The 57671-nt window shown below is 44.0% G+C and carries 47 protein-coding genes (2 of these 47 cut by a window edge); 24 read left to right on the top strand and 23 right to left on the bottom strand.

Annotated elements, in window-relative coordinates:
* The 3 genes from metK to B3Q63_RS08395 all read left to right on the top strand — a co-directional run.
* Positions 1 to 257, top strand: partial view of a methionine adenosyltransferase gene (gene metK / locus B3Q63_RS08405; RefSeq protein WP_201624619.1) — the 3' portion only. Its footprint begins 910 nt before the window's first position; 257 of the gene's 1167 nt are visible here — the last part of the coding sequence; its start codon lies off the left edge, out of view; the stop codon is at positions 255 to 257.
* 136 nt (positions 258 to 393) lie between these two features.
* Positions 394 to 747, top strand: coding sequence for a DUF3144 domain-containing protein (locus B3Q63_RS08400; RefSeq protein ID WP_193031653.1), 354 nt, complete (start codon positions 394 to 396; stop codon positions 745 to 747).
* Positions 748 to 1000: 253 nt separating this feature from the next.
* On the top strand, positions 1001 to 1366 hold the full coding sequence (locus tag B3Q63_RS08395) for a hypothetical protein (protein WP_296175669.1): 366 nt from the start codon (positions 1001 to 1003) through the stop codon (positions 1364 to 1366).
* A 211-nt stretch (positions 1367 to 1577) separates the two neighbouring features.
* On the opposite strand, the gene B3Q63_RS08390 is transcribed toward B3Q63_RS08395, so the two are convergent.
* The 8 genes from B3Q63_RS08390 to B3Q63_RS08355 form a co-directional block, all read right to left on the bottom strand.
* Complete coding sequence (locus tag B3Q63_RS08390; protein WP_201626064.1) at positions 1578 to 3233, bottom strand: BCCT family transporter; 1656 nt, start codon at positions 3231 to 3233, stop codon at positions 1578 to 1580.
* A gap of 225 nt (positions 3234 to 3458) precedes the next feature.
* On the bottom strand, positions 3459 to 5108 hold the full coding sequence (locus tag B3Q63_RS08385) for a BCCT family transporter (protein WP_201563560.1): 1650 nt from the start codon (positions 5106 to 5108) through the stop codon (positions 3459 to 3461).
* 197 nt (positions 5109 to 5305) lie between these two features.
* Complete coding sequence (locus tag B3Q63_RS08380; RefSeq protein ID WP_296175668.1) at positions 5306 to 6556, bottom strand: PQQ-dependent sugar dehydrogenase; 1251 nt, start codon at positions 6554 to 6556, stop codon at positions 5306 to 5308.
* 209 nt (positions 6557 to 6765) lie between these two features.
* Positions 6766 to 9363: an ATP-dependent chaperone ClpB gene (clpB, locus tag B3Q63_RS08375; protein ID WP_201565089.1), complete on the bottom strand. Its 2598-nt coding sequence runs from the start codon at positions 9361 to 9363 to the stop codon at positions 6766 to 6768.
* 492 nt (positions 9364 to 9855) lie between these two features.
* Complete coding sequence (locus B3Q63_RS08370) at positions 9856 to 10347, bottom strand: L,D-transpeptidase family protein (protein WP_296175667.1); 492 nt, start codon at positions 10345 to 10347, stop codon at positions 9856 to 9858.
* A gap of 203 nt (positions 10348 to 10550) precedes the next feature.
* A complete protein-coding gene (locus tag B3Q63_RS08365; protein WP_296175666.1) occupies positions 10551 to 11342 on the bottom strand; it encodes an SDR family NAD(P)-dependent oxidoreductase in 792 nt (263 codons plus the stop codon).
* Positions 11343 to 11429: 87 nt separating this feature from the next.
* A complete protein-coding gene (locus tag B3Q63_RS08360; RefSeq protein ID WP_296175665.1) occupies positions 11430 to 13163 on the bottom strand; it encodes an AMP-binding protein in 1734 nt (577 codons plus the stop codon).
* A gap of 203 nt (positions 13164 to 13366) precedes the next feature.
* Positions 13367 to 14500 (bottom strand): DNA topoisomerase IB, encoded by a 1134-nt coding sequence (locus B3Q63_RS08355; protein WP_296175664.1) that lies wholly within the window; start codon positions 14498 to 14500, stop codon positions 13367 to 13369.
* A gap of 257 nt (positions 14501 to 14757) precedes the next feature.
* Here B3Q63_RS08355 and B3Q63_RS08350 point away from each other — a divergent pair, with 257 nt between their 5' ends.
* The gene (locus B3Q63_RS08350; protein WP_349676429.1) at positions 14758 to 15132 is read left to right on the top strand and encodes a GNAT family N-acetyltransferase; all 375 of its coding nucleotides are present in this window, start codon (positions 14758 to 14760) and stop codon (positions 15130 to 15132) included.
* Positions 15133 to 15241: 109 nt separating this feature from the next.
* Here the strand turns inward: B3Q63_RS08350 and B3Q63_RS08345 are convergent, their stop codons facing one another.
* From B3Q63_RS08345 to B3Q63_RS08335, 3 genes are all read right to left on the bottom strand, one after another.
* Positions 15242 to 15526 (bottom strand): pyrimidine/purine nucleoside phosphorylase, encoded by a 285-nt coding sequence (locus B3Q63_RS08345; protein ID WP_201618732.1) that lies wholly within the window; start codon positions 15524 to 15526, stop codon positions 15242 to 15244.
* A gap of 69 nt (positions 15527 to 15595) precedes the next feature.
* Positions 15596 to 16691 (bottom strand): peptide chain release factor 2 gene (gene prfB / locus B3Q63_RS08340; RefSeq protein ID WP_201618733.1). Its coding sequence is split into 2 segments (ribosomal slippage): positions 15596 to 16618 and positions 16620 to 16691, totalling 1095 coding nucleotides; the frame shifts between segments, so codons are not numbered across the junction.
* Positions 16692 to 16807: 116 nt separating this feature from the next.
* Entirely contained in the window at positions 16808 to 17509 is a 702-nt protein-coding gene (locus B3Q63_RS08335) for an HAD family hydrolase (RefSeq protein ID WP_296175662.1), read from the bottom strand.
* 214 nt (positions 17510 to 17723) lie between these two features.
* Between B3Q63_RS08335 and B3Q63_RS08330 the strand changes: the two genes are divergently transcribed.
* The gene (locus B3Q63_RS08330; protein WP_296175661.1) at positions 17724 to 18170 is read left to right on the top strand and encodes a hypothetical protein; all 447 of its coding nucleotides are present in this window, start codon (positions 17724 to 17726) and stop codon (positions 18168 to 18170) included.
* 131 nt (positions 18171 to 18301) lie between these two features.
* Here the strand turns inward: B3Q63_RS08330 and B3Q63_RS08325 are convergent, their stop codons facing one another.
* Positions 18302 to 18838 (bottom strand): gamma carbonic anhydrase family protein, encoded by a 537-nt coding sequence (locus tag B3Q63_RS08325; RefSeq protein ID WP_201618896.1) that lies wholly within the window; start codon positions 18836 to 18838, stop codon positions 18302 to 18304.
* Positions 18839 to 19101: 263 nt separating this feature from the next.
* Here B3Q63_RS08325 and B3Q63_RS08320 point away from each other — a divergent pair, with 263 nt between their 5' ends.
* The 10 genes from B3Q63_RS08320 to B3Q63_RS08275 all read left to right on the top strand — a co-directional run bounded on the left by B3Q63_RS08320 (position 19102) and on the right by B3Q63_RS08275 (position 31978).
* Positions 19102 to 19650 carry a phosphatase PAP2 family protein gene (locus tag B3Q63_RS08320; protein WP_296175660.1) on the top strand — a complete coding sequence of 183 codons (549 nt, stop codon included), beginning with the start codon at positions 19102 to 19104 and terminating at the stop codon, positions 19648 to 19650.
* Positions 19651 to 20098: 448 nt separating this feature from the next.
* Positions 20099 to 21331 carry a glutamine-hydrolyzing carbamoyl-phosphate synthase small subunit gene (gene carA, locus B3Q63_RS08315; RefSeq protein ID WP_296175659.1) on the top strand — a complete coding sequence of 411 codons (1233 nt, stop codon included), beginning with the start codon at positions 20099 to 20101 and terminating at the stop codon, positions 21329 to 21331.
* 56 nt (positions 21332 to 21387) lie between these two features.
* Complete coding sequence (locus B3Q63_RS08310) at positions 21388 to 21774, top strand: hypothetical protein (RefSeq protein WP_289049974.1); 387 nt, start codon at positions 21388 to 21390, stop codon at positions 21772 to 21774.
* Positions 21775 to 21830: 56 nt separating this feature from the next.
* Positions 21831 to 25085, top strand: a complete 3255-nt coding sequence (carB, locus tag B3Q63_RS08305; protein WP_296175654.1) for a carbamoyl-phosphate synthase large subunit — start codon at positions 21831 to 21833, stop codon at positions 25083 to 25085.
* A 355-nt stretch (positions 25086 to 25440) separates the two neighbouring features.
* Entirely contained in the window at positions 25441 to 25917 is a 477-nt protein-coding gene (greA, locus tag B3Q63_RS08300) for a transcription elongation factor GreA (protein WP_079691347.1), read from the top strand.
* A gap of 406 nt (positions 25918 to 26323) precedes the next feature.
* Entirely contained in the window at positions 26324 to 27253 is a 930-nt protein-coding gene (locus B3Q63_RS08295; RefSeq protein WP_296175651.1) for a hypothetical protein, read from the top strand.
* Positions 27254 to 27437: 184 nt separating this feature from the next.
* Positions 27438 to 28052, top strand: a complete 615-nt coding sequence (locus B3Q63_RS08290) for a hypothetical protein (protein WP_296175650.1) — start codon at positions 27438 to 27440, stop codon at positions 28050 to 28052.
* 117 nt (positions 28053 to 28169) lie between these two features.
* Positions 28170 to 29438, top strand: a complete 1269-nt coding sequence (locus B3Q63_RS08285) for a putative DNA modification/repair radical SAM protein (protein ID WP_296175648.1) — start codon at positions 28170 to 28172, stop codon at positions 29436 to 29438.
* Between the two features lie 87 nt (positions 29439 to 29525).
* The gene (locus B3Q63_RS08280; protein ID WP_296175646.1) at positions 29526 to 30398 is read left to right on the top strand and encodes a TIGR03915 family putative DNA repair protein; all 873 of its coding nucleotides are present in this window, start codon (positions 29526 to 29528) and stop codon (positions 30396 to 30398) included.
* Positions 30399 to 30502: 104 nt separating this feature from the next.
* Complete coding sequence (locus B3Q63_RS08275) at positions 30503 to 31978, top strand: glycosyltransferase (protein ID WP_296175644.1); 1476 nt, start codon at positions 30503 to 30505, stop codon at positions 31976 to 31978.
* A 137-nt stretch (positions 31979 to 32115) separates the two neighbouring features.
* Here B3Q63_RS08275 and B3Q63_RS08270 read toward each other — a convergent pair whose 3' ends face one another.
* Positions 32116 to 32865 (bottom strand): cupin domain-containing protein, encoded by a 750-nt coding sequence (locus B3Q63_RS08270; RefSeq protein WP_201625386.1) that lies wholly within the window; start codon positions 32863 to 32865, stop codon positions 32116 to 32118.
* Positions 32840 to 33580, bottom strand: coding sequence for a gamma-glutamyl-gamma-aminobutyrate hydrolase family protein (locus B3Q63_RS08265; RefSeq protein WP_296175641.1), 741 nt, complete (start codon positions 33578 to 33580; stop codon positions 32840 to 32842). Before B3Q63_RS08265 ends, B3Q63_RS08270 begins: the two co-directional genes overlap by 26 nt.
* A gap of 500 nt (positions 33581 to 34080) precedes the next feature.
* Between B3Q63_RS08265 and B3Q63_RS08260 the strand changes: the two genes are divergently transcribed.
* The 5 genes from B3Q63_RS08260 (at position 34081) to B3Q63_RS08240 (ending at position 41142) form a co-directional block, all read left to right on the top strand.
* Positions 34081 to 35424 (top strand): glutamine synthetase family protein, encoded by a 1344-nt coding sequence (locus B3Q63_RS08260; protein ID WP_201565106.1) that lies wholly within the window; start codon positions 34081 to 34083, stop codon positions 35422 to 35424.
* 1 nt (position 35425) lies between these two features.
* Complete coding sequence (locus B3Q63_RS08255; protein ID WP_296175637.1) at positions 35426 to 36790, top strand: NAD(P)/FAD-dependent oxidoreductase; 1365 nt, start codon at positions 35426 to 35428, stop codon at positions 36788 to 36790.
* Positions 36791 to 37004: 214 nt separating this feature from the next.
* Positions 37005 to 38498 carry a Na+/H+ antiporter NhaC family protein gene (locus tag B3Q63_RS08250; RefSeq protein WP_201565107.1) on the top strand — a complete coding sequence of 498 codons (1494 nt, stop codon included), beginning with the start codon at positions 37005 to 37007 and terminating at the stop codon, positions 38496 to 38498.
* Between the two features lie 120 nt (positions 38499 to 38618).
* Entirely contained in the window at positions 38619 to 39491 is an 873-nt protein-coding gene (gene aguB, locus B3Q63_RS08245) for an N-carbamoylputrescine amidase (protein ID WP_349676428.1), read from the top strand.
* A 277-nt stretch (positions 39492 to 39768) separates the two neighbouring features.
* The gene (locus B3Q63_RS08240) at positions 39769 to 41142 is read left to right on the top strand and encodes an NAD-dependent succinate-semialdehyde dehydrogenase (protein ID WP_296175634.1); all 1374 of its coding nucleotides are present in this window, start codon (positions 39769 to 39771) and stop codon (positions 41140 to 41142) included.
* A 106-nt stretch (positions 41143 to 41248) separates the two neighbouring features.
* Here B3Q63_RS08240 and B3Q63_RS08235 read toward each other — a convergent pair whose 3' ends face one another.
* From B3Q63_RS08235 to B3Q63_RS08225, 3 genes are all read right to left on the bottom strand, one after another.
* The gene (locus B3Q63_RS08235) at positions 41249 to 42688 is read right to left on the bottom strand and encodes an APC family permease (RefSeq protein WP_201625390.1); all 1440 of its coding nucleotides are present in this window, start codon (positions 42686 to 42688) and stop codon (positions 41249 to 41251) included.
* A 279-nt stretch (positions 42689 to 42967) separates the two neighbouring features.
* Positions 42968 to 44230 carry a 4-aminobutyrate--2-oxoglutarate transaminase gene (gene gabT / locus B3Q63_RS08230; protein ID WP_296175632.1) on the bottom strand — a complete coding sequence of 421 codons (1263 nt, stop codon included), beginning with the start codon at positions 44228 to 44230 and terminating at the stop codon, positions 42968 to 42970.
* Positions 44231 to 44394: 164 nt separating this feature from the next.
* The gene (locus tag B3Q63_RS08225; protein ID WP_296175630.1) at positions 44395 to 45867 is read right to left on the bottom strand and encodes an NAD-dependent succinate-semialdehyde dehydrogenase; all 1473 of its coding nucleotides are present in this window, start codon (positions 45865 to 45867) and stop codon (positions 44395 to 44397) included.
* A gap of 262 nt (positions 45868 to 46129) precedes the next feature.
* Between B3Q63_RS08225 and B3Q63_RS08220 the strand changes: the two genes are divergently transcribed.
* Positions 46130 to 46894, top strand: coding sequence for an IclR family transcriptional regulator (locus tag B3Q63_RS08220; protein ID WP_290188748.1), 765 nt, complete (start codon positions 46130 to 46132; stop codon positions 46892 to 46894).
* A 66-nt stretch (positions 46895 to 46960) separates the two neighbouring features.
* On the opposite strand, the gene B3Q63_RS08215 is transcribed toward B3Q63_RS08220, so the two are convergent.
* From B3Q63_RS08215 to B3Q63_RS08205, 3 genes are all read right to left on the bottom strand, one after another.
* A complete protein-coding gene (locus B3Q63_RS08215; RefSeq protein WP_296175628.1) occupies positions 46961 to 48010 on the bottom strand; it encodes a histone deacetylase family protein in 1050 nt (349 codons plus the stop codon).
* Between the two features lie 60 nt (positions 48011 to 48070).
* Complete coding sequence (locus B3Q63_RS08210) at positions 48071 to 49270, bottom strand: CaiB/BaiF CoA transferase family protein (RefSeq protein WP_296175626.1); 1200 nt, start codon at positions 49268 to 49270, stop codon at positions 48071 to 48073.
* Positions 49271 to 49551: 281 nt separating this feature from the next.
* The gene (locus tag B3Q63_RS08205) at positions 49552 to 50736 is read right to left on the bottom strand and encodes an acyl-CoA dehydrogenase (protein WP_201628941.1); all 1185 of its coding nucleotides are present in this window, start codon (positions 50734 to 50736) and stop codon (positions 49552 to 49554) included.
* 175 nt (positions 50737 to 50911) lie between these two features.
* Here B3Q63_RS08205 and B3Q63_RS08200 point away from each other — a divergent pair, with 175 nt between their 5' ends.
* The 3 genes from B3Q63_RS08200 to B3Q63_RS08190 all read left to right on the top strand — a co-directional run bounded on the left by B3Q63_RS08200 (position 50912) and on the right by B3Q63_RS08190 (position 54765).
* Entirely contained in the window at positions 50912 to 51739 is an 828-nt protein-coding gene (locus B3Q63_RS08200; RefSeq protein ID WP_296175623.1) for an IclR family transcriptional regulator, read from the top strand.
* A gap of 297 nt (positions 51740 to 52036) precedes the next feature.
* On the top strand, positions 52037 to 53839 hold the full coding sequence (locus B3Q63_RS08195; protein WP_201565116.1) for an FMN-binding glutamate synthase family protein: 1803 nt from the start codon (positions 52037 to 52039) through the stop codon (positions 53837 to 53839).
* 83 nt (positions 53840 to 53922) lie between these two features.
* Positions 53923 to 54765, top strand: coding sequence for a phosphodiester glycosidase family protein (locus B3Q63_RS08190; RefSeq protein WP_296175619.1), 843 nt, complete (start codon positions 53923 to 53925; stop codon positions 54763 to 54765).
* Between the two features lie 115 nt (positions 54766 to 54880).
* On the opposite strand, the gene B3Q63_RS08185 is transcribed toward B3Q63_RS08190, so the two are convergent.
* The 3 genes from B3Q63_RS08185 to B3Q63_RS08175 form a co-directional block, all read right to left on the bottom strand.
* Positions 54881 to 56104: a vWA domain-containing protein gene (locus B3Q63_RS08185; RefSeq protein WP_296175618.1), complete on the bottom strand. Its 1224-nt coding sequence runs from the start codon at positions 56102 to 56104 to the stop codon at positions 54881 to 54883.
* Between the two features lie 106 nt (positions 56105 to 56210).
* Positions 56211 to 57077, bottom strand: coding sequence for an AAA family ATPase (locus B3Q63_RS08180; RefSeq protein ID WP_296175616.1), 867 nt, complete (start codon positions 57075 to 57077; stop codon positions 56211 to 56213).
* Between the two features lie 251 nt (positions 57078 to 57328).
* Positions 57329 to 57671 carry the 3' portion of a hypothetical protein gene (locus B3Q63_RS08175; protein WP_296175613.1) on the bottom strand. The gene runs 329 nt beyond the window's last position, so only the last 343 of its 672 coding nucleotides appear in the window; the start codon falls outside the window, past its right edge; the stop codon is at positions 57329 to 57331.

Below are 57671 nucleotides of genomic sequence, written 5' to 3'. Positions count from 1 at the left end.
TTGGCGTTGCTGAACCGACTTCGATTTCAATTAACACTTTTGGTACTAACAAAATCAGCAACGATGAAATCATTAGCTTGATTCGTACCCATTTTGACCTACGTCCTTATGGTATTACGCGTATGCTGAACTTATTGCAGCCAATGTACCAGCAAACCGCAACCTTTGGTCACTTCGGTCGCCAAGGTTCTGAAACCGCCTTTACGTGGGAAAGAACTGACAAAGCGGAAATCTTAAAAGCAGATGCAGGTTTATAAGTCTGACGTTAGACTTTTTACTATTTTATCCATTTTTTAGATTTATTCAGTCTTTACCCTTCTTAAGTTTAAAGACTGGCGTGATATATTTAAATTTACTTACCCTTATTAGGAGTCGCTTATGTCTCAAGACAATATGCCAAACAATGCCCAAAATGATGATATTGATGCCGCTCTTGAAATCACCCCTGAGATGCAAGCGTTTTATCAGCGTGCCGATGCGATTATTGGTGTGGCAAACAGTCAACTAGGTCCTGAAGCGCATTCAGGTCAAGTAGGCGCGTCACTGCTTTATGCGGCGGCACGTTATAGCGCGTCAGTTGCCTCGATTGGCTTTGTAAAGGGTGATGATTTCGCCAAAGAAAAAGACGATATCGTTGAGTTTTATACCAAACAATATCGCCAAATGCTGAGCGACAACTTAACTGATTATGCACAAAATTTTGATAAATATGTGCAGCTTAATAAAGATGATAAACCTGCGCAGTAAGCTTTCTAAAAGCTTACTCAAGAATTTTATTAAGAAGTAACATAAATAACCCAAGCCTTATAAGCTTGGGTTTTTTTATCTGTTTTGCACTAGATGACTGAGCATAAATCCTTTACTATCAAATATCTTACGAGCAAATGTTCTATGATTAAATACTAACCTTTGCATTGATGATAGACTTTTTTTAACACAAACTTTTGATGCAAAATGAATAATTAAAAGCACGTATACATAAAATATAAGGATATTTATTATGAGCGCTCTATCTAGACCATGGCTATCTCTATTAAAGCCTTCTACCCTCGCCCTATCACTGACCATAACCTTGACGCTCGGCTTAGCGGGTTGTAACAATATCAGCCCTAACTCTAACTCAAGCCCTATGCCTGATAACACAGCTATTCAGCCGCCCGCTCCTAATACCAGCCAACCTCCAAAAGGAATCGTTGCCCAGTGTCCAACCTTTGATCCCGAAAAAACCATGTGTACGGCGCAATACGATCCGGTCTGCGTAAAAACACAAGTGGGCTCAATGATAAGCTATCGCACGGCGGGCAATGCCTGCTCAGCTTGTAGCACCCCTGAAGCAATCAGCTATGTAAAAGGCGAATGCTCATAATGAATGTCTAAAACAGTAACGCTGATTTTAAGAGCATATCGTTAAATACCTATCATCCGTTAAAAACCAATAAATTATTCAACGCCCATAAAAAATCCCAGCTTAACACTGGGATTTTTTATATTTTTACTACGACTGTCTGTTAGCAAACCTGCTATGAACATTCACTACATAGCTTTGAATTATAGCTATTAGTCATCACTAGTCATCACTAGTCATCAGTCGGCTTTAGACTTGGTGGTCCGGTTAATAATTCCTCATCGCGGAACTCATTGGCTGAGTTATGCTCGGCAGATTCTTCAGTGATAAACCACTGCTGATTACGATAAAGTATCAATCTATCACGGCTCAAGCCCCTCAGTAATGAATACATCATAATGACAATGACCACGGCAAACGGAAAGCCCGAGACAATAGAGGCTGCTTGTAGCGCACCCAAACCGCCTGCGGCTAATAGCACCGCCGCGATAACCCCTTCGGTACCTGCCCAGAATAAGCGCTGGATTTTTGGTGGATTGGTATCGCCGCCTGAGGTCAGCATATCAATCACAAAACTGGCAGAATCTGATGAGGTAACAAACCAAAGGACAATCATCACCACGATAAGCCCGTTTAGTGCTGCGGTCAGCGGATACGACTCCATCAACTTAAAGATAGCACTACCGGTATCCGCGCGCACTGCTTCAACCAATCCAGGGCTTACCATATTTGGGTCAACCGCCGCCATCAACTCCATATGGACTGCTGAACCACCAAAGGCGGTGAACCATAAAAATAAAATGGTAATAGGGATTAATAACACCCCTAAAATAAACTCACGAATGGTACGACCACGAGAAATACGGGCAACAAATACCCCAACGAATGGTGACCAACTAATCCACCACGCCCAATAGAATACTGTCCATGATGACTGCCAGTTTGCTTCACCTTCATAAGATTCCGTCCATAGCCCAAGCGGAATTACTTGATGTAGGTAATTACCGATATTTTCAAAGAAGCTGTTAAAGATAAATTGGGTTGGACCCAAAATAATCACAAAGCTTAATAGCACAATGGTAAAGAAAATATTGATATCACTTAAACGCTTAATGCCTTTATCAAGCCCCATCAATAGTGACAATCCTGCCAGCATAGTGATAAAAGCAATCAAGATAATCTGCACGGTGATGTTATTTGGAATACCAAATAAACTCTCAAGCCCTGAGTTAATCTGCAGTACCCCAAGACCTAAGGTCGTAACCACACCAAACATGGTGCCAAATACCGCCAGCGTATCAACGATATGACCCATAGGGCCGTAGATTTTTTTGCCCAGCAACGGATATAAAGTTGAGCGAATGGCCAATGGCAAACCACGGCGATAATGAAAATACGCCAAGGATAACGCTACCATGCCGTAAATTGCCCAAACATGCAGACCATAATGCAAGAACGAGATGTTCATCGCTTGCTTGGCCGCGGCAATGCTTTCAGGCTCACCTAAAGGCGGTGCCATAAAGTGATATAGCGGCTCAGCTGTACCCCAGTAGAGCAAGCCAATACCAATACCGGCCGAAAACAGCATGCCAATCCAAGAAACAATATTGTACTCTGGGGTCTCGTTTTGGTGACCCAATCTAATATCGCCATAGCGGCTAAATATCAGATAGATACTCATCACCAACGTTAAGTTGACCACCATGATAAAAAACCAACCAAAGCGCATCGATACAAATGCCTTCGCTTGGCCAAACACTTCGCTTGCCAATTCATTAAAAAAAGCACCGAAGATAATAAATGCGAGGATTAAAATCGCTGAGGTTAAAAAAACAGGTTTACTTACCCGTGGAAAAGGGCCCAATCGGCCAACTTTAACGTGATCCATTCAGTCGTCTCAATTTTTTAGGACGCCAACCTTAACAAGATATTTACAAAGTATCAAATCCGGTCAGTCATCTGTTAATGGGCAAAATTAAAAAATCCTAAGATAACGATGCATCTTAGGATTTTAAATGACAATTATTATATTGTTTATTTAGGTAAAATAAATATAAGCTAACTATATGATTCAACGTATAAAAATATCTTTGATATGGCGATATTCAGCCTATCAATCACCTTTCACAATTTTAGGCGGACCTTTTAATAGCTCTTCATCCACAAACTCATTGGCTGAATTATGGTCGGCTGACTCGTCAGTAATGTAACGCTGCTGGTTGCGATATAAGATAAGACGGTCACGACTCATGCCACGTAATAGCGCATACATCATCACAAATATGACCAAAGCAAAGGGCAATCCTGCCACGATGGCCGCCGCTTGTAATGCTCCTAATCCACCTGCTGCTAATAAAATTGCCGCAATCACGCCCTGCATAATGGCCCAAAATAAGCGTTGGATTTTGGGTGGATTGGTATCGCCACCAGCGGTCAACATATCAATGACAAAACTGGCCGAATCTGAAGAGGTCACAAACCAAAGTACAATCATCACCACAATCAATAGGGTGATAGGTTTGGTAAGCGGATAGTATTCAACCAATTTAAAAATGGCACTACCGGTATCCGCTTGCACCGCGGCGACCAATCCTGGGCTGACCAAATCAGGGCTAATAGCGGCTAATAGCTCCATCTGAATCGCAACGCCACCAAAAGTCGTAAACCAGAAAAATAAAATTGTCATCGGGATAAGCAGCACGCCAAATACAAACTCGCGAATGGTACGACCACGACTGATACGCGCAATAAATACGCCGACAAATGGTGACCAGCTGACCCACCATGCCCAATAAAATATCGTCCAAGCGCTTTGCCAATCAGTGCCACTATAGGCTTCACTCCACGTCGATAAGGTGACGATGTTTGCCAGATAGTTGCCAACGTTTTCAATAAAGCTATCAAAGATAAATAAGGTGGGACCCAAAATCACCATGAAGGCCAGTAGAATACCGGTCAGCCCCATATTAATATCACTGAGGCGCTTAATCCCTTTATCAAGACCTAGCATCAGCGAGCCACAAGCCAGTGAAGTTACGAAGGCAATGATAATAAACTGTACGGTCAAGGTATTAGGAATACCAAATAAACCCTCTAGACCCGAGTTAATCTGCATAACCCCAAGACCTAACGAGGTCACAACCCCAAACATCGTCCCAAATACCGCCAAAATATCGACGGTATGACCCCATTTACCATAAATCTTTTGCCCGAGGATAGGATACAAGGTTGAGCGAATCGATAACGGCAGACCACGGCGGAAGTGAAAATAGGCTAACGACAGTGCCACGACGGTATAAATCGCCCATGCATGCAGCCCCCAATGCAAAAACGACAGATTCATCGCTTGCTTTGCTGCCTCTACAGTCTGTCCCTCACCAACGGGCGGTGCCATAAAGTGGTATAAGGGTTCCGCTGTGCCCCAATAGACCAATCCAATCCCGATACCCGCCGAAAACAACATCCCAATCCATGAAAACAAGGTATATTGCGGTCGCTCTGTCTGTTTACCTAAGCGAATATCACCGTAGCGGCTGGCGGCAAGGTAAATACAAAACACCAGCGCCACGTTAAATAAGATGATAAATAACCAGCGGAATTTTTCGGCAATAAAGTCCTGTAAGAAGCTAAAAAGCGCTGCGGCAGTTTCAGTAAATAACGAGCCAAAAATGATGAAGCCGACAATTAAGATGCCTGATGTGATAAATACAGGCTTATTTACCCTTGGAAATGGGCCGAGCTTACCTACTTTTACTTCGTTCATTCGCTAAAACCTCATATTTAAGAAAGGTCACCTTAACAAACTAACCTTTAATTATCAATTAACTACAAAATAAACTTGATAAAGATATTTTTTTGTAACAACTTGCTTGGCTATTTTAAATCTTGATTTGGACATTTTAAGCAATTATCCAGTTAGATTATTTAGCCAGCTATTGATGCAGGCCATTAGATAAATCACTAATTCGGCAATAATCGTAGCAGCCTGCCTTTAGCGCCATCTTCTAATAACCACACTTGCCCATCGACGTTTAAGACGCCACGGATACGTTCACCCATATCATAGCGATAGCGTTCTGCCGCTCCGTTATTTTTATCAAAACTCACCACGATGAGCGCTTTTGATGATAAGCCACTGATCAGCGCATTGCCTTGCCACGCTGGAAAGTCATTATGTTTACCGGCGTGATAAATACTCATAGAAGAAGGTGAAGTCACCGGCGTCCAAGTAATTTCAGGCGCTGCAAAATCGGGACGTGTATCGTGATCCGGAATATCGGTTCCTGTATAATTACGGCCATTCGAGACGATTGGCCAGCCATAATTATTGCCTTTTTCAATAAGATTAAACTCATCACCGCCGCGTGGCCCCATTTCATGCGCCCAAAGTCTGCCTTTGTCATTGAAAGCCATGCCAAGTACATTGCGATGACCGATGGTCCAAAACTGGTCAGCGATATCATTATTTGTATTCATAAATGGATTATCGGCTGGCACCGAGCCATCAGGATTTAATCTGATAATTTTACCCAAATTCACACTCATATCCTGCGCTGGGGTTTTTTCTTGGCGCTCGCCTGAGCTGATATATAAATACTGCCCGTCAGGTGAAAACAGTAAGCGATGGCTATAATGCCCTTGTCCTTTTAGTTTTGGAAATTGCTCCCAAATGGGCGTCATGGCTTGTAAGCTTGGGGCGTCAGTATCTGACCCCGTCAATGTCGCTTTGATTACTTTTGCACCGAATTTATTACTATCAGCAGCTTTGCCTGCTTCAACGTAGCTAAGATATATATTATTAGAGGTAGCAAAATCTGGCGCAAGGATAATATCGCCAAGTCCGCCCTGCCCGCCATAAGCCACTTTGGGTACGCCAGCGACGACTGTTTTAGCACCTGTTGCCGTATTAACAATGAATAGCTCGCCTGTCTTTTGGGTCACAAGCAGTTTGGCTGCTTTACTATTGACGGTAGGCAACGCGGTCATTGCCCAAGGTTCATTAAAGGTGGTCACTGCTTTCGTTGCAAAGCTAGGTTTTTCCATATTTGCTATAGATGCATCGATAGAGGCTTGCCCTTCTTTATACTCGGTCAGATCTTTATTGGTATTGACGGCTGAAGGATTAGAGCACGCAGAGACACTAAACAGCAGTGCGGTAAGAATTAACGGTAATGTTATTAGCCTATTTGTCTGTTTTTTATTGTTTATCATCCTGATGTCATCTCCTTTAATATTGCTGTCTTTTTTTTGGCATCTAGGTTGTTTATACCATAGTCAAAGTACGGGCAAAGTATAACAACGGTAAAATAATGCTTACAACAAACGCAAAAACCCCTTATCCACCCATATAAAATATAGGCAAATAAGGAGTTTTTTTAAACCATAACCATCATTTAGCGACAGTCATTTAGCGTTTGCTATTAGCTCATTCTAAGCTTATCAAAGGTCAATTTATCATCGGCGCTCACATCGACTTTGATGATATCACCAGCGACAAAATCACCCGCCAGCAGCTTCAATGACAATGGGTTTTCGATCTCTTGTTGGATAGCACGTTTTAGTGGACGTGCACCATAAACCGGATCGTAACCAACTGCCACCAGCTTGTTCATCGCATCGGCTGATAGCTCGATATCCAACTCACGCTCATGCAAGCGCTGACGCAAGCGATCCAACTGAATCGCCGCAATACCTGACATCTGCGACATACCGAGCGGATGGAATACCACAATCTCATCAATACGGTTGACGAACTCTGGGCGGAAATGCTGCCCAACTGACTCCATCACCTCAGCTTTGATATCCTCATAGCTTTCGCCGACCATCTCTTGGATCTTATGCGAGCCCAAGTTACTGGTCATGATGATAACGGTGTTTTTAAAATCCACCACGCGACCTTGTGAATCCGTTAAGCGACCATCATCCAATACTTGCAGTAAGATATTGAACACATCAGGGTGCGCTTTTTCAACTTCATCAAACAAAATCACACTATAAGGCTTACGGCGTACCGCTTCAGTTAATGCGCCACCTTCTTCATAGCCAACATACCCTGGAGGCGCGCCCACCAAACGACTGACGCTATGCTTCTCCATATACTCACTCATGTCGATACGAACAATCGCATCCTCAGAGTCGAACAAGAAGTTCGCCAATGATTTAGTCAGCTCCGTTTTACCGACCCCAGTAGGCCCTAAGAATAAGAACGATCCAGAAGGGCGATTCGGATCAGACAAACCTGCACGGCTACGGCGTACCGCATTGGCGACCGCTTCGACCGCTTCATCTTGACCGATGACGCGCTCATGGAGTTTTTCTTCCATCGCTATCATCTTGTCACGCTCGCCTTGCATCATTTTGCTGACCGGAATACCAGTCGCAGCCGCCACGACCTCGGCGATTTCATTATCCGTGACCTTATTACGTAGTAGTTTGATACCACTATTTTCACCAGTCTGCTCTTTTTGCTCGGCCAAATCCGACTCATGGATACGGCGCTCTAGCTGCGGAATGGTTTCATACTGCAGCTTACTCATGGTCTCGTAATCGCCTTCACGGCTGGCTTTATCGTAAGCAATACGCGCTTTATCGAGCTCGTCTTTTAGCTGTTGACTGCCTTTGACCAGTGCTTTTTCTGCTTGCCAAATCTCATTAAGATCAGCGTACTCTTTTTCAAGCTCTTCAATTTGTGCATCAAGCACTTTACGCTCTGCTTGCGCACCAGCGTCTTCTTCGTTTTTGAGCACTTCGCGCTGCATTTTTAACTGAATCAAACGGCTATCAAGTTTGCCAAGTGACTCAGGCTTGCTGTCCATCTCCATACGCAGACGACTTGCCGCTTCATCAATTAAATCAATCGCCTTATCTGGTAGCTTACGATCAGTGATATAGCGATGACTCATGCGCGCGGCAGCAATAATCGCGCTGTCTTGAATATCAACACCATGATGCAGCTCATAACGCTCTTTTAAACCACGCAAAATCGCAATGGTATCCTCGACCGTTGGCTCATCGACCAGCACCTTTTGGAAACGACGCTCAAGCGCGGCATCTTTTTCGATATACTGGCGATACTCATCGAGTGTCGTCGCACCAACGCAATGTAACTCACCGCGAGCTAACGCAGGTTTTAGCATATTACCAGCGTCCATCGCGCCATCGGCTTTACCAGCACCGACTAACGTATGCAACTCATCGATAAATAGAATGACATTGCCTTCTTGCTTTGATAAGTCGCTAAGTACCGCTTTGAGTCGCTCTTCAAACTCACCACGGAATTTTGCCCCCGCAATCAATGAGCCTAAATCTAACGACAACACTTCTTTACGGCGTAGTCCTTCTGGTACATCACCATTGATAATTTTTTGTGCTAAACCCTCAATAATAGCAGTTTTACCAACACCCGGCTCACCAATCAGTACAGGGTTGTTTTTGGTACGACGTGACAGCACTTGAATGGTACGGCGAATCTCTTCGTCACGACCAATCACCGGATCAAGCTTACCAAGCTCCGCCTGCTCAGTTAAATTAATCGTATATTTATTCAACGCATCACGCTGATCTTCCGCATTTTGATTGTTCACCGTTTCATCACCACGTAATTGTTCAATGACTGCTTTTAACTTACTTGCCGTTACGCCAGCGCTTTCAAATATCTTTTTGGTGTCACCTTGTTCAGCAAGTGCCAACATCACCCATTCAGTGGCGATAAAATCATCACCTTCTTTTTGTGCTTGACGATCTGCCAAGTTCAAAATTTTAACCGAATTAGGATTTAAATTAACGTCGCCGGTTGGCTCGCTAATCGTTGCTTGATTGTCGAGTGCCTTTGCCACACCATTTTTTAGCGCAGGAATAGACGCGCCAGCTTGCTGGCAAATAGACAAGTTAGACTCATCTTGCAGCAATACGGCCAGCAAATGCACAGGGTCGATACCTGTATGGTCGCGTCCTAAAGCCAGACTTTGGGCTTCTTGAATGGCAGATTGCAATTTTTGGGTAAACTTCTCGAATCTCATATTTGTTTCCTCTTATAATTAATAATATTTTATATCTGATAGTAGCTGCGGCTTTTTATAAGTATTAAGATGCCGTAAGCTTTTCGTTGTTATCTATATCGGGTTTGTTAAGTATTATTTCAATGTAAATTTAACTTTTATCAATAATATTTAGTAGCTTATGAGCGTCAGTTGCTTTCAATTAAATAGACCATACAAAACACTAATATATCACCTTATCAATATAAACCTTACTTATAACAATGATATGACGATAAAGCATTAATAGGCACATTTATGGGAGATTTCAAGGGAAGATAGAAAAGAAAAAATAGGAAGTTTGGGATTTTTCAGAAAGAAAGAGATGAGTATGTTAAGAGTATGAATAAATTATCGAAAAAAGCTTGAATGAGTGATTTAGAAATATCTATAAAAGTAGAAAGTAGAAAGTAGAAAGTAGAAAGTAGAAAGTACGTTAAATTAGAGCTGAATGAACGTATGTTAACAAGGTGCTTATTCCACAATTTCGATAGGTGTACCAATCTCTACAGCCGCCATGATTTCATCCATCTCATTATCGGTAACGGCAATACAGCCATCCGTCCAATCACGTTGCTGATTTATCGCTGCCAAATGCCCAAAACCGTTTTTCTGCCCATGAATCATAATATCACCGCCGGGACTAACGCCACGTGATTTGGCACGGGCTTTATCCGCCGCATTGGGGTAGCTTACGTGAATAGAGCGATAGAATTTAGATTTTTCATTTTTATAATCGAGTATATAAGGACCTGTCGGAGTACGTTTGTCACCTTGTTGCTGCTTATGACTGACAGGATTACCACCGAGCGCAATATGATAAGTTTTAATCACTTTATTATCGCTTAGCAACTGCAGGGTGCGAGCGGATTTATCGACAAAGACTTTATCAATCACAATATTGTTAAGCATGGCTTGTGTGTTCTCTGAAAAACCCTCAGCAGCAATGGCACTCGTGCTAGTCATGATAGCGAGGCTAAAACCTATGACGATAAATAACCAATGTGAATATTTACTACTTATATTGAAAAAAGACATAGTTTTTGCTTCTTAAAGGTAAGCGCTCATTGATAAAACCATCTTTGATAAGATAGCAAAATACTATGCCAAGTTTGTGCAAGCTTTATGAATTAAGGGTAAATTTGCTGCACTCAAAATCTAAAATCACCTTATACCATACGAATTGCGCCATCTAGGCGAATCACTTCACCATTTAAGTAGGCATTATCAATAATATGCGTGACCAATTTAGCAAACTCATTTGGATTGCCTAAACGCTTAGGATAAGGGACACCGGCCTCTAACTGCTCGCGCGCTTTTTCAGGAATAGTATCCATCATCGGTGTGGCAAAAACACCAGGCGCAATGGTCATAACGCGAATACCATGACGCGCCAGCTCACGCGCTAGCGGTAAGGTCAGACCAACGACGCCTGCTTTAGATGATGAGTAGCTTGCTTGCCCCACTTGCCCATCAAAAGCCGCGATAGAAGCGGTATTGATAATGATGCCATTATCAGCATTCTTCTCATTAGCGCTTTCTGTATTATTGCCGTTCGCCACGCGCTTAGCAATACTAGCCGCGACCAAACGTGCGACGTTAAAAGAGCCAACAAGGTTGATATTAACCCCGCGACTAAAAGCATCAAGGTCCGCTGGGTTATTTTCACGGTCAAGTAGCTTTTGTACGACAGCGATACCAGCACAGTTAATGGAACCTTGCAGACCGCCAAATTCTTTTTCAGCCAACTCAACAGCCGCTTGTACCTCATCACCACTGGTCACATCACAACGTGCAAAGCGTACATTGTCACCTAGCTCATTAACCAAAGCTTGCCCAGCTGATTCGTTTAAATCAGCAATAACGACCTTGCCGCCTTGTGTGACGATAGCACGAACCACTGATTCACCCAGACCTGACGCACCGCCTGTAACCAAAAAGCTGTGTTTCTCTATTTGCATAACAATTCCTTTTATTAAAATTTTTACTGCTATCTTTATAAGCTAACTATTTTATTATCTTCAACTTCTATGAATGCTTCAACTCATTTATGCCTCAGACAAACTACGTAGTAAAAAGCGCTGGATTTTACCGCTTGGCGTTTTTGGTAACGCATCGACAAATTCAACTTCACGTGGATAAGCATGAGTCGATAGACGTCTGCGGACTAAGTCCTGAATCTCCTTGGCAATCTCGTCCGTTCCCTCGATACCATCTTTTAGCACCACATAAGACTTAATCTTATGACCTCGCACTTCATCTGGCACCCCAACTGCTGCTGACTCTGCGACTGCCTCATGCTCGAGCACGGTGTTTTCAACATCCGTAGGCCCTACGCGGTAACCTGCCGTGATAATAATGTCATCATCACGCCCAGAAAACCAATAACTGCCATCGCTATGACGCTCGACCACATCGCCGGTCAAATAATAATCATCAGCAAAGGCGTCTTTTTCATTCCAGCTATAACCGCGGAAATAAAACGCGGGCGATTGGCTAACCACTACGGCAAGCTGCCCTTGCTCACCATCAGGCAATATATTCATGTCATCATCTAATACGACCAATGTGTGCCCCGGTAGCGCCATGCCCATCGAGCCAACTGGGCATTCATGTGCTAGTGCATGGTGTTCGCAGCAAGTCATACCCGTTTCGGTCTGCCCATATTGATCACAAACTTTACAGTTTAAGTAGGTTTCAACCCAGTTGACGACTTCGGTATTTAAGGTTTCGCCTGCTGAATTGGCACAGCGTAACGATAGCTTGGCATTAGCATCGTCGTGAGCACTTTCAAATACACCGCTTGATTTCATCATACGAAATGCCGTTGGTGAAGAAGCCAAATTGGTAATCTTATGACGGACCATAAAGTCGCGGGTATTGGCAGCATCAAAGCCCAATTCATTAAAATAGGTGGTGACGCCCATCAGTAAGGGACCCGTAATCGCGTAATATAGTCCATACGCCCAACCGGGATCGGCCATATTCCAGTAGTTATCATCGGCGCGCAAGTCAATCGCATAGCGCATATATAGATAAAAAGCTGATAGCGCACTTAATGGCACACTGACGCCTTTTGATTTGCCCACCGTACCCGAGGTAAACATTTGCAAAAACGGTGCATCTTCATCTAACAAAACAGCATCTACCGTTTGCGGCGGCGTTGCCATCATTTGTGCATAGTTATCATCACCCCAGCTTTGCGCATCTACCTTACTACCAACCAACACCATTTTGGTTTGCTTAGCCAAGTCGTCAAACTTGCCACGATTTTCTTGATTGGTAAAAACTACCTTGGTATTAGCTTTATCCATTCGATACTTAATCGAATCATAGCCAAAAGCGGTAAACAGCGGCTGATAGACTGCGCCAATCCGCCAAGTAGCTAAAACAATTGTGAGCAGCTCAGGCGTACGCGGTAGCATGGTCGCTACTTGCTCACCGACTTTTACGCCATAAGACAATAATATATTGGCAACTTGCGCACTTGCCTTATCCAGTTCCGCAAAAGTCATGCGCGTTATGTTGCCAGCGGTATCTTCATGAACTAATGCCAAATTATCGCCGCGACCGTCACGCACATGACGACCACAACATGCCATATAGGCATTTAGACGGTCATCTAAATTTTCACCAAATATCTCTGTTAATAGGGCATTCATATCAAAGTTATTATAGTAATCGCTATAGCCAGTTGGGTTTGAAGAAGACGAATTGCTTTGAGACAGGTTGTCTGAAGACAAATTGGTTGAGGACGAAAAATCTATAGAAGAGGTATTCATAAGCTAATCCTTTAGCAATCGAGGGTCACTGACGATATCAGCGATTTATCAGGAGTAAAACAGTCATATCCTATACACTGTTTTCTCTTATTGTTTGCACTTATTAAATTTCATATGCTCTATTAGTAACGCATTTTTATATTTATTTCAATACATAACGTATCATTTTTAATTTTAATATGGTTTTCTTAAGGAAGATAAGCTTATTTTATGCCACTTAAAAATCCTAGTAATGCTTTCTCTTCACAGCTTTGATATTGCTTGGTACGTCCACGGCGCGCTTGCTTATAAGGCTCAAAAAACTGTCCTACTAAAAAGCGCTCGATAATAACTGGATTAATATAAGAAGCGCGGCAAACAGCAGGTGTATTGCCAAGCTCCTCCGCCACCGCTTTGACCATAGCAGTAACCAGCTGTTGACGCTCGTCGCTATTGGGTTCACTGGCTAATATTGCTTGCCCTTTCGAGGTTTGCAGCTCATCGTATAAATGACTGGCTGCAAGAACACTTGCCATCCAAGTACGAAAGTCTTTTGCGCTATATAAATTGCCGCTATACATCTTGCTCTCACAATCATGACCACAAGTATGTGTGCGTAGATAGTCATTGATATCACTACTGTCGACAACTTGCTTGTTGCCATCATCGTCCAAATATTTAAAAATCTGATAACCAGGCAACTCACTACAGGCCTGCACAATGTCAATTAAACGCTCGTCTTGCAATTCTATATGATGCTCTTTAGCACTTTTACCGACGAAATCAAACGCTAAGCCATTATCGGTTTCACTGACGTGCTTGCTGCGTAATGTGCTGATGCCATAACTCTTATTGAGCTTAGCATAGCGGCTATTACCGATACGAATTAACGTAGTTTCCAGCAACTTGACCACGGCCGCTAGTACATTGGCGCGTGATAACGACTGCGCTTCTAAATCTTTTTCTACTTGCGCACGTAGGTTTGGCAAAGCCTCAGCAAAACCTATCATGGCATTAAACTTAGCTTGGTCACGCACGCGATCCCACTCGGGATGATACAAGTACTGCTTACGCGCTTTATCATCGCGGCCTGTCGATTGCAGATGCCCTTTATCATCTTGGCATATCCAAACCTCTGACCACATCGGTGGTATTACAAGCGCATCAAAACGCTTGCGCAACGCTTTATCTTTCACCGTTTTACCTATGGCATCTTTATAGGTAAAGCCGCGTCCCCAACGCCTGCGTGTAAACCCTGGCTCATTATCACTGACATAGCGTAAGTTGGCCAAGCCAGCCAAATATTCATAATCATGGCGCACATCTTGCGTGGTTGTTTGGTCATCTAGCTTCGCCATAATACATACTCGATTGATAAAATAGTCGTTTTAGCATAATCAATTGCGCTTGTTTTTGCTGTTTGTTTGCCACGAGCAAAGTGTAATCGATGTGTAAGAAACACTCTTTAAAGGGTTCTAAATAATGAGCTTTTCAGCCATAATTCGACAACAATCACCACTTAAGTTAAATAAATATCATGAAAAATACCTCTATAAAAATAACTCCATTATCTAAAGCTGATTAAGAATCTTGGTTAAATTTATGGCAGCGCTATCTGGCATTTTATGAAACCAGTTTGCCACTGCGTACGACTGACACAACATGGCGCAACTTGCTTGATAATAACGCACCGATTTATGGTTTTGGCGCTTGGCAAGACGACACGCTGCTAGGTATCACGCATGTGGTGCTACATCCCAATACTTGGAATACTACTGAGTGTTGTTACTTAGAAGACTTATACGTTAGTGAAGCGGTGCGCGGTCAAGGCCTCGGGCGCGCATTGATTGAACACGTATATGAATTTGCCGATAAGAAAAACTGCAACCGTGTTTATTGGACGACGCAAGAAGAAAACACTACGGCGCGCAAACTCTATGATGTAATTGCCAGTCAAACGGACATGGTGCAATATCGTCAAAACTTATAATGGTTGTCCAATACTTTATGACTCAAACTTACCTCAAAAGACAGCCACAAAAAAAACGCCAAGCATTAAATACTTGGCGTTGATTGTTCTAACACGAATCTAAAAACCATTATTTACCATAAGTGCATAAATAAGCCGTTTCTACGTCCACTTTTACTTGAAACTTCTGATTGGCGTCAATGGTAAATTGCTCACCTGCATTAAAGGTTTGCCACTCATTACTTTCTGGCAACTTCACCGTCAATGCACCACTGACTACGCTCATGGTTTCAAATTCGCTGGTACCAAATTCATACTCACCAATTTCCATCACGCCAACGGTAGCCGGCTTGGTCGCTGTTTGAAAGGCGATAGAAGTGACTTTATTATCAAAATAGTTATTAACGCTTGGCATAATTTTCCTTAATTAAATAGTGTTTGGGTTTAAATTTATCTTTCAAATGGTATTAATAATAGTCTAATCTTACAATCCCGCTTTTAGGCTTGCTTCGATAAATTGGTCGAGGTCACCATCTAGCACCGCGCCAGTGTTAAAGGTCTCAACGCCAGTACGCAAGTCTTTAATGCGCGAGTCATCGAGTACATATGAGCGGATTTGACTGCCCCAACCGACATCAGATTTACCATCTTCGACTGCTTGTTGTGACTCCATACGTTTTTGCATCTCAAGCTCATATAGCTTAGCACGGAGCATTTTCATCGCTGTCGCTTTGTTACCATGTTGGCTACGCTCGTTCTGACAAGTCACCACCACGCCACTTGGTTCGTGGGTGATACGCACCGCAGAGTCGGTGGTGTTCACGTGCTGACCACCTGCGCCCGATGAGCGGTAAGTATCGATACGCAAATCGGCTGGATTGATATCAATCTCGACGTTATCATCGATTTCAGGCGACACAAAAACAGCGGCAAACGAAGTATGACGACCATTATTGCTATCAAATGGTGATTTACGCACTAAGCGATGCACGCCAATTTCGGTACGTAACCAACCAAACGCATAATCACCTTTAATCTCAATCGTGGCTGATTTAATCCCAGCGACGCTACCAGAAGACACTTCAATCACGTCAACCTTAAAGCCATGTGATTCCGCCCAGCGCGTGTACATACGCAGTAGCATTTCTGCCCAATCTTGCGCTTCCGTGCCGCCACTGCCTGACTGGATATCCAAGTAGCAATTGTTTGGATCCATCTCGCCACTAAACATTCGGCGGAATTCTAAATCAGCAACGCGCTTCTCTGCATTGTCGAGCTCGGCTTGCACATCAGCAAGCAATGATTCGTCCTCTGCTTCTACCGCCAGCTCTAGCATGGCAGACGCATCTTCTAAAGTCGTTTCAAGCGAAACCACCACGTCGATGACGCCATCAAGCTGACTTTTTTCTTTATTAATCTTGGTCGCGCGCTCTGGATCATTCCAAAGCTCGGGGTTTTCTAATTCTAAATTGACTTCTTCTAAGCGTTCTTGCTTACCGTCGAAGTCAAAGATACCTCCGCAAATCCTGCCCACGCTCAGATAAATCTTTGATTTGTTCTTGATACGGATTGATTTCCATAAGTGTTCCTGTCTTTTTAAATAGATATCTCACTGATATGGCGCTATTTTAAATGAGATTGACGCTAAATAGTTGGCTAATTGCTACTGCCTTTATATTAAATAACTCTAAGCTGCCTAAATCGACCAATCTTCTACTGCCCAGCGATGGGCAAGCGCGTGCGCGTGTAGCGCATCATCGGGTGACACGCAAATAGCCACATCTGCCCACTCGAGTAATGGAATATCATTTTTGGAGTCTGAGTAGGCATAAGTTTTATCAAAATCCATACCCGCTGATTTTCGCTTATCTATCCATTTATTGAGATGGTAAATTTTACCTTCTTTAAAATTAGGCTTATCCGTTAATTTGCCGGTATAGCGCTCGTTTTTTATTTCAAGTGGCGTCGATAGCACATTGGCATCTTCAATACCGAAACGCTTGGCAATGGCTGATACTACAAAGTTATTGGTGGCAGAAATAATCACTACTTCATGACCCTTCTCGACATGATGACAGAGCACCTCCATGGCTTTTGGGCGAATGTGCGGCTCGATTTCCGTCTTAATATAATCTTCGCGTAGCTCATGTAATCTGTCCATCGGTAAGCTACTTAAGAATTGTGCGACAAATTCATTATATTCGGTCGCATCAAGCGTACCTTCGATATAATCTTCATAAAACTTTTGATTGGCGGTGCGATATTCAGCTTCATCAACCAGATTATGCTTAACGATATACTCACCCCATAGGTAATCGCTATCGACATCGAGTAAAGTATGGTCTAAATCAAAAAGTGCCAACTCTTTTGGCGCCTGTCCTGCTTGTGTTGCCTGCATAATGGAACCTTATTCTTGTTTATTAAAGGAATGATTTTTTAGATATAAATAATTTTTGAAATAAAGAGCTTAAAATAAAGAGTGATGAATATAAAATTTGCAGAATAAATTTTTAGAAGCCCACAGTTTACCAAACAAAATTATGCTAACTTGTTTACTTTAATATCTCATTAGCTTATCTTTAGCCTGCTGAATAATAACAATAGAGAACTTTATGAAAGCGCCTGATGATAAAACTGCTTTGTCCAACCGACCGCGACGTCCTGCCCACTCAATCAGAGAAATCAGGCGACGGCAGTTAGGCAAAAGCTATCAATCGCCTTTAGAGCGTCTGCTTTATGCGCTGTTAAATGGCTTGATGTATGGCTTTGGCGGCTTACTTATCGATCTTGCCATCGTTGTTATTCGCTCCATCGCCGGTATGGGCAATGGCGAGATATTCTGGCTATTTACGCCGTTTATGCTAATTTTGGGGGCGTTAACAGGTTTTATCGTCGGTAAAAGCGCTGGTGCTGAAAGCGTCAATGCCTTAAATATCGACGATACCGGTAATAATCATTACCTTAGTGACCATTCTATTCGCCATGATATCTTTCGCGGCCTGATTATCGGCATTATCATTTTTGCCGTTATTTGGCTTATCATGATGCTAATGGCATAACGACCGTTTGCTTAAAGAGCCGCTCAATGTCAAAAAATAAATTAACATTCATAAAAAGGATTGCTCACTATAAAGCCATCCTCTTTTTTATAAAATTGCTCTGACTTCTATTGTTCTAACATGTATAGCAATTAATCAGGCATCGCTATTTCTGTTAAGCCAGTTTTAAATTTTTGACAACGCTCAACATAATGTAACGCTGACATTTTTAACATTGCCGCCTGCTCATCGGTCAAGGTTTTGACCACTTTTGCAGGGGCGCCCATCACCAGTGAATTATCCGGAATCTCTTTACCTTCGGTGACCAAAGCTTTGGCACCAATGATACAGTTTTTGCCGATTTTGGCATTATTTAACACCACCGCGCCAATACCTATCAAGCTATTATCACCAACTTCGCAGCCATGCAGCATCGCTAAATGTCCAATGGTGACATAATTACCGATTTTAACTTCAATGCCTGCATCGGTATGAATGACGCTGTTTTCTTGCACATTACTATAGTCACCGATATGAATGCGCTCGTTGTCACCGCGAATCACCGCCCCAAACCACACGTTGGCTTTATGACCCAAATATACATCGCCTATTACCCGTGCTGAATCAGCTACCCAGCCATTAAAAGGTACTGCAAACTCTGGCGTTTTGTCTAAATATTGATAAATCATCATCCATCCTTAATCGTTATTTTTATATAAGTTTATAAATGGTAAAAAGTGTGTGGTAATAAAGCTAGCGTAAAAAACGTGTCATAAATAAATGTGACCTAAAGCGTGATAGTTGTAAAGAAAGATAAAAACTTTATAGTATAATGCTGCCGCCAATCAATAGAGCAATTAGCATAAAGCCGTATGCCATTTATCCCTATAAAATAACCATAAGATTTTATACGGACAATCAACGCTCACCAACCCTTCTTAGGATCGCAGTGATGATCAGCAAAAAATATGTCCCTATCATTTTACTATCGACCAGCTTGATGGCTGCCATCCCTGCCCACGCAGAGAGTAGTTCTACTAGCAAGGTAGGCGATGTGCTGGCCTTTGCGATACCGGCAGCTGCTTACGGTAGCACTTATTATATGGATGATAAAGAGGGTCGTCAGCAATTTTATTATTCATTTGCGACCAACGTTGCTGCGACGCAAGTGCTAAAGTCAGTGATAGATAAAGAGCGTCCCAATGGCCGTGATGAGAAATCCTTCCCCTCTGGTCATACCTCAATGGCGTTTCAGGGCGCAAGCTTTATTCATAAACGCTATGGCTTAGAATATAGCATTCCTGCTTATATTGGCGCAGGTTTCGTGGCTTATAGCCGTGTTGAAGCCGATGAGCATGATGTGGCCGATGTATTGGCAGGAGCAGCCTTAGGGGTTGCCAGCAGCATGTATTTAACCAAAAGCTATTATGATGACCAATTGCATATCGCCACCAATTTAGCACCCGACTATTACGGCTTATCGGTGCATTATAATTTTTAAGGCTTTAGATTGCTTGTAGATATAGTCAGTTCGATGTAAAAACGATATGGCGAGTCTATTTTATTTGGCATCAACTATACAACCTGTTTAGAATAAAAACGCTTTTGGTATTGCCTCAGTTTTTGATTAAATAACAACCGTTTTAACATTATGCCCATTTTATCCGCCTTCCTCACCTTAAGGTGCTAGCCCTTAACGCAAAACTCTAGTATAATGCGCAAAATCTGTGCCAAAGCGAGCGGACATGATGTAAGTTACTTATTCACCCCTTAGTGAATCCTGTACCTTTTCATCTATGATGTCTTCTCGCTTTTTTGTGGAAAAATTTTGGCGCTGTCTCTTTTATTATGGTTATTTAGCCGCAGTTAAATAGCAATAATCAAAAAAGCAGCGCTTTATTTTAACCAAAAAATAGCACAGCACTCACTAATAACAGCGGAGGCAACCCTTGAATTCATCGGCAGAAATACAAGCAATTTTGGCACTAGCAGACGGTACGATTTTTCGCGGTTTGAGTATCGGTAGTCTTGGTCATCGTGTCGGTGAGGTGGTATTTAATACAGCCATGACAGGGTATCAAGAAATCCTAACTGACCCAAGTTACGCACGCCAACTGGTCACGCTTACTTATCCGCACATTGGCAATACTGGTACCAACGCTGAAGATGTCGAGTCTGGTAATGGTCATCAAGTATGGGCTGAAGGTCTTATCATCCGCGACGCGACCATGGTGACCTCAAACTTCCGCAACTCTCAATCACTGAGTGATTATTTACAGAGCCATAATACCGTCGCCATTGCTGATATTGATACACGTCAATTGACCCGCCTATTACGTGATAAAGGTGCACAAAACGGCTGTATCATGACCGCTTCTAACGGCGCAACGATTAGCAGCGAAGATGAACAGCAAGCGATTAAATTGGCACAAGAATTTGCTGGTATCGAAGGTATGGACTTGGCTAAAGAATGCTGTACACCGACGATATTTGAATGGACCGCCGGTAGCTGGGATTTATCAGACACCTTACTTAACCGCGATGTAGCTGGTAGTCATGATAGCGGTACAGGTGGCTTCTTTAAACATTTGGGCACGCACGTCGAAGCAAAATACAATGTCGTCGCCTATGACTTCGGTAGCAAAACCAATATCCTACGTATGCTCGTTGATCGTGGCTGTCATGTCACTGTCGTACCTGCGCAAACACCTATCGCAGACGTGCTGGCGATGAATCCAGATGGTATCTTCTTATCAAATGGCCCTGGCGACCCAGCGGCTTGTGATTACGCTATCGATGCGGTACGTCATATTATTGAAGAAACGGACATTCCAACCTTTGGTATCTGCTTAGGTCATCAGCTGATTGGTCTTGCCAGCGGTGCAAAAACCATCAAAATGAAAACTGGACATCACGGTGCCAACCATCCAGTTCAAGACCTAGCCACAGGTACGGTTATGATTACCAGTCAAAACCATGGTTTTGCGGTTGACGAAGACACCCTGCCTGACAATGTTAAATCGACCCATCGCTCATTATTTGACGGTACTAACCAAGGTATTGAGCTGACCAATAAGCCAGTCTTTAGTTTCCAAGGTCACCCAGAAGCCAGCCCTGGCCCGCATGATGCTGCGCCATTGTTTGATAAATTCGCCGATATGATGGCAGCGGCGAAAGCTTAACTAATCTAATCCAAATGAAAGTTATTTTAAATTCGAATATTGAAGGTACAAGACCTGTGAAAAGCCCACTCAAACTGCTAGCTATTATTTTGGTTTTGACTACAAATGCAAATGCTTCAAGCAAAATCATGTTGTTTGGCGATCAAAACCATAAAAAATATTTGGGTTGTCTTAACTGTTCAGAGTTCTCTCCTGAATCTATTCATAATGAGTTTGGAAACTACGGATCAGAATTTTCTGTAACTTCCATCAATAATGAATTTGGGCAATATGGCTCAGAGTTTTCACCCCTTAGCGCATGTAATGAATTCGCTACCTATCCTCCAGTTGTAGTAGATGATAGTGGTAATTATTATGGTTATTTAACTTTAAACGACTCTCTTTCAAGAATAGAAAGTTCGGATATGCTTTCATGGTTAAAATATAAGATTTGTTCAAACTAAAAACATATTATTTCCGATAAATGATTATACTCATTCAAATTATTTAAGGTGTACCAATGCCAAAACGTACCGACATAAAAAGCATTCTTATCATTGGCGCAGGCCCTATCGTCATCGGCCAAGCATGTGAGTTTGACTACTCAGGCGCGCAGGCGTGTAAAGCGCTAAAAGAAGAAGGCTACCGCGTCATCTTGGTCAACTCAAACCCTGCAACCATCATGACTGACCCTGTCATGGCTGATGCGACCTATATTGAGCCAATTACGTGGCAAACGGTTGAACAAATTATTGCCAAAGAACGTCCGGATGCTATTTTGCCAACGATGGGCGGACAAACGGCGCTAAACTGTGCTTTAGACCTAGACAAGCACGGCGTATTGACCAAGTATAATTGTGAGCTGATTGGCGCGACCAAAGATTCAATTGAGATGGCAGAAGACCGCAACTTGTTTGATAAAGCCATGAAGCGCATCGGCCTTGAGTGTCCACGCGCTGAAACAGCTGAGACCATGGAAGAAGCCTTTGCGACCCAAGAAAAAATGGGCTATCCCTGTATCATTCGTCCGTCATTTACTATGGGTGGTTCAGGTGGCGGTATCGCTTATAACCGTGATGAATTTATCGAAATCTGTGAGCGCGGTTTTGACTTATCGCCGAACCATCAATTACTTATCGATGAATCATTAATCGGTTGGAAAGAATATGAGATGGAAGTGGTCCGTGACAAAAACGACAACTGCATCATCATCTGTGCGATTGAAAACTTTGACCCAATGGGTGTGCATACTGGCGACTCCATCACCGTTGCACCAGCGCAAACCTTGACGGATAAAGAATACCAAATCATGCGTAATGCTTCATTAGCAGTACTGCGTGAGATTGGTGTTGAAACGGGCGGCTCAAACGTGCAGTTCGGTATCAACCCTGAGACTGGTCGTATGGTCGTCATTGAGATGAACCCACGCGTATCACGCTCATCAGCATTGGCATCAAAAGCCACTGGCTTTCCGATTGCTAAAATCGCAGCAAAATTGGCGATTGGCTATACGCTAGATGAATTGCAAAATGACATCACTGGTGGCAAAACGCCAGCGAGCTTTGAGCCTGCGCTTGATTACGTCGTCACCAAGATACCTCGCTTTAACTTTGAAAAATTCCCACAAGCCGATAATGTTTTATCAACGCAGATGAAATCGGTCGGTGAAGTGATGGCAATCGGTCGTAACTTCCAAGAGTCGATGCAAAAAGCATTACGCGGCATGGAAACTGGCAATGATGGTTTTGATGAGCAAATCGACTTAGCAAAAGTAAGCATTGAAAAAGCCCGTAGCGAGATTAACAATCGCTTAACCATTCCAACCCCTGAACGCATTTATTATATTGCTGATGCTTTCCGTATTGGGATGAGCGTCGATGAAGTGTTTAACTTAACCAAAATTGACCCATGGTTCTTGGTACAAATCGAAGATATCGTCAAAACCGAAGCACAAGTTAAAGCGTTAGGTTTTGGCGGTTTAACTGAGCATAATTTACGCAGCTTTAAGCGTAAAGGTTTGTCAGATTTACGTTTAGCAAAATTGCTTGGCGTCTCACAGAAGCAGCTACGCACCAAGCGTTGGGATTTAAACGTTTATCCAGTCTATAAACGCGTCGATACTTGTGCCGCAGAGTTTGCGACTAGCACCGCTTATATGTACTCAACATACGACAGCGAATGTGAAGCCAATCCAACGGATAATAAGAAAATCATGGTTATCGGCGGTGGTCCTAACCGTATCGGTCAAGGTATCGAGTTTGATTATTGCTGCGTCCATGCGGCGCTTGCCATGCGCGAAGATGGTTATGAAACCATCATGGTTAACTGTAACCCTGAAACGGTTTCAACCGATTATGACACCTCTGACCGCCTCTACTTTGAGCCAATCACCTTAGAAGACGTATTAGAGATTGTCCGTATCGAAAATCCTGATGGTGTGATTGTACAGTTCGGTGGTCAAACGCCATTGAAACTGGCGCGCGCGCTTGAAGCTGCCGGCGTTAAAATCATCGGTACTAGCCCAGATGCGATTGACCGTGCTGAAGACCGCGAACGCTTCCAGCATATGATTCAGCAATTGAATCTTATTCAACCAACCAATGCTTTAGCGACGAGCTTAGAAGATGGTCTGGTTAAGGCAAAAGACGTTGGTTATCCGCTGGTGGTACGCCCATCTTATGTACTCGGTGGTCGTGCGATGGAAATCGTTTATAACGAAGATGAATTAAGACACTACTTGCGTACTGCGGTACAAGCGTCAAACGAAGCACCGGTATTGTTAGACCGTTTCTTAGATGATGCTATTGAAGTCGATGTCGATTGTGTTAGCGACGGTACAGACGTGGTGATTGGCGGTATCATGCAACATATCGAACAAGCTGGCGTGCATTCTGGTGACTCAGCCTGTTCATTGCCGCCTTACTCATTGTCTGATGAATTGTGTGACGTCATGCGCGCGCAAACCGTCGCCATGGCAAAAGAGCTTGGCGTTATTGGTCTGATGAACGTCCAGTTCGCGGTAAAAGGTGAAACGGTTTATATTTTAGAAGTGAATCCACGTGCTGCGCGTACCGTGCCTTTCGTTTCTAAATGTATCGGTACGTCATTAGCACAAATCGCGGCGCGCTGTATGGCTGGCACGTCATTAAAAGACCAAGGCTTTACCACTGAAATCGTTCCTGCATTTTTCGCGGTCAAAGAAGCAGTATTCCCATTTGCTAAATTCCCTGGTGTTGACCCAATCTTGAGCCCTGAGATGAAATCAACCGGTGAAGTGATGGGCGTTGGTAAAACCTTTGGCGAAGCATTCTACAAAGCGGTTATCGGTAGTAACGAGCGTCTGCCAGGTCTACCTGTTGAGGGCGAAACCAAAACTGTCTTTATCTCGGTACGTGATAGCGATAAAGAACAAGTCACCCCTATCGCCCGTCAGCTAATCGACTATGGCTTTAAAATCGTTGCCACCACGGGTACGCAAAAAGTACTTAGCGATAACGGTATTGAGTGTAAGCAAATCAATAAAGTCACCGAAGGTCGCCCGCATATCGTCGATGCCTTGAAAAATGGTAAAATCGACCTTATTATCAATACCACTGAAGGCAAACAGGCACAAGAGGATTCATTCTCTATCCGCCGTAGTGCCTTACAAGGTAAAGTCTTTTATGTGACAACCTTAGGCGCGGCAGATGCGGTTTGTAAATCTTATGCCATCGACTTACCGTTTGATGTGTATAAGCTACAAGATTTGCACGAACAAGCAAAGACTATCGCATAGCTCTATTGACTTGGCGGTATAATTTCAGTAGATTAAGCATAACTGCAGTGCTTGTTTAATCGCTGCTGCAAAACTTGTTATCTATTTTTATATAACAGTAATGCTTAAAAAAACAAAGTTTTAAAAAGATAGACCTAAAAAGCATAGTGGCTAAACTGCGACTATGCTTTTTATTACGTAAGGTTCATGTGTATCATCTATCAGTGTATATACGCTCATGGATAAGCGCGCATTTACTTATGACGCCGTCTAAACCTCATTCTTTTTATATCTTCACATACTCATTGCAACAACACTGACACCATCTCACTATTCACTAGGAGATGGTGTGGTGTTATTGGCTTAAGGAAAAAACATGCAACGTTATCCCATGACTCCGCAAGGACATGCGGCTCTAGAAGCCGAATTAAAACAGTTAAAAAGTGTCGACCGTCCCCGCATCACCGCTTCTATCGCTGAAGCTCGCGAACACGGCGATTTAAAAGAAAATGCTGAATATCATGCAGCCCGCGAACAACAAGGTTTTTGTGAAGCGCGTATCCGTGATATCGAAGCCAAACTTGGCGGCGCGCAAGTGATTGACCCGACGACATTGCCAAAAGATGGTCGTGTGATATTCGGCGTCAGCGTCGTTATTGAAAATATGGACACCGAAGAAGAAAAACAGTACAAAATCGTTGGTGACGACGAAGCTGACTTTAAAGCTGGCAAAATCTCAGTCAACTCGCCTATCGCGCGTGGTTTGATTGGTAAATCTGAAGGCGACGAAGCACGTATTGAAACGCCAAAAGGTGTGGTCGAATACGAAATCATGAAAGTGATTTACGATTAATCTGATTGGTTTTTATAGTGAGTAAAACAGTAATTTTCTTAAGAAATATATAAAGTAAAGCACACAAAAAGTTATCGTTTATAGGAGAGCAGTTACATAACGCTGCTTTTCTACTCAATTCGTTTTGGCGCATAATTGTTGAGTTGAGATGGCTAAATAATTAGGTGCATGGCACATGCTTAGCTTTTCATTAAAATAATGACGGATAAATCAGTAATTCGATAGTTTGTAGTTTGATAACACGCTTCGATAGATAGCTTATATCGTTTGGTGGTTTATGACTATTATTAATACTGCATTAATACTGCTACCCTCGTTGACCTGCTCTGTAGAGTCAACGAGGGTATTTTTATCTAAGTGTTTGGCATTTTTTGTTTTACTTATTATAACTTTAAAGGACTTTATTATGACCACTACTATTCATCGCTCATCAGGTATCATGCAAAAAACAGTGACATTTACCGCAGTATCAGCACTGTTGGCAGGCGCAGTGATGTCTATCGCTGCTGCCAATGCCGCGCCTGAGATAGCGGTTAGCTCGTCTGTTGGTAGCACCACGGTGGTTGAGCAGTATTCTGATGGTAAAACGGCGGTCATCACCGCAACACCGAATAGCATCACCATGCAAGATGGCATGCCGTTTGCGGTGACACAAGTGACCAATGTGCCGCGCTATACGGTTCGCCAAGTCGCCAGTAACGGTGCTAGGAATACTGTCGTCACCCAAGGCAGTGCCACGGTGACGAGCGTGCCTGTGACCAACCAGATGACCAATCAAACCAGCAGAGTAGATGTCATAGCCGTGCCGACGACTAGCGTGACAGAAGTCTTGCCTGTGACGACGGCTACCCAATTGCCAGTCCTCAATGCGCCAACGACAACCGTAGTGACCAACCAACCTGCAACGACGCAAATCGTATCTACCTCTTTAGACGCTCTGCAACTGACCCCAACTTTTAGTACGCCTGGCGTGGTCAATGCACAAACCAAAGTCATGAAGATATTAAAAAATAAAGACGGTCGTGAAGTAGCAGTACCTGCCAATCATATCGCGCCTGGTGACGTCATCGAATATCACACCACTTATACCAATACCACAGCACAGCCTGTTACTGATATCAATGCGATGGTGTCATTGCCAAACGGCGTGCAATTGGTATCATTAAACAGTCCACTACCGACGCTTGCGACCACCGGCGGCGACAGTTATCAGAACATCCAACAAGTTGGCAATACTGTAGTCGTTACGGAAAACTATTCTGGACTAAAATGGAACTTGGTTGACCTTCCTGCTAACGCACCGCAAACGGTTATTATACGTGCGAAGGTTCAGTAAAAATTAGATCTAAAAGTTTAGATTTGAAAGCATTGTTATTTAATAAATCTTAAAATTAATAAAAGGTCTTGCCGGCTAATTTCCTAGTCAGCAAGACCTTTTTGATGAGTGTACCTTATTCCTTAACAACCAACCTTTTGCTATAGTGCTATTAAATCAAAACAAATATCCGGTCATTACTTCCATGTATAAATTTACTCCTCTCTATTCATTGGCTTTTATCATTTATGGCTGTATTTTGAGTTCTATATCTTGGGCTGAAGCTGCCGAACCAGAATTTGATGCTAGCTTTTATATGTCGAAAATTTGTACTGCATATATAACTAAGAACGATAATGAATATTGTGATGATGGTTACATCCTTAAAAGCGAAACGTTAGATAATGGCGAAGTAATAGAAACCGTGCTTATGGATGGCATCGGTGGCTACGGCTGGAACCATACTTCGCTCAAAAGAATCGATAAAGATACTTATCATGTCTATATCGGCTGTGGTAGTCCGTGCGGCACTAATATACTATTTGGTCGTGGGGATAAAAAACAAAATTTTGACCTATACTTTGACTTTGATACAAAAAGTCAGTGTAGTGTTGAGTATAACAATGACCAAAAACTCTGGGTTGCCCGTCATTTTTTCTCCGATAAAGAGGTAGCTTTATCTTCAACTCGTGGCAATAGTGAATCTGCGATTTATCCCAAGTACGATGCTGAGTTCGATAAAAAAGGACGTCTCATTATCAAAAACCACTTCTCAGATGAAGTGGTTCAAACCTTGCCAAACCCCTGCTCCTCTCATTAAAAACTTCATAAATCACACGACAATGGTTGTCGCATGAAATCAATATTTATTCAATAATCCCAGTGACTTACAAGCCTATTTGCTAAAATAATAACCAATAAATGAATTGGTAATCTTATGGCCACCATCAATTATGAACGACTACAAGGCAAACTCAATATTTTAGCCGATGCTGCTAAGTATGATGTCTCTTGCTCCTCCTCCGCTGGTACACGAAAAAACCAAGGCGGTGGCCTCGGTGATGCCTCCGCAACCGGTATCTGTCACAGCTATACCGAAGATGGTCGCTGCGTCAGCCTCCTTAAAATTCTGCTGACCAATCATTGTATTTACGATTGCGCTTATTGCACCTCACGTAAAAGCAATGACACCCCGCGCGCCGCTTTTAGTGTCGAGGAAGTCGTTGATTTGACCATGCAATTTTATCGTCGTAATTATATCGAAGGTCTTTTTCTAAGCTCAGGTATTTTTAAAAGTGGTGATTATACGATGGAGCGCTTGGTCGAAGTCGCCAAAATATTACGTACCCGTGAACGCTTTAACGGCTATATCCACCTAAAAACCATTCCCGGCGCGTCAAAAGAATTGTTATTAGAAGCGGGATTATATGCTGATCGTCTTAGCGTCAATATTGAGATTCCTACTAAGTCTGGTCTGGCTTTACTGGCACCAGAAAAGTCGCATGAGCAACTAAAAGCACCAATGCAAACGGTAAAAGAAGAAATCATCACTATCCGTGAAAGCCGTAAAACCCATAAAAAAGCACCGAAATTTACCCCAGCGGGTCAAACCAGTCAAATGATTGTTGGCGCCAGTAATGAGACGGACTTGCAAGTCATACAGCTATCGAGTCATTTTTATAAGCAGTATGATTTGAAACGCGTCTATTACTCCGGCTATGTGCCGATGTTGTCTGATAGTCGCTTGCCAGCGATTGGAACACCTGTGCCGATGATACGTGAAAACCGTTTGTATCAAGCCGATTGGCTGATGCGCTTTTATGGTTTTGGCGCGCACGAAATCGTTGAGCCAGACTCGCCATTTCTAGACTTAGATTGCGACCCAAAACTGGCGTGGGCGATTCGCCATCGTGAGCATTTTCCCGTTAATATTCAAACCGCCACTTACGAGATGATTGTACGCATCCCCGGTATCGGTACCAAAACGGCTAAAAAAATAGTCAAGGCACGCAAGTTTAATCAGTTAACGCTTTATCATTTAAAAAAGATGGGCGCGGCAGTCAACCGTGCCAAATACTTTATCGCTACGACGGGTAAAAACGAACATCTCGCCCATTTAACGCGTGATAATTTCCGTCAATATGTACTGGCGCAAACGCAGACCAAATATAAAGACCAACGTAATGGGCAGTTGGCGCTGTTTTAATAAGTGCAGTTTTGATGAGTACGGTTTTGATTAGTATGGTGTTAATGATTACAGTTTTAATTGCCACTATTATAAATAGGAACATAAATGTCACAACTACTGCAAAGTCATGACTATATTGTCGGTCAATTAACGCCCAGTATTGTGCTTTATGAGCCAAGTTTTGAAGGTTGGCTGAGTGCGGTATTTTATGTCTATGCCAACCGCTTACAAGATGATGAATCCTTACAGTTAATTGCTCAAGACTGCTATGTACCCTCGTTAATTGCTCAAGCAACGAGCGTTGCTACAGATGAAAATCATGCCGAACGCGTACTAACCAAGCTTAATCAACTATTAGGTCGTTCAGGTATGCGCAATATCCTGTGGGGATTTTTATCAGAAAAAGACCATATCGGCACCACTTTATTTCAGGTGGTTAAATATGCCATCGACTACCCTAGCCGCGCTATTATGGAAGATTTGGGTAACCTGAATGTCTTGGATCTGGTACAAACCGTCAAGTCTGTCGCTCGAGAAAAACACCGTATGGAAGCCTTTGTGCGCTTTGAGCATACCACTGATGACATTTACTTTGCCCGCGTTGAGCCTGATTTTAATGTGTTGCCCTTGATTGGTGAGCATTTTCGTCAGCGCTACCAAGACCAGCATTGGGCAATTTATGATGTGGCGCGCGGCTATGGCATTTATTATGATAAAAGTAAAAGCACGCCCATGCGCCCTGCTGCCCTGCAAACCATCACAGACCTAGATAATGCCGTACTGCGTAATCCTGCTAGTATTCATAGTCAAGATGAGCAGCGCTACCAAAAGTTTTGGCAAGGTTACTTTACCAACGTCAATATCAAAGAGCGTAAAAACCCGCGGCTGCATAAGCAATATTTGCCGCAGCGCTATTGGAAATATCTCAGTGAAAAGCAAGTACTACCTAATGCTGAGCATCTACAAAAACGTCGCTAGTTTATTAAGATTAATACTAAGGTTAACTGTCGTTAAATGATTAATCTTAGCTAAAAAAAGTATGGCAAATCCAGCCTTATCTTTTTATCTTGGTGGTTGAGTTTTTGGCGCTTTTAACTGACAATAGCAGCTTGATATCTTATTTGGTGACCGACGCTATTATGAAAGTTATGCGCTTACTGTCGTCTTTAAAGCATGATGAATCCGAGCGCGGTATTTTTCATCTTGGACGCGCTTTGGTTAAAAATGAGCATACTTCCATCATTATCTCCAGCGCTGATGAAGAAAATGACTTAGTCAAACGTCTAAAGCGTGACGGCAATATTTACCATCAGCTTTATATGAATAAAAAATCTTGGCTGTCACTGCTACAAGTCGCCCCGCTACGCCGCCTGATTGAAAAATACGACCCCGACGTCATTCATGTACATTCACGCACACCCGCATGGATACTGCATTTGGCACTGCGTCGTGCGCGCGTCAAGCGCCGACCAAAATTGGTCTCGACCATGTATGGCTTTTATCCGATTAATAAATACTCGCAAGCGCTGCTTGATGTCGATACCATCATCACGGTCTCTGATAGCGTCACCAATTATCTAAAAAAAGGCCTGCGCCGTGAAGATCTAGAGCCCAAAGTCATCAAGCGTATCTATCGCGGTGTCGATACGCGCCGTTATCCGTATCGGCATAACCCTTCTGTTTATTGGTTGCGGCACACTTTTGCTGAATATCCTGAGCTTGAACATAAAAAATGGCTGGTCTTTCCGACCATCATTGGCAATGAATATGGGCAAGAATGGCTGATTGATATTTTGGGCAATCTACAAGAGCAGTTTCCCAATATTCACGCCATTATTATGGATGAAGATTACCGCGAGGGCGACGTCGCGCATGAAGACTTTCGCCAACGTAGCAATACGTTAGGGCTTTCTGAGCGTATTACCTATGTCGGTAGTAAGCGTAACGACATGCGCGAGTGGCTGTCAGCCGCCAATATCGTCATGGCGCTTGCTAACGAGCCTGAATCTATCGGTATCAATGCCCTACAGGCGATTCATTTAGGCACACCGGTGATTGGTTGGGACCAAGCGGCGTTTAGCGAGATTTTACAACCGCTTTATCCGCAGGGCTTGGTTAGAAAGTACAATGCCAAGGCACTTTGTAAAGCGGTACGCAATCAGCTAGAAAGTGTTACGCGTCCTGAAATGACCACCAAATTCACCATGCGTGAGATGATTGAGCAAACCCTTGCGGTATATCAAGAGCTGTATGAAGAATCGCTTGCAGAAGCGCAGGCCGATGCAGCAGCGGTCAAAAGAATTAGAAACAGCCTTAGCAAGGCGTCTAAATCCATTCCTGAATCCCCTTATGTAAAAATCGAACCAGCGGATAAAATCACCAAAGTCAGGTTGCTTAAAGACACTACTAAAACGACCGATGCTAAAGTGCTAGAGACTAAAGTTCTAGAGGCTAAAACCGCAGACATGAAAGCGACAGATACTAAAGTATTAGAGCCTAAAATTACACAAATAACAAAACCAGCTGATGATTCAAAAGCAACTCAAGACAATACCTAATAACTTACTCATAACCATCTATTTTCAGCAAAAAAAGCGCTGCTTCTGTTTCTAGAAGTAGCGCTTTACATGATAATGAATAATTTCTAAAACTCTTTTCAAACACCCAATAACGTTAATTAAGCTCTAACATTAACTTAATAAGTCGTGGGCGTATGCGCACTTACGATACGAGTTACGCCGTCAGTAGGATTGATAAAGGTGTGCGGTTTAATCGTATCAATCACATAACTGTCACCTTCATTCAGCAGATAAGTCGTCTCTTCAATACGAATCAATACCTTGCCTTCAATGACAGTGCCAATCTCTTCACCTTCATGAGCGATTTTTTCTTCCGTCGAGCTATTTGGCTGATAAGTCTCAATTAAAAAACCCAAATTTTTAGTGGTACTACAATTATATACCTGCTTTAGAGACACTCTACTGCTAGGCTCACTCAGCTCTATCAAGTCTTTTGGCGTAACCACCACACGTGCTTTAGGCTCTTTCCACTCATCACTAAAAAAGGTCGTTAAATCAGATCCTAACACCAGCAAAATCGCCTTTAGCGTATTCACCGCGGGGCTGACTTTGTTACGCTCAATCGCACTGATTGAGGTGTTGGTCACCCCTGCCATCCTTGCCAGCTTGCGTTGCGAGTAGCCTTTTGCAAGGCGCAGCTGATTGATTTTTTTACCGATATCTTCTTCTGGCTGTCCATCCATCTCGAGCACGGACGGCGCCTCATCAGACTCTAACGTGTCTTCCTCATCGCTATTAACGTCATCAGTATCAGCCTCGTCTTCTTCAGCCTCGTCTTCGAGCGAATCCATCTCATTTTCGGGCGCAATACCCTCTTTTTCGATATCGTTTTCTGCACTATTATGAACCGTGTTTTTTGCTGGCATAGTGGATAAATTCCTTGAATAGAAATTTCGACAAATCGTCTTGTGCATAATTTAACTCAGGATGCCATTGTACACCAATCATAAATGGATGTTTTATTAAGCTGATCGCTTCCACCAATCCATCCGGTGCGCGTGCCTCGACAAACAAATCCTTACCTACTTTATTGATAGCTTGTTTGTGCAACGAATTGACGTGCCATTTTTCACCAAACGCCGCCAGTCGACCCGCAGGTTGGATAATCACGTCATGCACCGGCTGATATTGCACCTCAAGTGGCTGGGTATTGTCCTCCAAATGCGGCTCATAAAACCCTTCTACTTCGCGCCAATCTGGGTGCAAGCTGCCATCAAAATAGACATTCATCTCTTGCAAGCCTCGGCATACTGCCAATAAAGGCGTACCAGATTTTTCTGCATGAGCAAGCAGCTTAAAGCTCAGCTCATCACGACCTAAGTCCTGCTTTTCTTCAATATGTGAAGCGCCATAACGTGCAGGCGCAACGTTACTATAGCTGCCCGTCAATAAAATGCCATCAGCAATGGCAATCAAAGCGTCAAAATTATTACTTTCAGCAGCGGTGTTCGGCAGCAAGATAGGATTACCACCATAAAAATGGACGGCATCGATATATTTCTGATACACCGCTTGCGCGGGTTGACCGTCAACCATCTTATGGCAGGAGACAATGGCAATAATGGGTCGATAAGTTTGCATTTTATTCTTCCTTGAATGTGATATATGAGCCTCAAATCTTCTATATTCCGAGATTTCGTTGATTAAAATCTAACACAGTCTTTTGGATAATGTAAACTATAAACTTCACTTTTAGTTAATAAAAACCATATTGGATATAATTAATTACTTTTTAATAGTTTTAAATAATAATTGACAACTATAAATTTCAGTCATATATTGAAGGGCATCAGTAAGACAAAAGGTTAATAACAGTACTTACAACCTCGATGTCATCACTGATAAAAACAACGCTAAGTGATTCATTTTGCAGTAGAAATATTACGCAATCAGATGAAAAGGATACTTAGTAAGGTGAACAATGTGGTATCAGCCACGGCATTGATAAGTGCTGTTTTATTTAGAAACACTGTTTTATTTAACGTTATTCACAATCTTGACTTGTCAATTATGAATGACAGCGACCATAAACGGCGCAACCATAATCAGAGTAAAAATCAACATCAATAGGGATAATAGACATGACGACAACCAATGGAATGGTCGAATCTGCAAATAATACGGAATATGTGTATGTTGCAGCGGGGGATATCAATGGATTACTTCGTGGTAAGCGCATCCCCTTCAATCAGATGGAAAAAGCAGAAAATGGCGCGATACGTTTGCCATTATCGATTTTAGGAGTCGACATCTGGGGTGCGGATGTTATCGAATCCTCTCAGTGCAATGGCGATATCGATGCCATCGCCCGCCCTACCGGCCGTGCCGCTTATCCGCTGCTCAATACCAGTGCGCCCTCATCGCTATTGCCCGTTTGGCTTTATACCGAAGACAATGAGCCTTATTACGGTGATGCACGCCACGTTTTAGATTATGTCAGCAAAAAATTCAAAGCATTGGGATTGACGCCGGTTATGGCAACGGAGCTTGAATTTTATTTAATTGATTACACCGAAGGCGAAACACCAAAACCGCCTATTCGCCCAAAGAGTGGCTTAAGACTGAACAAGACCTCTATCTTAAGTATCAATGACTTATTGCAGTTTGATGAGTTTTTAGATGAAGTCTATGAGCAATGTAAAAAACTTGATATTCCGGTTGATGCGGCTTTAGCTGAAAACGGCTGTGGTCAATTTGAAATTAACCTACTGCACGTCGATGACCCGTTAAAAGCCGCTGACGATGCCATTTTATTCAAACAAGTAGTTAAATCAGTCGCAGCACGCCGTAAGCTGACGGCCACCTTTATGGCTAAACCTTTTGGTTTGCAATCAGGTAATGGTTTTCATGTCCACTGCAGCCTGCTTGATAAAGATGGCAACAATGTCTTTGATGACGGCTCAGAAGAAGGGTCAGACATCTTGCGCCATGCGGTCGCAGGCTTATTAAAAACCATGTCAGACTGTACCTTGTTATTTGCCCCACACGTCAACTCTTATCGCCGCTTTACCCCAGGTACGCTGGCACCAAACAATGTGTCATGGGGTTATGAAAACCGCACTGCCGCCGTACGCATCCCTGGTGGCGACTCACAAGCACGCCGTATCGAGCACCGCGTATCGGGAGCCGATGCCAACCCTTATCTGGTCTGTAGTGCGGTATTAGCAGGCATGCTTTATGGCATCGAAAACAAGCTTGAAGCGCCAGAGCCGGTCAATAGCATTACTTACAACGAAGCCGAGCTTAAAACCTTGCCATTAGATTGGCTGTCCGCCATCCGCAAATTTGAAAGCAGCGACATCATTGATTCATTGTTTCCAAGTGAGATGATTGAGCTATTGATTGCGGTCAAAAAACAAGAAGCCAAACGCTTTGCTCAGCAAGTGACCAACCTTGAATACCTCACCTATTTACAGGATGTTTGATATGTCAAATAGCAACTTAAATAACAGCGCAGCAACGAGCCCAAACCTATCCTCGAATAACACGCGCAATATCCCGCATTATTCAGATAAAGGTCAATACCCTGATAGCTATTATGCGGCCAGCCGTAATCCTAAGCCGGATAGACCAACCCTAAAAAACGATATCCAAGTGGAAATCTGTGTGGTCGGCGGCGGTTATAGCGGCTTATCAACGGCGCTACACCTTATCGAAACTGATCATGAAGTGGTGGTGCTAGAAGGCGCGCAAATTGGTTGGGGTGCATCAGGGCGTAATGGCGGTCAAATCGTCAACGGTCTTAACGCCAGCCTACAAAAAATCAAAAAGTCTTATGGTCAAGAAAACGCAAATTTCGTCGGTCAGCTCGTGACCCGTGGTGGCAAAATCATTCGTCGCTTTGTTGCTGATTATAATATTGACTGCGACCTTAAAGAAAAAAATATCTTTGCCGCGTTAAATAATGGTCAATTAAAAGACTTACAAGAGACGCATGCCCTATGGGAAAGCCATGGTATGCATGATCGAGAAATGCTCGATAAGCATGGTATCCAAGAGCACATAAAAACCGACGCCTATGTGGGCGGTATTATTGACCATTCAGGTGGTCATATCCATCCGCTAAATCTAGCGCTTGGCGAAGCCGCTGCTATCGAAAAATCTGGCGGTACTATCTACGAAAACACCTTAGTGGTTGATATTGAGTATGCCGATGACTCTATCAAAATCATCACCGAGTTTGGCACCGTTACTTGTAAGCAAGCGGTTCTATGCGGTAATGCCTATCTCAATAAAGTCATACCCAAGCTGACGGACCGTGTCATGCCCGTATCAACGCAGATTATCGCCACCGAACCATTGGGTGATTTAGCAGACCAGCTGCTTCCAACCGACGTCTGTGTCGAGGATGTTCGCTATATTCTTGATTACTATCGCCTGTCGGCAGATAAGCGCATGTTATTTGGCGGTGGTACGGTCTACGGTGGTCAAGACCCCGCTGATATCACAGCCAAAATCAGACCAAATATGAACAAAATTTTCCCAGAGCTACGTGATGTAAAAATTGACTACGCGTGGAGTGGTAACTTTGCTTTGTCTTTTTCTCGAGTACCTCAAATGGGCAAACTCCATGACCGCGTCTATTTTGCGCATGGTTATAGTGGTCATGGCGTGACAGGCTCGCATTTGTTTGGCCAAATCTTGGCCGATGCCATCAATGGTAACACCAGAGAGTTTGATAATTTTGCCAAGATTCCTTGGATTCCGTTCCCAGGTGGCCGCGCCCTACGCGTGCCTTATTCTGTGATGGGCTCATGGTGGTATGCGCTAAAAGACACGACTGGCATGTAAATACGTCAAAGCCTCTAAATAATTAACGTGGATTGATACATCTTGCATGCAACGTTTTTATTTTAAAGGTGATGTGACATAAATCTGTCATAGCAATGGATTGTTGTGATAGAGCTCGATAGAAAGCGAATGCACTGATGCGCTACTGCCTATCGAGCACCAACCATAAAACAGAGTTTGTTCCAAACAATGAGGTTTTACAGGGAGCGTAAGTATGAACATGAAACTCAGCGAGGCTGTCGAAGGGCAGTATCATAACAAGCGAGTATTTCTAACCTTAATAGTAGCAGCCGCCATTTATCTGGCTTTTGCTTGGTTATCGACCATCCGTGACCCCAATGAATCTTGGGGTGCTTTATCTCTACTACCCACATTATTAGTGCTGGTCACTGCTGTTGTTTCTAGACGACCGTTTGAGTCTATGATTGCAGGCTGTGTCGCGGGCCTTGTGATGCTCAACCCGTTTGATTTGGTGTCCCCTTTTGCCGACAATATGTCGATGGTACTGGGCAATGAGACCATTATCTGGATTGTGCTTGTCTGCGGTCTGATGGGTGGTCTGATTCAGCTACTTGAGATTAGTGGTTGTCTCGATGGCTTTAGTGAATGGCTACAAAAAATCATCAAATCACGCCGTCAATCATTATTAGCTACTTTTGCCTTAGGCGTCGTGGTTTTTATTGATGATTATTTAAACTGTCTAGCGGTATCCACTTCTGTCAAAAAGCTCACTGACGTCTATAACGTCTCGCGTGAGAAACTCGCTTATATTGTCGATTCAACCGCCGCACCTATGTGTATCATCGTTCCTATCTCTACTTGGGCGGTCTATTTTGCCGGTCTATTAGAAGAGAACGGTGTGGCTGGAGACGGTGAAGGTATCGGGCTTTATATCAGTGCCATTCCTTATATGGCTTATGCTTGGTTTGCACTTTTGATTGTATTTTTGGTCGCTTATGGCATTTTGGGTGACTGGGGTCCGATGAAAAAAGCTGAGGCTCGCGCCAAAGCGGGTAATCCTGTCCCCGAAGCCTTTGTAGAAGAGCAATTGGTTTCAAACGTTCAAGCCAAACGTAAGCTGTCGTTTAAAGCCAATATCATGAACTTTGCTTTTCCAATGATTTTATTGATTATTTCAACGGTTTATTTTGAAATTGATTTATTACGTGGCGCGCTATTGACTTGTTTTGTCACGGTTGTGGTGTATTGGATACAAGGGATTTTAAGCTTTGAGACTCAAGTTGAGGCTATTTTTAAAGGCTTTAAAGTGATGCTCTATCCACTATCAACGGTAGTCGGCGGCTTTTTCCTAAAAGCCATCAATGACGAGCTGGGTATGACCTCATACGTGATTGAGGCTATCACGCCATATATGACGATTGTCATCTTCCCTGCTGTTATCTTTGCGGTCATGGCATTCCTAACTTTTGCCACCTCATCAAGCTGGGGACTATATGTCCTTGCCATGCCAATTGTATTCCCAATATCGTTAGCGCTTGGTGTCAGCACGCCACTGATGATTGGGGCTTTATTGTCAGCTTCTTCATTTGGTAGTCATGCCTGCTTCTTTAGTGATTCATCGTTATTGGCTGCCCAAGGCGCTGGCTGTTCACCGATGCAACATGCCTTTACTCAGTTCCCCTATGCCATGCTCGGCGCGGGTTTATCCGTCGTGACCTTCCTAGGCTTGGGTTATATGATGGCTTAATTTGTACCATTACAAGCATTCCAATGAGCGCTATCTATGGATAAATACTTTATCAATTATTACCCATAGATAGTCTTCTCTGAAAACCGCCCACCTCTCTCAATAACTAAAAGGAATTAGATAATGAGAACTGTCACCGTTGCGACAACCCAAATGGCGTGCGGTTGGGATAAACAGCAAAATATCGATACCGCCACTGAATTAGTGACTAGGGCTGCTAAAGCCGGTGCCAATATTGTCTTGCTACAAGAGCTGTTTGAAACCCCCTACTTCTGCCAAGTTCATGATTTTGATTACTTTAAACTGGCGACTTCAGTTGCCGACAATGCCGCTATCAACCACTTTAAAGCATTGGCCAAAGAGTTAGACATAGTATTGCCCATCAGCTTTTATGAAAAGTCTGGTAATACGTTTTTTAACAGTGTCACCGTGATTGATGCCGATGGTGAGATACTGGGCACGTATCGTAAAACCCACATCCCAGATGGCATCCCTTATGCCGAAAAGTTTTACTTTACCCCAGGCGACACTGGATTTAAGGTTTGGGATACCAAATATGCCAAAATCGGCGTCGGTATCTGCTGGGATCAGTGGTTTCCTGAGTGCGCGCGTAGCATGGCGCTGATGGGTGCAGAGCTACTGTTTTATCCGACAGCGATTGGCGATGAGCCAACATTGGGTATTAACTCAAAAGGTCACTGGCAGCGCTGTATGCAAGGTCATGCCGCCGCCAACCTTATGCCAGTTATCGCGGCGAATCGTATCGGTACAGAAACCATCAGTCAAAATGGCAATGACAGCACGCTAGAATTCTACGGTAGCTCATTTATCACCGATGGTCGCGGCGAGATTATCCAAGAAGCATCGAAGGATAAAAAAGAAGTTCTTACTGCTACTTTTGATTTAGATGAACTGGCTATCGCGCGCCGCCAATGGGGCGTCTTCCGTGATCGCCGTCCATCGATGTATGGCATGTTACTGACTCATGGCTAAATGATAAGCGATGCCGAAATGAAGCCTTTGTAGCACTTGAAATAGTGTTTCTTTAGCATCAGGTCATGGATGTACGCATAAGACAAATCTTTTTTGCTGGTAGCAAGACTCATAACGTTACTCAGCAGCAACCAACATTATCCGCTTAAAAAGATAAACTTAAACAGACAAGCACAGAAATACAAGTATAGATAGATAAGTATAGAAATACACACATAGAAATAAACGCATAGAAAAAAACATAAACGGATTTTGAATCTAACCCTAAGGAATAATAATGAGCGATTATCAAGTAAACAACCCAGCGACTGGCGAAGTAGAAGCCACCTACCCGACAGCAACTGAACAAGACATCCAGAACGCAATTGAACAAGCGCACAGTGCTTATCAAGACTGGCGTCAGGTTTCACTCACTGAACGCAGTGCCTTGCTGCATAAAATTGCCGATATTTATCTTGAGCGCCAAGATGAGCTGGCTCGTATCGTGGCCAATGAGATGGGCAAACCTGTCGCCCAAGCAAAAGGCGAGATTGGCTTGGTTGCTGAGATTTATCGCTACTACGCAGATAACGCTGAGCAGCTACTAGCACCGCATAGCATCGATGTTGATAGCGGTTCTGCTTCTGTAGAAAAACTCCCCGTAGGCCCTCTATTAGGCATCATGCCGTGGAACTATCCACATTATCAAGTAGCACGTTTTGCCGCTCCAAACTTTATGGCGGGCAATACCATTATTCTAAAACACGCGCCGCAGTGTCCTAAGACCGCCGAAGCCATCGTTGATATCCTAAAAGAGGCCGGTTTACCTGAGGGCGTCTATAACAATGTCTTTGCCACCAATGAGCAAGCAGCGACCATCATCGAAGACAGCCGCGTACAAGGCGTCTCATTAACAGGCTCTGAGCGCGCAGGTCAAGCGGTTGCAAAAGTTGCAGGCGGCGCGCTGAAGAAAGTAGTGCTAGAGCTTGGCGGCTCAGACGCCTTTATCGTCGCAGCCGATGCCGATATCGAACAAGCCGTGAAAGGTGCAATCGAAGGTCGGTTTGGTAATACAGGGCAAGCTTGTAATGCGGCCAAACGCCTTATCGTCGTTGAATCGGTCTATGATAAATTCGTCGAAGGCTTTACCAATGCCGTACGTAACATGACATTGGCTGATCCGCTTGATGAAGGTACTTTTATCGGTCCAATGTCTTCAAAAGCGGCGGCAGTTAATTTACAAGAGCAGCTAGACAGTGCCGTTCAAGCCGGCGCGACGGTGTTGGTCGAAGGTGGCATGGTCAAAGACAAGCCGGGTGCTTGGTTTGCGCCTGCAGTACTGACAGACGTTGACGAATCTATGAATGTCTACCGTGAGGAGCTATTTGGTCCTGTTGCAGTCGTCTACAAAGCTCTTGATATCGAGCATGCGATTAAGATAGCCAACGACGTGCCTTTTGGCCTTGGCGCTTCCATCCAAACGCAAGATGCTGCCCTAGCTGCTGATATTGCTGACAAACTAGAAGTCGGTATGGTTACTATCAATGCTCCTTCTGGTAGTGAAGCAAACACGCCATTTGGTGGTGTCAAACGCTCAGGATTTGGCCGCGAACTTGGTACGCTTGGTATCACTGAGTTTTTAAATTATAAGTTGATTCGTGATAAATCCTAACCGATTGATTGATTGATTGATTTTGAGAATAATAAAAAGCCTAACATTCACTGTTAGGCTTTTTTTGCAGCGGAATTTTATTACTATAATCGGTTCGGAATAAAAACTATTTCTTTGGATTGTCTTTTAACCATAGCTGATTGACAATTTTTAATTCGCGTAGCTCTTCTGCCATAATCGCTTCACTGATACCAGGATATTTTATCCTTGCATAGCTATATAACACGATACCTAAGACGGTCCAGCCAAAGAAAATCCACCATTCAACAGCGGTCAACGCAGATGGCATACCTGGCATATAGAGCATCAATAAACCAAAACTTAGCACAATCGTCAGCATACCGACCAGTTTACCTGCTGGTATTCTAAACGGACGAACCATATCAGGCTCACGGTAGCGCAGTACTAAGAATGAGATAGCGACGCAGGTGTAAGCGATAACGATACCAAAACCACCGGCATCGACAATCCAAACTAACATTTTGCGACCAAATAACGGCGCAAGCGTCGCCAGACCACCGATTAATAAAATGGCATTTGATGGTGTTTTATATTTGGGGTGCAATTTACCTAAAAAGGCTGGCAACATATGTGCTCTGGACATCGCATATAGCAGACGACTACCACCGATTAAGAAGGCGTTCCAGCTGGATAAAATACCCAGCACACCGCCAATCACTAACAAAATACCCGCCCATTTGCCCTGCCATGCATTGGTCATGGCATCAGCAGTAGCGAGGGTTGAGTTCTCTGCTTGTACCAGTGGCAATGTTGTGCCCACACTCCACGCAATACCCACATACCACATCACCGCAACGATAATCGAGATAATCAAAAATTTGCCAATATTGGGGCGCGTTAAATCAATCTCTTCTGCTGCCTGCGGGATAACGTCAAAGCCGACAAACATAAACGGCACCATAACAATAACCGCCATTATACCGCCGATACCACCTATAAAGGCTGGCGCTTGTACTGAATTCGAGCTTTCAGGATTAAACAGTACCGCACCGATAAACAATAACGTACCGACGAATAAAATGCCTAATACGGCCGTTTTTTGGAACCAAGCACTGACTTCCATACCGCGGATATTGAGCCACGTTACAATGACGGAGCCCAGCATACCGACCCCGACCCAAGTGGCGTACACATCCCAGCCAGCGATGGTCCAGAGGTAGCCTTGGTTATAATTGGGGATAAAATATTCTACGACTGTAGGGAGTGCGACCGCCTCAAACGCGACCACTGAGAAGTAACCAAATAGAATACTCCATGAGCAGATAAAGGAGACATTGACCCCTAATGCGCGATGGGTATAAGTGTGCTCACCGCCGGTGACTGGCATCGATGCGGCAAGCTCAGCATAAGTCACCCCAATCAGTATCACTGCCAGTCCGCCTATCAAGAATGCCAGCATCGCACCCCACGTACCAGCAGACAAAATCCAACCACCCGCTAAGACGACCCAGCCCCAACCGACCATCGCCCCAAATGCCAACGCGATAACGTCTAGCGTCCCTAAAGATTTTTTTAATTCAGACATAATCTACTCCTTGTCCGTGTTTAATCCATGTGAATCTTTTGCTCATTACACCTAGAGTGACATGTATTTTATATAACAGGATTTATGTAACAGGGCATCGCCCCTCATGTTTATCTTTCCATACTTCTCGACTGAGAAGCTTGATAATGTTTTTATATATCGATAGCAGAGACAACAACGGCGTCTTGACTTGCAAGGCGCCGTTGTAAAACCACCGCTCAAAGCAGGACTGTCATCATCCAAACTTTAAGCATCCATTATTGTTAAATATTAACGCCTTTAAGCAGTCAAAATACCTTTGATAATATCAAGGCCTTCTTGGAGCACTTCATCTTCAACCGTTAGTGGCACCATCACGCGAATGGCGTTACCGAACATGCCACAAGAGGCTAATAACAGACCTTGCTCAAATGCTTTGGCTTTTAAATTGGCCGTTGCTTCAACATCAGGCTTGCCATCACTGTCGATTAGCTCAAACGCTAACATCGCGCCTTTATGACGAATATGACCGATGCTGCTTAAGTTTAAACCCTTTAAGAAAGCTTCGATTTTATCGCCAATCTCAACACTACGCTCAAGTAGATTTTCTTCTTCGATAACTTCCATAACTGCCAATGCAGCCACACAAGCCAGTGGGTTACCAGAATAAGTACCACCCAAACCGCCTACTTGCGGCGCATCCATAATATCAGCGCGGCCGATAACGGCAGAAATAGGATAACCACCCGCCAAGCTCTTGGCACTGGTCATTAGGTCCGGCTCAACGCCCAACTGCTCACTGGCGAACAACGTACCGGTACGGGCAAAACCACACTGTACTTCATCAAAAATCAGCACAATGCCATACTCATCGCAAATCTCGCGCAAGGCTTTGGCAAACGATGGCGTCACTTGATGGAAACCGCCCTCACCTTGTACTGGCTCGATAATCATCGCCGCCACTTCACTTGGGTCGATATCCGCTTGGAAAATCATCTCAAGGCTATGCAATGCTTGTGCTTCAGTGACATTTAGCTCTTCAGCTGGGAATAGCGCATGGAATACAGGTCCTGGCATCGGACCAAAGTTCTTTTTGTATGGTAATACTTTACCCGTTAGGCTCATGCACATTAGCGTGCGACCATGCCAACCGCCAACGAAAGAGATGACACCCGGACGACCGGTTTTTGCACGAGCAATCTTGATACAGTTTTCAACGGCTTCAGCGCCAGTGGTCAAAAAGAAGGCTTTGGTATCACCGCTGATAGGGGCTTTTTGGCAAAGCTTTTCAGCAAGCTCAACATAGCATTCATAGTTAATCATTTGCGCGGCAGTATGGGTAAATTTGTCTAGCTGCTCATGCACACGCTGAGTGATTTTTGGATGGCTGTGACCGGTATTCAATACTGAGATACCGCCGACGAAGTCGATATAACGGTTGCCTTCAATATCCCAAACTTCCGAGTTTTTTGCTTTTTCGGCAAAGATAGGAAAGGCAACGCCAAGTCCTGTTGGCAAAACCGCTTTACGGCGCTCAAGTAATGATTGATTGGTAGTAGTCATAAGAATATCCTTTTCTTTCTTCTTTACGTAGATGCCAGTGATGTGATGGCGGTTTATAAAATAAGGTTTAGCAATATTGGAGATTCCTGCTGCTGAATCCCGTTAAATACTGGTTAAAAATTAAACGGTTAAAACATAAAATAGCTAACTATTAGCTCCAGCTATTAACTAACATCAGAGCACCAGTATTTGGTCACAACATATTCTTCGATGCCGTATTTTGAACCTTCGCGGCCAAAGCCTGATTGCTTAACGCCGCCAAATGGTGCGACTTCGGTAGAAATAAGACCGGTATTATGACCGATAATGCCGTACTCTAAACCTTCGGTGACGCGCCATGAGCGTGCATAACTGCCACTGTAGAAATATGCAGCCAACCCATAAATAGTATCGTTGGCTTGACGGATGACGTCGGCTTCATCTTTAAAGGTAAAGATAGTGGCGATAGGACCAAAGATTTCTTCGTGGGCGATATCCATGTCACTGCTGATATCGGTAATTACCGTTGGGTTATAAGTCAGCTCTGATGCGCCGTTGGTGCTGCCGCCCGTGATAAGGGTTGCGCCTTTATCTAACGCATCTTTTAGCAGTGCCTGCACTTTTTCCAAGGCTTTTTTATTAATTAGCGGACCGATATCGACGCCTTCGTCCATGCCATTACCGACATTAAGCTCAGCGACTTTTTTCACAAATACGTCTAGGAATTTGTCTTTGATACTGTCCTGCACGTAGACACGGTTGGCGCAAACACAAGTTTGACCCGCGTTACGATATTTAGAGGCGATTAAGCCTTCAGCGGCTTTTTCAAGATCGGCATCATCAAAGACGATAAATGGCGCATTGCCGCCGAGCTCTAATGACAGTTTTTTGATGGTTGGGGCGCATTGAGCCATCAAGGTGCGACCGACTTCGGTAGAGCCGGTAAATGATAGTTTATGAATGCGTGCATCGCCGGTTAGGATATCGCCGATGACTGATGATTTGCCAGTGACGACTTGGATAACGCCCGCTGGAATACCCGCTTGCTCAGCCAAGGCAGCCAGTGCCAAGGCAGAAAATGGCGTTTCGGTTGCAGGTTTGATAATCATGGTACAGCCTGCCGCTAGTGCAGGGGCTGCTTTACGGGTAATCATCGCTGCAGGAAAATTCCAAGGCGTGATAGCCGCGCAAACACCCACAGGCTGTTTTAGGATGACATGGCGCAGCTGTGCTTGATTGGCAGGGATAACATCGCCGTATACACGCTTGCCTTCTTCAGCAAACCAGCGGATAAAGCTATTGGCATAGCCAACTTCCCCGCGTGACTCGGTTAAAGGTTTGCCTTGTTCGGCGGTCATAATGATGGCCAAATCTTCTTTGTTGGCATCGATAAGGTCTGCCCACTTTTGTAGTAGCTCAGCGCGCTCTTTTGGGGTTTTGGCTGCCCACGTGATTTGCGCCTCATGAGAAGCCGCAACCGCATCATTGACATCGTCGGTCGTCAGGCCTGGCACGCTACCGATAATCTCGCCATTAAAAGGATTGCTGACGTCAATGGTCGCGTCATCACTAGCACCGTGCCAGCCATCTTTGATGAAGCATTGCTGTCTGAGTAAGTCTGGGTTTGATAGCGTTAGCGTATGTGGCAGTTGTGACATGTTGACACTCCTTGTCAATGTTATTTTGCAGATAGGGTTTGCAGATTTATAGCGATAAAAAACCCAACAATAAATAAAAGGTTATGACTCAAATAATTATTGATAACTTGTTATTTGTTCAATATACTGAACATCTATTCTATATATGAGACATCATTATAAGAATGATGGACGCATATTTGCAACCCCTATTATCAACTTTGTGATGATTTAGCACTTTATTTTGATGTTTTTTTAATTTTACCGACTTTATAGGTTCCTTATGAGCACCACTGCCGTTCCTGCTTTGGACAAAACTTTTCAGATTTTAGATTTGATAACCGACAGCGCCCAGCCTTTGACAGCGGCTCATATTGCCAAGGAGCTTAACCTGCCGCGCAGCTCAACCCACAACATTTTGCAGAGTCTTTTGGCTAAGCATGTCATCTATAAAGACAGCGATAGCCGCTTTCATTTGGGCTCATATTTGATGTATTGGGCGGGCAAATATGAGCAGCAGCAAGGCGTTATCCAGCTATTTAAAGACCTTATTGTCCAGTATCCTACCCTGCTTCAGCATACGGTGACTTTATCCAAACTCGATTTTGGTGAAGTGGTGTTTTTGGCCTGTCATGAAGCGCCGGCTCCGCTCGGCTTTACTTTCCGCGCTGGTGTGCGCGTGCCGGCAGTATTTTCTGCTACCGGTAAAGCCATGCTTTCCACCTTTTCTATGGACAGCATAAAGTCCATCTATGCCAGCGGTTTCCCTACGCCTATTACCCAGCATGGTGTCGATAACTTTATCGATTTGTCCACTGAGCTGACGGCTATCCAAAACAGTCGCATCTCTCTTGACGATGGGCAACTGCGCGAAGGCATGTATTGCCTTGGCACGTATATTCGTAATGCGTCAGGCAACGCGGTTGCGGGTATGGCGGTCAGCTTTTTGCAAGCAGAGTATGAATCCAAACGAGCTGAGGTCAGTGCTGTCCTGATTGAATTGGCAGAGCAGATTGAGCAGCGTTTGGGCTTTATTTCTCATCAATAAGGCCTAAACGCTTTTCGTTAGGTCCTTGTTTATTTTCAATCATTTCAGTTATTCTGAGGATAATTGCTAATCTTCTGAAATCAGCCCTGATAAAAATGCTTGCAAATTCTCATTGAGCTTTTGCAGGTAATAACCGCCTTCGACCAAGACAATTAACGGTTTGTTTAACGCTTTCAGCTTTTGCGCCAACACGGTAAATCCTTCGGTAGTGACCGCACATCTGGCTTCTGGATCGTCTTTATACACATCAAAGCCCAACACATGAACGATGACATCAGGGTCAAATAGCGTCATCGCCTCGATAGATTTATCAACATAGTTAAAAAACCCAGCTTCATCGGTGCCATGTGGCATCGGGAAGTTAACGTTATAACCTTCACCCGCGCCTGAACCCCTTTCAAACTCATGACCAGTGACGGCTGGATAAAAGTTAACTGGATCACCATGAACCGAGGTATAGAGCACATCACTGCGCTCGTAGAATATCTCTTGGATACCCTGACCGTGGTGCATGTCGGTGTCTATAATGGCGATTTTTGCGTATTTCTGCCGCAGATGTTCGGCGATGATGGCGGCGTTATTTAGATAACAAAACCCGCCCGCCGCGCTCTTGCGCGCATGGTGACCAGGCGGCCGTGAAAAGCAAAGCTGGATATTATTTTGCCCACGCTCAGCACTTAATACATCTTCATTTAATAAGGCCTCAGCAGCATTTAGCGCCGTTTGTGCCGACCAGTAAATAGATGTCCAAGAATGCTCACTGATGGGCGCACTATCATCGGCCTGATATTTAGCAGCCTTTGCCATGATGCCGATACCAGGATTGTCATACGGCACAAAAATCCCTGTTTGCACTTGTGCGCCCAAATCTTCCTCAACAGCCATCCATTCAGCATAGCCATGCTTGAGAAAATCTACGTAACCAAAATCATGAACCGCCAATATTGGCCCCATTCCGATATCGGTGGCAGTGGTTACCTCTAAACCTAGTGCCGCTGGAGCCTTTAGCAACTCGACCATGCGCTCTGGTATCTCTAACGGCTCATGCATCTTGCCATAAGAAAAATACGGTAATGGTCTATGCAAACTGAGGTTTTCATGGCTATATATTTTCATGCTTAACATTCCTTTGTTTAACATTTTTTTCCAATGGTGCTTGTTTCTGATGATGCTTAACTAAACAATCCCATCGGCTTTAAGCTTGGCTATCATGTCGCTGTCATAGCCCAAATCAGCAAGCGTACTATCGGTATGCTCGCTCAATTGCGGTGGCGGCGTACGATAGGTAACCGGTGAGGTGGATAATTTAATCGGATTCCCAAGGGCACGAACAGGGCTGCCTTGTTTGGCAAAATCAACCACCATCTCACGTGCCAGCGCTTGCGGCATGGCCAATGCTTCAGCGATATTATGAATCGCCCCACAAGGAATACCGGCGTTATCTAACACCTCTAACCAATAGGCGCGTGGTTGCTCGGCAAATTTCTTGGTCAATTCATCACAAAGTAGCTCACGATTGGCAACGCGTTGTGGATTGGTCGCAAAACGGCTGTCACTATGCCAATCAACGCCCAACACAGTGCAAAGCTTGGCAAACTGACTGTCATTACCACAGGCTAAGATAAAGTGCGACGCGCCTTGAGTCGCAAATACTTGATAAGGGACGATATTGGGATGCTGATTGCCGAGTCTAGGCGGGACTTTATCTGATGCCAAATAATTCATACCAACGTTGGCGAGCATCGCAAGCGCACTATCAAGCAATGCCACATCGACATGCTGCCCAAGTCCCGTATTTTGACGCGCTAATAAGGCCGCTTGAATACCTATGGTCAGCTGCAATCCTGCGAATAAATCGACGACTGCCACACCCACCTTATGCGGTTCACCATCGCTTGGACCGGTGATACTCATCAGCCCTGACAAGCCTTGAATAATATAGTCATAACCGGGGCGCTTGGCGTCTGGACCGGTTTGACCAAAGCCCGTCAATGACGCATAAATAAGGCGCGGGTTGTCTTGTTTTAGACTGTCATAATCTAAGCCGTATTTTTTCAGCCCGCCAACTTTAAAGTTTTCAACGACGATATCGCTATCAGCGACAAGCTGCTTGATAATGGTTTGTCCGGCAGGCGTGGTGATATCGACGGTGAGGGATTTTTTATTGCGGTTAATAGTGGCGTAATAAGCGGAGGTATCATCACTGAATTTTGGCGGCGCCCAATGACGCGTTTCATCACCAATATGTGGACGCTCAACCTTGATGACTTCGGCACCCAAATCTGCAAGTACTTGAGTACAAGAAGGACCGGCCAATACTCTCGATAAGTCGAGCACCTTAATACCGTGTAATGCACCTTTTGCCATATCAGTCATAATCTTCCCTTATTATGTAACTTATTCTTTGATAAAAATTTGATAAAAAATTGCCATGTATCATTTAGCTTTTACTGTCTTTTCTTTAATGCCTTAATACCTTTTAAGAATAGGCACTGCTAAATAAATGATGCATAACAACGATGGATGAAAACAATGCCTAAAAACAATGCTTACAAACTCAGAAACGCACGTTCCTGTTTATAACAGCTTATAAAAAGCCAAACAGTAACGTACGTTAATGGTCTAAAAACTGGCTAGCATTGATTAGCTAGCACTTATTAATAAAACGCTTGAATACCAGTCTGCGCACGACCTAGGATAAGCGCATGAATATCGTGCGTACCTTCATAAGTATTGACCGCTTCTAAGTTCATCACATGACGAATAATGTGGAACTCATCCGAAATACCGTTGCCGCCATGCATATCACGAGCAATACGCGCAATATCGAGCGCCTTACCGCAGTTATTACGCTTAATCAGTGAAATCATCTCAGGCGCAGCATTGTCTTCATCCATCAGACGACCAACACGCAATGCCGCTTGTAGACCCAAGGTGATTTCTGTTTGCATATTGGCAAGTTTCAACTGTACGAGCTGCGTTGCGGCGAGCGGACGACCAAACTGCTTACGATCTAGCGTGTACTGGCGTGCTGCTTTCCAGCAGAACTCAGCCGCACCCATTGCACCCCAAGCGATACCGTAACGGGCTTTATTTAAGCAACCAAACGGCCCTTTTAGACCACGGATATCTGGGAAAGCATTGGCTTCAGGGACAAATACCTTGTCCATAACGATTTCACCGGTAACTGAAGCACGTAGTGAAAACTTACCTTCAATCTTCGGCGCTGATAACCCTTTCATACCTTTATCTAAAACAAAACCGCGAATCTCACCGGCATCGTCCTTTGCCCAAACGACAAACACATCAGCGATAGGACTGTTGGTAATCCACATTTTATTACCCGTCAGCTCATAACCGCCATCAACCGCGCGTGCACGGGTCGACATCGAGGCAGGATCTGAGCCTGAATCCGGCTCAGTCAGACCAAAGCAGCCAACATATTCGCCAGTAGCAAGCTTAGGCAGATATCTCTCTCTTTGCTCTTCGGTGCCGTATGCCCAAATAGGATGCATGACCAAGCTTGATTGCACGCTCATCGCTGAACGGTAGCCAGAGTCAACGGCTTCGATTTCTTTCGCAATCAGACCGTAAGCAACACTAGATAAACCGGCACAGCCATAACCTTCAATCGTTACGCCAAGCAAGCCCATCTCACCCATTTGACGCATGATATTACGGTCAAAGTTCTCGTTACGATTGGCTTCTATAATGCCAGGCATCAACTCTTTTTGAAAAAACTGACGGGCGCTGTCCGTGACCATGCGCTCTTCATCAGTCAACTGGTTGCGTAATAAAAACGGATCTTCCCAATCGAAACTTGGACGCGTAGATGTTGCCATGTGGATCTCCTTGATGTCAGTCTTCCTGACCGACGAGTAGTGATTAATAAGTAAATTGACTGCACAGGTTATTGACTTGCTTATTCCGCTGTGCGAAACTTAGTTTCATAATTTAAATCTATTTAAGCAAAGTTTTACCGCGCTGTAAACCTTTATCAAAAAAAATGAGCATAAAATGACAAAAAATGTATCGGCAGCTCTGCCACTACTCGATCGAATGACCACCATTCTTGAGCAAAGTAAGGACGATAATGACCGGCAGTTTGTCACCGCACTGGGGCGTGGACTGACTTTATTGGCAGCCTTTGAACAGCATGAGCAGCTCAGTCATCAGCAATTGTGTCAAATGACTTCCTTGCCAAAAGCGACCATCACCCGTCTTATTCATACTTTGATGACGCTTGGATTTTTACGCATGACCGAGCATGGACAATATCAATTAGGCAGTAGCGCGGTGAGACTCAGCGCAACGGCGTGGAGTCGTCACGACATGGTGGCGGCAGCTGAGCCGTTGCTACGACAGTTTGCCAGTAGCAATGAAGTATCGGTGAATTTAGCAACCGAAGTCGAAGGAGAAATGCGCTATCACGCTTGTTGTCGTAGCCCTGCTCGCCTATCGGTAAATTTGCAAGTTGGCTCGGCAGTGCCCGTCGCCCGTACTGCTATTGGGCGCGCTTTTTATGCGGCCAGCTCGCCAGCAAGACAGAGTGTGATTCTTAGTAATTTACAACAGCACTTATCTACAGAAGATTATAAACACGCGCAGTTGGCTTTATCTGATGCAGAAGAGCATTATAGATTGCATGGTTATACGGTATCAGACGGTGAGTTTTCTACCGACATATTGGCCGTAGCCGTTGGTGTCTTTGATGTTGCCACTGGGCAGTATGCGTATTCGCTCAATGCCAGTGTGCCGAGTGCCAACTGGCAAGCGGAAGAATATGCAGCGATGATTGTGCCAAAATTGCAGGCGTTGGCTGAAAAGATTGGACGCGGTATTTAAACGCTTATTTGGCTAATAAGCCGTTTATGCCATGCTAAAACCTTTAAAAACGGCATTATCACGTCATTATTAGCAAGCCGTTACTCAATTAATATGGAGCCGTGATATTATAGGCGTATGATGTACGCCATCAATTTGAGCCCCTGCCTTTATCGTCAGTGTTTAAGTTGGTGGCGCTTTAATTTGTTTTAATGAGTATTATCCAATCTTTTTATACTGAATAATGAATAGCGGCAAAGTTACGAAATAACTTTCTGCCGCATTTTTAATTCCAATGTTTTACTGTTGAGTATCGTTATGCCCCAATCTCGTACCAATTTGAATCCAGAATCAAAAACCAGTTCTCCTTATTTAGTCGGCGTATTTTTGCGCTATAGTACCTTTGCTGCCGCGGTCTTGCTGTTTTTAGCCGGACTGTTACTGACGAATTGGTGGCTAATCATTCTTGGCGGCTTCGGTGTGTGCTTGGGGATTTACGATATCACACAGTTAAAGCACGCTATTTTGAGAAACTATCCGGTTGCCGGCCACATCCGCTACGTGCTCGAAGACTTCCGCCCTGAAATTCGCCAATATTTATTGGAAAACGATAAAGAACAAGTGCCGTTTTCACGCCAACAGCGCGCGCTGGTTTATCAACGTGCCAAAAATGTCAGTGACACCAACGCCTTTGGTACGCTAGACAATTTATACGCCCATGATAAAGAGTGGTTTTTACAATCTGCCGTCAGCCAGCCGTTAGAAAACAAAGATTTTCGCATCGTGGTCGGTGGCGATCGTTGTAAGCAGCCGCATGATATGTCGGTATTTAATATCTCGGCAATGAGCTTTGGTAGTTTATCTGCCAATGCCATTATGGCGCTCAACCAAGGCGCGAAGATGGGCGGCTTTACCCATGACACCGGCGAAGGTGCTATTAGCCCTTATCACCGTAAATTTGGTGGTGATTTGATTTGGGAGCTCGGCACCGGTTATTTTGGTTGCCGTGATGCTCAGGGTAATTTTGATCCGCAGTCGTTTGCCGAAAAAGCTGTTGACCCGCAAGTGAAAATGATTGAGATTAAACTCTCACAAGGCGCCAAACCCGGTCAAGGCGGTGTGTTACCCGCCGAAAAAATCACCCAAGAAATCGCTGATACCCGTGAAGTACCAACCGGTCAAGATTGCGTGTCGCCCTCTTCGCATAGCGCTTTTAGCACGCCGCGCGAGTTGGTTGGTTTTTGGCAGCAGCTACGTGACTTATCAGGCGGCAAACCTGTCGGCTTTAAGCTATGCGTAGGTCAGCCGTGGCAGTTTATGGCGATTGTTAAAGCCATGATTGAGACCAACAACTATCCTGATTTTATCGTGATCGATGGCGCAGAGGGCGGCACAGGTGCAGCGCCCGTTGAATTTATGGACAACGTCGGTATGCCAATGGTTGAAGGGTTTTTATTGGTACACAATACCTTGGTTGGCGCCGGTATCCGTGACAAGATTAAGCTTGGCGTCAGTGGCAAAATCGTCTCAGGCTTTGATATTGCGCGCATGATTGCGCTTGGCGCTGATTGGTGTAACTCAGCGCGCGGCTTTATGTTTGCCGTTGGTTGTATTCAATCACGCTCGTGTCATACCAACACTTGTCCAACAGGGGTTGCCACCCAAGACCCGTATCGCCAAAAAGCACTCGATGTGCCAAGTAAAGCTGAGCGCGTGGCAAGCTTCCATAAAAATACCCTTAAATCACTCGCCAGCATCGTTGGCGCGGTTGGCCTCCAGCATCCAAGCCAATTACAGCCTTATCATATTGCGCGCCGTTTAGATAACGGACAAATTAAGCTATTATCGAAATTCTTTTACTTTGCTGACCAAGGCGCACTGCTTGCGCAAAACGCTCGCGCCGACGTCTTTAACCAAATGTGGGTCATGGCAAATCCTGATAGCTTCCTTGCCAATAACGATGCGCTGATTGCTTATAATAAAGATTCGCGCGATAGAGGCAAAGAAACCAGCGCGCCGACCACGAAACACCCAGATGATTCAGTAGACATCATCGATGGTGGCATGTTAATTGGCAACGTCAATAATACTTTTCGCGACTTACCCCATACAGATGACTAAGTGGATAAGCAAATAAGCGACAAAATATGGTAGAAGCATTACAATAGATAACTTCTGTCCACCTGCCACAAGGCAAGTCATTGATGCCAAGCGCCATTTTCACTTTATCCCAAACTCTTTTGACGGCAGCGCTGATTGCATTAAGCATCAGCGCCTGTCAGCCGACAGACCACACAAATGATAGCAGCACTGATAATGGCAACAAGCACTGGTCATGCCAGTCGCAAAACGCGCCCTTTACTTATAGCGCTTGTCGTATCGACGCGCAAACGTTATCAGACCCTCGCTATTCTTTACAGCTGTTTTGGCAGCAAGCAAATAGCAGTGCTAATAACACCCAGCCGCTGCTGACTTTTGATACTTTGTTAGCGACATTACCGTCTGAGCAAACGCTGAATTTTGCCATGAACGCCGGTATGTATAATGAAAATTATGCGCCAATTGGCTACACCGTCATCGAAGGTAAAGAGCTGCGGGCGTTAAATATTAAAGAAGGTGGCGGCAACTTTCACTTATTGCCCAATGGCGTTATGTGGTGGGATAAGTCTGGTAAGGTGCAGGTTACTGAAAGTAATGCTTTAGATAAGCAGCTCAAAAGTGGTACAGCACAGCCTTGGTATGCGACGCAATCCGGTCCCATGCTGGTCATCAATAATGAGATTCACCCGCAGTTCAACCCTGACAGCACCTCGATTAAACTGCGTAATGGTGCCGGTGTTTGCAGTGACGGCAGCCTACAATTTGTCAATAGCGAAGAGCCTGTGAGCTTTTATCAATTTGCCACCCTGTTTAAGGATGATTTAAACTGTCCAAATGCATTGTTTTTAGATGGCGGCATTGCTTCGGCATTGTATGCACCGACTATCGATAAGCATGATAAAAAAGAGATGGGCGTTATGATTGGGCTGATAGAAACAAAAAATTAGAAAAGAAAAGGTATAAACGAAAAATAGAAAGAAAAAATAGCCGCTATATTTTATAACGGCTACTTTTATGCGTGTTTCAATAAGAAATAAAGCAAAGGATTCTTATAGTTATCCGTTAGCGCGCCAAATAAGTGGTCATGTCTTCCATGCCATGCAAGGTCATCGGATACATTCTATTGTCGAATAGTTTTTTAATCTCGACGATGGTTTGGGTATATTGCCAGTACGCGGGGTTTTCAGGATTAAGCCAAGCGACTTTATCAAAATGCGCCAGCACCCGCTTCAGCCAAACGATGCCCGCCTCATTATTCATATACTCAACACTACCGCCAACTGTCATCAGCTCATAGGGCGACATCGATGCATCACCAACGAAGATAACGCGATATTCACGGCCGTATTTATTGAGCAGCTCAAAGGTAGGCATCGGTGCACTATGGCGACGATTATTATCCTTCCAAACATAATCATATAAACAGTTATGAAAGTAAAAAAACTCTAAGGTTTTAAATTCATTCTTCGCTGCAGAAAACAGTTTTTCTAATGCCTCTACATGGATATCCATACTACCACCGACATCAAACAGCATAAGTACCTTGACGCGGTTACGGCGCTCAGCTTGCATATGAATATCGAGCATGCCTTTTTTGGCGGTGCGCTTGATGGTCTCATGAATGTCTAGCTCATCCGCGCTACCGGTACGCGCAAACTGGCGCAGATTACGCAGTGCCATTTGAATTTGGCGCGTACCAAGCTGATTATCATCATCGAGGTTGCGATATTTTCGCTGCTCCCAAACTTTGGCAGTGCTACGTTTACGCGATTCACCGCCGACGCGCACCCCTTCTGGATGGTCGCCATAGGCACCAAATGGTGATGTCCCACCTGTACCGACCCATTTACTGCCGCCTTGATGACGCTCTTTTTGCTCTTTAAGACGCTCTTCAAGCGCTTTCATCAACTCCTCTAGCGAGCCGTATTTTTTTAGCAAGCGCCGCTGCTCTTCGGTCAGATTTTTTGGGTCGAGCTTTAAATCGAGCCATTCTTTAGGGACGTCCGTCAACTTGGCCAACAGCTCGTCCATATCAAGGCTATCCACCCCTTCAAAATAGTCTGCCATGGCGCGGTCAAACTTATCAAAATGGCGCTCGTCTTTAACCATACAGAGGCGAATCAGCCGATACATATCCTCGCGACTGGCAAAGGTAGATAGCTTTGGATCCTCAGGATGCGGCTGCATCATCAGCCCCTGATCTAACGCAGCGTTTAGGTCAAGCAGCTCACGGGTACTGACGGGCACGCCGTAAGTACGTAGGGTATAGAACAATTTGATAAACATAAGACACGTATCACTTATTGGCTGACATTATTATCTGGCGACGTTGCTGATATGGTTACGAATAAAGCCGTTTCATTGGCTTTAATCATGACAAAGGGTCTGTCGCTTAGCGACGCATCATATTGGCAAAACGCTGCAATAAGTTGACATCGGCTTCATTCTTAAGCAGTGCACCATATAATGGCGGGATAGACTTTTCGCCGCGCAAGTTTTCTTCCAGCTCTTCTTGTGCCATATCATCGGCCAATAATAACGTTAACCAATCAACCAATTCTGACGTTGAGGGTGGCTTTTTAAGCCCTTGAACATTACGTAGCTTATAAAAGATATCTAATGCATCATTGACCAGCTTTTCTTGAATATCAGGGAAATGCACCTCAATGATTTGACGCATGGTTGCTTCTTCTGGGAAGTCGATATAATGAAAGAAACAACGACGCAAAAACGCATCTGGCAGCTCTTTTTCATTGTTTGAAGTGATAATGACTACAGGACGCTGCTCGGCGGTGATGGTCTCGCCCGTCTCATAAACATAAAATGACATCTTATCCAGCTCATGTAGCAAGTCATTGGGGAACTCGATATCAGCTTTATCAATCTCATCAATCAATAACACACTGCGCTCTTTACTGGTAAAGGCATCCCACAATTTACCCGGCTTGATATAGTTACCAATCTCATAAACCTTATCATCACCCATTTGCGAATCTCGCAAGCGCGATACCGCATCATACTCGTACAAACCTTGCTCAGCTTTAGTGGTTGATTTGATGTGCCATGTAATCAGCGGCATACCCAGACTCTCTGCTACTTCTTCAGCCAGTAACGTCTTACCGGTGCCCGGTTCGCCTTTGATAAGCAGCGGTTTTTGCAAAGTCATCGCTGCGTTGACTGCCAATTGCAAATCGTCGGTAGCGATATAGCTTTGCGTACCGGTAAAGGTTTTCTTGGTTTTATCGGTCGTATTTGTCATAAACTAAGTCTCAGTTATTGTTATACATTACAGGGATTAAGGGGCAATTGGTGAATAAGAAATAATGAATTAGACTAGCACAGCTGCCTTAATTGCCAAAATACTCATGCGTTCGCAGTTGCTAACAAATATTACTGATATCGTTTTAATAGTCATTAATTACTTATATCCTCAATCGGCAAAAAATGCTTTTACATAAAAAAAGACACGCATGGTGTCTTCTATTTTAACTAATGAAGCTTAATTCTACTTTAAAGCTTATCAGATTGATCACTATCCGCTTGCTTCAATGGCTTATTGTCTTTTTTTAAACTGACTTCAGCTGCAGGCTTATTTATTTCCGTCTTAGCCATTTCGGGTTTAGTCATTTCGGGTTTAGTCACTAATGCTGAATCAGCAGACGGCTCTGCTAAACCAGCATTGTCTGTTAAGTAATTACCCGTGGTTAGCTGCATCGTCGCTTGCGTATCTTCTGCCGTTCGGCTACGGGCTTTATCTAAGCTTGACTCAAACGCGCCGCGAATCAGTTGCCAAACAAAACCCACAAACAAGCCGACGACCAATACCACCAATATCGGCAACATATTAGCAATC

It is taken from the genome of Psychrobacter sp. UBA2769 (assembly GCF_002352555.1).
Classification (GTDB): Bacteria; Pseudomonadota; Gammaproteobacteria; order Pseudomonadales; family Moraxellaceae; genus Psychrobacter; species Psychrobacter maritimus.
This window is presented reverse-complemented; position numbering and strand designations above follow the sequence as displayed.

What these genes read in the sequence shown, in the direction of transcription:
- B3Q63_RS08325 (WP_201618896.1), bottom strand. Translation starts at nt 18,838, where the DNA reads ATGATTTATCAATATTTAGACAAAACGCCAGAGTTTGCAGTACCTTTT.
- carB (WP_296175654.1), top strand. Translation starts at nt 21,831, where the DNA reads ATGCCAAAACGTACCGACATAAAAAGCATTCTTATCATTGGCGCAGGC.
- B3Q63_RS08250 (WP_201565107.1), top strand. Translation starts at nt 37,005, where the DNA reads ATGAACATGAAACTCAGCGAGGCTGTCGAAGGGCAGTATCATAACAAG.
- B3Q63_RS08180 (WP_296175616.1), bottom strand. Translation starts at nt 57,077, where the DNA reads ATGACAAATACGACCGATAAAACCAAGAAAACCTTTACCGGTACGCAA.
- B3Q63_RS08320 (WP_296175660.1), top strand. Translation starts at nt 19,102, where the DNA reads ATGATCAGCAAAAAATATGTCCCTATCATTTTACTATCGACCAGCTTG.
- B3Q63_RS08185 (WP_296175618.1), bottom strand. Translation starts at nt 56,104, where the DNA reads ATGTTTATCAAATTGTTCTATACCCTACGTACTTACGGCGTGCCCGTC.
- clpB (WP_201565089.1), bottom strand. Translation starts at nt 9,363, where the DNA reads ATGAGATTCGAGAAGTTTACCCAAAAATTGCAATCTGCCATTCAAGAA.
- B3Q63_RS08210 (WP_296175626.1), bottom strand. Translation starts at nt 49,270, where the DNA reads ATGACTGATATGGCAAAAGGTGCATTACACGGTATTAAGGTGCTCGAC.
- B3Q63_RS08380 (WP_296175668.1), bottom strand. Translation starts at nt 6,556, where the DNA reads ATGATAAACAATAAAAAACAGACAAATAGGCTAATAACATTACCGTTA.
- B3Q63_RS08260 (WP_201565106.1), top strand. Translation starts at nt 34,081, where the DNA reads ATGACGACAACCAATGGAATGGTCGAATCTGCAAATAATACGGAATAT.
- B3Q63_RS08335 (WP_296175662.1), bottom strand. Translation starts at nt 17,509, where the DNA reads ATGCAGGCAACACAAGCAGGACAGGCGCCAAAAGAGTTGGCACTTTTT.
- B3Q63_RS08395 (WP_296175669.1), top strand. Translation starts at nt 1,001, where the DNA reads ATGAGCGCTCTATCTAGACCATGGCTATCTCTATTAAAGCCTTCTACC.
- B3Q63_RS08200 (WP_296175623.1), top strand. Translation starts at nt 50,912, where the DNA reads ATGACAAAAAATGTATCGGCAGCTCTGCCACTACTCGATCGAATGACC.
- B3Q63_RS08270 (WP_201625386.1), bottom strand. Translation starts at nt 32,865, where the DNA reads ATGCCAGCAAAAAACACGGTTCATAATAGTGCAGAAAACGATATCGAA.
- B3Q63_RS08205 (WP_201628941.1), bottom strand. Translation starts at nt 50,736, where the DNA reads ATGGCAACATCTACGCGTCCAAGTTTCGATTGGGAAGATCCGTTTTTA.
- B3Q63_RS08355 (WP_296175664.1), bottom strand. Translation starts at nt 14,500, where the DNA reads ATGGCGAAGCTAGATGACCAAACAACCACGCAAGATGTGCGCCATGAT.
- B3Q63_RS08285 (WP_296175648.1), top strand. Translation starts at nt 28,170, where the DNA reads ATGGCCACCATCAATTATGAACGACTACAAGGCAAACTCAATATTTTA.
- gabT (WP_296175632.1), bottom strand. Translation starts at nt 44,230, where the DNA reads ATGACTACTACCAATCAATCATTACTTGAGCGCCGTAAAGCGGTTTTG.
- B3Q63_RS08265 (WP_296175641.1), bottom strand. Translation starts at nt 33,580, where the DNA reads ATGCAAACTTATCGACCCATTATTGCCATTGTCTCCTGCCATAAGATG.
- B3Q63_RS08385 (WP_201563560.1), bottom strand. Translation starts at nt 5,108, where the DNA reads ATGAACGAAGTAAAAGTAGGTAAGCTCGGCCCATTTCCAAGGGTAAAT.
- B3Q63_RS08220 (WP_290188748.1), top strand. Translation starts at nt 46,130, where the DNA reads ATGAGCACCACTGCCGTTCCTGCTTTGGACAAAACTTTTCAGATTTTA.
- greA (WP_079691347.1), top strand. Translation starts at nt 25,441, where the DNA reads ATGCAACGTTATCCCATGACTCCGCAAGGACATGCGGCTCTAGAAGCC.
- B3Q63_RS08240 (WP_296175634.1), top strand. Translation starts at nt 39,769, where the DNA reads ATGAGCGATTATCAAGTAAACAACCCAGCGACTGGCGAAGTAGAAGCC.
- B3Q63_RS08365 (WP_296175666.1), bottom strand. Translation starts at nt 11,342, where the DNA reads ATGCAAATAGAGAAACACAGCTTTTTGGTTACAGGCGGTGCGTCAGGT.
- B3Q63_RS08360 (WP_296175665.1), bottom strand. Translation starts at nt 13,163, where the DNA reads ATGAATACCTCTTCTATAGATTTTTCGTCCTCAACCAATTTGTCTTCA.
- B3Q63_RS08280 (WP_296175646.1), top strand. Translation starts at nt 29,526, where the DNA reads ATGTCACAACTACTGCAAAGTCATGACTATATTGTCGGTCAATTAACG.
- B3Q63_RS08345 (WP_201618732.1), bottom strand. Translation starts at nt 15,526, where the DNA reads ATGCCAAGCGTTAATAACTATTTTGATAATAAAGTCACTTCTATCGCC.
- B3Q63_RS08225 (WP_296175630.1), bottom strand. Translation starts at nt 45,867, where the DNA reads ATGTCACAACTGCCACATACGCTAACGCTATCAAACCCAGACTTACTC.
- B3Q63_RS08215 (WP_296175628.1), bottom strand. Translation starts at nt 48,010, where the DNA reads ATGAAAATATATAGCCATGAAAACCTCAGTTTGCATAGACCATTACCG.
- B3Q63_RS08295 (WP_296175651.1), top strand. Translation starts at nt 26,324, where the DNA reads ATGACCACTACTATTCATCGCTCATCAGGTATCATGCAAAAAACAGTG.
- B3Q63_RS08255 (WP_296175637.1), top strand. Translation starts at nt 35,426, where the DNA reads ATGTCAAATAGCAACTTAAATAACAGCGCAGCAACGAGCCCAAACCTA.
- B3Q63_RS08190 (WP_296175619.1), top strand. Translation starts at nt 53,923, where the DNA reads ATGCCAAGCGCCATTTTCACTTTATCCCAAACTCTTTTGACGGCAGCG.
- B3Q63_RS08195 (WP_201565116.1), top strand. Translation starts at nt 52,037, where the DNA reads ATGCCCCAATCTCGTACCAATTTGAATCCAGAATCAAAAACCAGTTCT.
- B3Q63_RS08400 (WP_193031653.1), top strand. Translation starts at nt 394, where the DNA reads ATGCCAAACAATGCCCAAAATGATGATATTGATGCCGCTCTTGAAATC.
- B3Q63_RS08235 (WP_201625390.1), bottom strand. Translation starts at nt 42,688, where the DNA reads ATGTCTGAATTAAAAAAATCTTTAGGGACGCTAGACGTTATCGCGTTG.
- B3Q63_RS08330 (WP_296175661.1), top strand. Translation starts at nt 17,724, where the DNA reads ATGAAAGCGCCTGATGATAAAACTGCTTTGTCCAACCGACCGCGACGT.
- B3Q63_RS08390 (WP_201626064.1), bottom strand. Translation starts at nt 3,233, where the DNA reads ATGGATCACGTTAAAGTTGGCCGATTGGGCCCTTTTCCACGGGTAAGT.
- B3Q63_RS08370 (WP_296175667.1), bottom strand. Translation starts at nt 10,347, where the DNA reads ATGACTAGCACGAGTGCCATTGCTGCTGAGGGTTTTTCAGAGAACACA.
- B3Q63_RS08290 (WP_296175650.1), top strand. Translation starts at nt 27,438, where the DNA reads ATGTATAAATTTACTCCTCTCTATTCATTGGCTTTTATCATTTATGGC.